General features: G+C 63.2%; 42 protein-coding genes (2 of these 42 running past the window's edge). 25 read left to right on the forward strand and 17 right to left on the reverse strand.

What is annotated here, in order from left to right; genetic code table 11:
* Positions 1-741 carry the start of a pitrilysin family protein gene (locus G4G27_RS22310; protein ID WP_183110663.1) on the reverse strand. The gene continues 2,088 nt to the left of window position 1, outside the view, so the window shows 741 of its 2,829 coding nt (coding positions 1-741); the start codon lies at positions 739-741; the stop codon falls past the left edge of the window.
* Positions 742-992: 251 nt separating this feature from the next.
* Between G4G27_RS22310 and G4G27_RS22315 the strand changes: the two genes are divergently transcribed.
* Positions 993-1,664 carry a hypothetical protein gene (locus G4G27_RS22315; protein WP_202049619.1) on the forward strand — a complete coding sequence of 224 codons (672 nt, stop codon included), beginning with the start codon at positions 993-995 and terminating at the stop codon, positions 1,662-1,664.
* Positions 1,665-1,789: 125 nt separating this feature from the next.
* Here G4G27_RS22315 and G4G27_RS22320 read toward each other — a convergent pair whose 3' ends face one another.
* Both G4G27_RS22320 and G4G27_RS22325 read right to left on the reverse strand, forming a co-directional pair.
* Positions 1,790-2,197, reverse strand: a complete 408-nt coding sequence (locus tag G4G27_RS22320) for a lysozyme inhibitor LprI family protein (protein WP_183110665.1) — start codon at positions 2,195-2,197, stop codon at positions 1,790-1,792.
* A 21-nt stretch (positions 2,198-2,218) separates the two neighbouring features.
* Complete coding sequence (locus tag G4G27_RS22325) at positions 2,219-2,851, reverse strand: hypothetical protein (protein ID WP_183110666.1); 633 nt, start codon at positions 2,849-2,851, stop codon at positions 2,219-2,221.
* 206 nt (positions 2,852-3,057) lie between these two features.
* Here G4G27_RS22325 and G4G27_RS22330 point away from each other — a divergent pair, with 206 nt between their 5' ends.
* The 5 genes from G4G27_RS22330 to G4G27_RS22350 all read left to right on the forward strand — a co-directional run bounded on the left by G4G27_RS22330 (position 3,058) and on the right by G4G27_RS22350 (position 8,984).
* Positions 3,058-3,357 carry a hypothetical protein gene (locus G4G27_RS22330; RefSeq protein ID WP_202049620.1) on the forward strand — a complete coding sequence of 100 codons (300 nt, stop codon included), beginning with the start codon at positions 3,058-3,060 and terminating at the stop codon, positions 3,355-3,357.
* Between the two features lie 580 nt (positions 3,358-3,937).
* On the forward strand, positions 3,938-5,233 hold the full coding sequence (locus G4G27_RS22335; RefSeq protein ID WP_183110667.1) for an XRE family transcriptional regulator: 1,296 nt from the start codon (positions 3,938-3,940) through the stop codon (positions 5,231-5,233).
* A gap of 3 nt (positions 5,234-5,236) precedes the next feature.
* Positions 5,237-6,379: a beta family protein gene (locus tag G4G27_RS22340; protein WP_183110668.1), complete on the forward strand. Its 1,143-nt coding sequence runs from the start codon at positions 5,237-5,239 to the stop codon at positions 6,377-6,379.
* A 463-nt stretch (positions 6,380-6,842) separates the two neighbouring features.
* Positions 6,843-7,715, forward strand: a complete 873-nt coding sequence (locus G4G27_RS22345; RefSeq protein ID WP_183110669.1) for a hypothetical protein — start codon at positions 6,843-6,845, stop codon at positions 7,713-7,715.
* A gap of 18 nt (positions 7,716-7,733) precedes the next feature.
* The gene (locus G4G27_RS22350; protein WP_183110670.1) at positions 7,734-8,984 is read left to right on the forward strand and encodes a radical SAM protein; all 1,251 of its coding nucleotides are present in this window, start codon (positions 7,734-7,736) and stop codon (positions 8,982-8,984) included.
* 1 nt (position 8,985) lies between these two features.
* Here the strand turns inward: G4G27_RS22350 and G4G27_RS22355 are convergent, their stop codons facing one another.
* Together G4G27_RS22355 and G4G27_RS24370 are read right to left on the reverse strand one after the other, a co-directional pair.
* On the reverse strand, positions 8,986-9,459 hold the full coding sequence (locus G4G27_RS22355; RefSeq protein ID WP_183110671.1) for a hypothetical protein: 474 nt from the start codon (positions 9,457-9,459) through the stop codon (positions 8,986-8,988).
* 259 nt (positions 9,460-9,718) lie between these two features.
* The gene (locus G4G27_RS24370; protein ID WP_183110672.1) at positions 9,719-11,044 is read right to left on the reverse strand and encodes a DUF5681 domain-containing protein; all 1,326 of its coding nucleotides are present in this window, start codon (positions 11,042-11,044) and stop codon (positions 9,719-9,721) included.
* Positions 11,045-11,436: 392 nt separating this feature from the next.
* Here G4G27_RS24370 and G4G27_RS22365 point away from each other — a divergent pair, with 392 nt between their 5' ends.
* Together G4G27_RS22365 and G4G27_RS22370 are read left to right on the forward strand one after the other, a co-directional pair.
* Positions 11,437-12,087, forward strand: coding sequence for a DUF1345 domain-containing protein (locus G4G27_RS22365; RefSeq protein ID WP_183110673.1), 651 nt, complete (start codon positions 11,437-11,439; stop codon positions 12,085-12,087).
* A gap of 60 nt (positions 12,088-12,147) precedes the next feature.
* Positions 12,148-13,056: a cyclase family protein gene (locus G4G27_RS22370; protein WP_244624463.1), complete on the forward strand. Its 909-nt coding sequence runs from the start codon at positions 12,148-12,150 to the stop codon at positions 13,054-13,056.
* Positions 13,057-13,199: 143 nt separating this feature from the next.
* Here the strand turns inward: G4G27_RS22370 and G4G27_RS22375 are convergent, their stop codons facing one another.
* The gene (locus tag G4G27_RS22375) at positions 13,200-13,595 is read right to left on the reverse strand and encodes a hypothetical protein (protein ID WP_183110675.1); all 396 of its coding nucleotides are present in this window, start codon (positions 13,593-13,595) and stop codon (positions 13,200-13,202) included.
* Between the two features lie 257 nt (positions 13,596-13,852).
* Here G4G27_RS22375 and G4G27_RS22380 point away from each other — a divergent pair, with 257 nt between their 5' ends.
* From G4G27_RS22380 to G4G27_RS22390, 3 genes are all read left to right on the forward strand, one after another.
* Positions 13,853-16,666 (forward strand): TonB-dependent receptor, encoded by a 2,814-nt coding sequence (locus G4G27_RS22380; RefSeq protein ID WP_183110676.1) that lies wholly within the window; start codon positions 13,853-13,855, stop codon positions 16,664-16,666.
* A 126-nt stretch (positions 16,667-16,792) separates the two neighbouring features.
* Positions 16,793-17,359, forward strand: a complete 567-nt coding sequence (locus G4G27_RS22385; protein ID WP_183110677.1) for a hypothetical protein — start codon at positions 16,793-16,795, stop codon at positions 17,357-17,359.
* Complete coding sequence (locus G4G27_RS22390; protein WP_183110678.1) at positions 17,343-17,900, forward strand: hypothetical protein; 558 nt, start codon at positions 17,343-17,345, stop codon at positions 17,898-17,900. Before G4G27_RS22385 ends, G4G27_RS22390 begins: the two co-directional genes overlap by 17 nt.
* 106 nt (positions 17,901-18,006) lie before the next feature.
* On the opposite strand, the gene G4G27_RS22395 is transcribed toward G4G27_RS22390, so the two are convergent.
* Positions 18,007-19,467 (reverse strand): efflux transporter outer membrane subunit, encoded by a 1,461-nt coding sequence (locus tag G4G27_RS22395; RefSeq protein ID WP_183110679.1) that lies wholly within the window; start codon positions 19,465-19,467, stop codon positions 18,007-18,009.
* Positions 19,468-19,558: 91 nt separating this feature from the next.
* Between G4G27_RS22395 and G4G27_RS22400 the strand changes: the two genes are divergently transcribed.
* The 3 genes from G4G27_RS22400 to G4G27_RS22410 all read left to right on the forward strand — a co-directional run bounded on the left by G4G27_RS22400 (position 19,559) and on the right by G4G27_RS22410 (position 24,463).
* Entirely contained in the window at positions 19,559-20,176 is a 618-nt protein-coding gene (locus G4G27_RS22400; protein WP_183110680.1) for a TetR/AcrR family transcriptional regulator, read from the forward strand.
* An 82-nt stretch (positions 20,177-20,258) separates the two neighbouring features.
* Positions 20,259-21,332: an efflux RND transporter periplasmic adaptor subunit gene (locus tag G4G27_RS22405; protein WP_244624464.1), complete on the forward strand. Its 1,074-nt coding sequence runs from the start codon at positions 20,259-20,261 to the stop codon at positions 21,330-21,332.
* The gene (locus G4G27_RS22410; protein ID WP_183110682.1) at positions 21,329-24,463 is read left to right on the forward strand and encodes an efflux RND transporter permease subunit; all 3,135 of its coding nucleotides are present in this window, start codon (positions 21,329-21,331) and stop codon (positions 24,461-24,463) included. Before G4G27_RS22405 ends, G4G27_RS22410 begins: the two co-directional genes overlap by 4 nt.
* Positions 24,464-24,718: 255 nt before the next feature.
* Here G4G27_RS22410 and G4G27_RS22415 read toward each other — a convergent pair whose 3' ends face one another.
* The 4 genes from G4G27_RS22415 to G4G27_RS22430 all read right to left on the reverse strand — a co-directional run bounded on the left by G4G27_RS22415 (position 24,719) and on the right by G4G27_RS22430 (position 34,054).
* Complete coding sequence (locus G4G27_RS22415; protein ID WP_202049621.1) at positions 24,719-26,827, reverse strand: discoidin domain-containing protein; 2,109 nt, start codon at positions 26,825-26,827, stop codon at positions 24,719-24,721.
* Between the two features lie 95 nt (positions 26,828-26,922).
* Complete coding sequence (locus G4G27_RS22420) at positions 26,923-28,794, reverse strand: Svx/AvrXca family virulence/avirulence protein (RefSeq protein ID WP_202049622.1); 1,872 nt, start codon at positions 28,792-28,794, stop codon at positions 26,923-26,925.
* A 48-nt stretch (positions 28,795-28,842) separates the two neighbouring features.
* Entirely contained in the window at positions 28,843-31,593 is a 2,751-nt protein-coding gene (locus G4G27_RS22425) for a DUF5695 domain-containing protein (protein ID WP_183110684.1), read from the reverse strand.
* A 7-nt stretch (positions 31,594-31,600) separates the two neighbouring features.
* On the reverse strand, positions 31,601-34,054 hold the full coding sequence (locus tag G4G27_RS22430; RefSeq protein ID WP_202049623.1) for a prolyl oligopeptidase family serine peptidase: 2,454 nt from the start codon (positions 34,052-34,054) through the stop codon (positions 31,601-31,603).
* A 270-nt stretch (positions 34,055-34,324) separates the two neighbouring features.
* On the opposite strand from G4G27_RS22430, the gene G4G27_RS22435 reads away from it, so the two are divergent.
* Positions 34,325-35,005 carry an FCD domain-containing protein gene (locus G4G27_RS22435; RefSeq protein WP_244624740.1) on the forward strand — a complete coding sequence of 227 codons (681 nt, stop codon included), beginning with the start codon at positions 34,325-34,327 and terminating at the stop codon, positions 35,003-35,005.
* Positions 35,006-35,166: 161 nt separating this feature from the next.
* On the opposite strand, the gene G4G27_RS22440 is transcribed toward G4G27_RS22435, so the two are convergent.
* Both G4G27_RS22440 and G4G27_RS22445 read right to left on the reverse strand, forming a co-directional pair.
* Complete coding sequence (locus G4G27_RS22440; protein ID WP_183110686.1) at positions 35,167-36,966, reverse strand: IlvD/Edd family dehydratase; 1,800 nt, start codon at positions 36,964-36,966, stop codon at positions 35,167-35,169.
* A 30-nt stretch (positions 36,967-36,996) separates the two neighbouring features.
* Positions 36,997-38,154, reverse strand: a complete 1,158-nt coding sequence (locus tag G4G27_RS22445; protein WP_183110687.1) for an aldose epimerase family protein — start codon at positions 38,152-38,154, stop codon at positions 36,997-36,999.
* Positions 38,155-38,251: 97 nt separating this feature from the next.
* Here G4G27_RS22445 and G4G27_RS22450 point away from each other — a divergent pair, with 97 nt between their 5' ends.
* Entirely contained in the window at positions 38,252-39,613 is a 1,362-nt protein-coding gene (locus G4G27_RS22450) for a sugar MFS transporter (RefSeq protein ID WP_183110688.1), read from the forward strand.
* On the opposite strand, the gene G4G27_RS22455 is transcribed toward G4G27_RS22450, so the two are convergent.
* The gene (locus G4G27_RS22455; RefSeq protein WP_183110689.1) at positions 39,614-40,495 is read right to left on the reverse strand and encodes an SMP-30/gluconolactonase/LRE family protein; all 882 of its coding nucleotides are present in this window, start codon (positions 40,493-40,495) and stop codon (positions 39,614-39,616) included.
* A 94-nt stretch (positions 40,496-40,589) separates the two neighbouring features.
* Between G4G27_RS22455 and G4G27_RS22460 the strand changes: the two genes are divergently transcribed.
* The 8 genes from G4G27_RS22460 to G4G27_RS22495 are packed head-to-tail and all read left to right on the forward strand — an operon-like array spanning position 40,590 to position 53,709.
* Positions 40,590-42,167, forward strand: a complete 1,578-nt coding sequence (locus tag G4G27_RS22460) for an aldehyde dehydrogenase (NADP(+)) (protein WP_183110690.1) — start codon at positions 40,590-40,592, stop codon at positions 42,165-42,167.
* Positions 42,168-42,219: 52 nt separating this feature from the next.
* Positions 42,220-43,227, forward strand: a complete 1,008-nt coding sequence (gene araD1 / locus G4G27_RS22465) for an AraD1 family protein (protein ID WP_183110691.1) — start codon at positions 42,220-42,222, stop codon at positions 43,225-43,227.
* A gap of 1 nt (position 43,228) precedes the next feature.
* Positions 43,229-44,152: a Gfo/Idh/MocA family oxidoreductase gene (locus tag G4G27_RS22470; protein ID WP_183110692.1), complete on the forward strand. Its 924-nt coding sequence runs from the start codon at positions 43,229-43,231 to the stop codon at positions 44,150-44,152.
* 52 nt (positions 44,153-44,204) lie between these two features.
* Positions 44,205-46,580 carry a glycoside hydrolase family 127 protein gene (locus G4G27_RS22475; protein ID WP_183110693.1) on the forward strand — a complete coding sequence of 792 codons (2,376 nt, stop codon included), beginning with the start codon at positions 44,205-44,207 and terminating at the stop codon, positions 46,578-46,580.
* A gap of 38 nt (positions 46,581-46,618) precedes the next feature.
* Positions 46,619-47,629: an Ldh family oxidoreductase gene (locus G4G27_RS22480; RefSeq protein WP_183113967.1), complete on the forward strand. Its 1,011-nt coding sequence runs from the start codon at positions 46,619-46,621 to the stop codon at positions 47,627-47,629.
* Positions 47,626-49,392 carry a DUF885 family protein gene (locus tag G4G27_RS22485; protein ID WP_183110694.1) on the forward strand — a complete coding sequence of 589 codons (1,767 nt, stop codon included), beginning with the start codon at positions 47,626-47,628 and terminating at the stop codon, positions 49,390-49,392. Before G4G27_RS22480 ends, G4G27_RS22485 begins: the two co-directional genes overlap by 4 nt.
* A 1-nt stretch (position 49,393) precedes the next feature.
* The gene (locus G4G27_RS22490) at positions 49,394-50,953 is read left to right on the forward strand and encodes a family 43 glycosylhydrolase (protein WP_244624465.1); all 1,560 of its coding nucleotides are present in this window, start codon (positions 49,394-49,396) and stop codon (positions 50,951-50,953) included.
* A gap of 2 nt (positions 50,954-50,955) precedes the next feature.
* A complete protein-coding gene (locus G4G27_RS22495; protein ID WP_183110695.1) occupies positions 50,956-53,709 on the forward strand; it encodes a DUF5695 domain-containing protein in 2,754 nt (917 codons plus the stop codon).
* Here the strand turns inward: G4G27_RS22495 and G4G27_RS22500 are convergent.
* From G4G27_RS22500 to G4G27_RS22510, 3 genes are read right to left on the reverse strand one after another with little or no spacing between them, the layout of a single operon-like run.
* Complete coding sequence (locus G4G27_RS22500; protein WP_183110696.1) at positions 53,706-54,449, reverse strand: hypothetical protein; 744 nt, start codon at positions 54,447-54,449, stop codon at positions 53,706-53,708. The genes G4G27_RS22495 and G4G27_RS22500 overlap by 4 nt on opposite strands.
* Before the next feature lie 55 nt (positions 54,450-54,504).
* Positions 54,505-55,689, reverse strand: coding sequence for a Xaa-Pro peptidase family protein (locus tag G4G27_RS22505; RefSeq protein ID WP_183110697.1), 1,185 nt, complete (start codon positions 55,687-55,689; stop codon positions 54,505-54,507).
* Positions 55,686-56,924, reverse strand: a complete 1,239-nt coding sequence (locus tag G4G27_RS22510) for an FAD-binding oxidoreductase (protein ID WP_183110698.1) — start codon at positions 56,922-56,924, stop codon at positions 55,686-55,688. The genes G4G27_RS22505 and G4G27_RS22510 overlap by 4 nt, the downstream gene beginning before the upstream one ends.
* A 77-nt stretch (positions 56,925-57,001) precedes the next feature.
* On the opposite strand from G4G27_RS22510, the gene G4G27_RS22515 reads away from it, so the two are divergent.
* Positions 57,002-57,671: the 5' portion of a dihydrodipicolinate synthase family protein gene (locus G4G27_RS22515; RefSeq protein ID WP_183110699.1), read on the forward strand. Its footprint extends 245 nt past the window's final position; 670 of the gene's 915 nt are visible here — the first part of the coding sequence; the start codon lies at positions 57,002-57,004; its stop codon lies beyond the right edge, outside the window.

Genomic DNA, 57,671 nt, shown 5'->3' on the forward strand with positions numbered 1-57,671 from the left:
GGCGTCGAGCTGTGCGGGCTCGAAATTGCCCGCGATCACCATCACCGCATTGTCGGGGCGATAAAATGCCTCATGGAACGCGCGAACATCGGCCAGCGTCGCCTTGTCGAGATCCTCCGCCGTGCCGCCGATCGGCCGGGCATAGGGATGCGTCGAAAACACGAAGCCCGGGATCAGCTTGAACAGGATCCGGCCATAGGGCGCGGCGAAGATGCGCTGGCGCAGCTCCTCCTTCACCACGTCGCGCTCCGACGCGAAATTGGCCTGGTCGATCACCAAATTCTTCAACCGCTCGCCTTCGAGCCACAATAATGTCTCGAGCCGGTTGGCCGGCGCGGTGGTGGTGTAAAGCGTATCGTCGAACAGGGTCGTCGCATTGGCGCTCTCGACGATCGTGCTCATATAGGTGAACGCGCCCTGCGGCAGGTTGCGCGTCGGCTTGAACATCAGATGTTCGAACAGATGCGCGAAGCCCGCGCGCTCCTTCGGGTCGTCGCGCTGACCGACCTTGTACCACATATACAGCGACACCGACGCCGCCTTTGGATCGCGCATCGCATAGATCGTCATGCCGTTCTTCAACACGCGCCTGGTATAGACAAGCGGCGGCACCACGATCGGCGCGGCCGCCCCCGTTCCTGCCCCGGCCGGCGCGCGCGGCGCGGGGGCAGGGGCAGGCGCGGCGCTCACCGCGGTGGACGCGCACAGCGCGGCGATGGTCATGGCGGCAAAGGACTTCATCGGTTCGGCTTCCCTCTTTGAAGGAAGGAGCGACCGCGGGCATATTTCCGCCATTGCCGGACGGCCGAGAAACCCCTTTGAAAATAAAGCCGTTCGGCCGATCAGGACCGCCGGGACATGACGATAGCTTGAGGTGAAGGCGACATGCGCAGGGGAACTGCCCGTCCATTTGCGTTGGCTGAGGCGATATCCGGCGGCGATCGACGCGCCGGCAACCCGTTCGAACTGGCCGCGCCGCCATGGTATCCGCGGTGAGCGCGCCTCGCCGCCCAGCCACCACCGGCCTGCGCCGTTTCCTCGATCTCCGGCAGCAACACGACTGGATGCAGGGCAAGGCGATCCCGGACGATGTCGAGGATCGTACGCAGGACTTGGAATTGCGTCTCAAATATCTCGCACGGTCCGAAAAGCTGCGGCGCCTGCCACAGGCACCCAAGGTCCTCGAAACTCTCCGCCGCTACGGCAGCGACTGCATCCCGATCCCGCGCCGGACCGAACGTTATTACTGGTCGGTGTCCTGCCTGCCCTCGACGCCAGGCAAGGCGCTTGTCCGCGTCAACGCAAGCTGGATGGAGCTATCCTCGCTCTATGCCGACGGCGAAGATATCCGTGCGCTGTTCCTGGTGCATCTGTCCGATTTCACCACCGATCGCTCGCTCGATCACGGCCAGGTCGACGAAGCCTTTCTCGAACGCTGCGTCACGACGCCGGAGGACGTCAGCTATATCTTCCCCCGTGGCGAAGACATTTTCGGCATCAAGGTCCGCGGCTTTGTGTCGATCGGCAAATTCCTCGCGACGCGCCGTGCGCTGCACGGGATCCGGGCGTTCAACCTGACGCACATGAACCGCGGCCGGAACGCCTATCAGGCGAGCCACTGCTATAGCCTGGCGGATCATATGCTGGGTGAGGTTGAGGGCTGAGCGGGGAACAATGCTCGTCTGGCCCTGCCTCGAAAGCCACCCTCGTCCTTGAGCAATTGCGGCGAGATAGACTTCGAGTCCCGTAAGCGCATACTCTCGTGAACCAACTAGGATACTCGCGCCGATCAGCGATATCGCTCCAGCCACATCGTCCGCGCGATGGTCTGGCGCAGCAGGCACGAGGATTGCTCAAGATCCGACGCCTGGCCACCACCCGCCTCATCCCAACGGCGCTGACACGTCCCATCCCTTTCCCGAATCCAGTCGCGCTGGCTGTTGCGCAGCACGCCGCGCCGCGCTGCCGATAAGCGGGTCATCACCATCCGGTATGCCTGGTTGAGTCGCGCGTCCTGCTTTCCATGCTCGGCCTGCGTACATTGTATCGTGTCGGGCATCACGCCGTCGGCGGCCTTTACGCAGTCGTTGTAACCTGCGCTCAACCGACGTTCCTGGGCAGGGATCCATTCCTGCGCACCCAGCATCGTCGGCACGGTCAGGGCGATTGTTGCCGCGGCCAGCATGAATGTTTTCATCGTCGTTCTCCTTAAGCGCTATTATGCCCCGTCGCTGGTCAGTAATGTGAGCAGCGTGGTTCCTTCGGCGCGCACATCCTCCAGTTGCCAACTGCCGTCGCCCCGTGGCGACCAGACCGAAACCAGCGTTCGTGATCCGGCAGCGTTCTCGATACGGTGCGTCACCTCAAGGCCGTCCACCGTCCGGCGGGACGAACTGCCCAGGATGCGAACCGGTAGCGCCTCCTGACTGCCAGTAAGGAAATCATGGTCGTAGCTGCCGACCTCGCTTGTGGCTTCGACGCGGCGAAGGGCCACAAGGAGGTCCGGCGAAAGCGGCAGCGTCCTGATCCCATCGTCTCCGCGCGCAGAGACCTGGATTGCCGCCTCGATCGCCGACCGGGGATCGGTCACCACTGGCAGCTTCGCCGCCGCAGCGCTACGCGTTGGAGAGATGGCCGGTGCCGATCCGGGAGGCGCTGCGCCGTTGGTAGCGCCCGTCTGGTTCGCCAGCGAATCGACAGCGCTGAAATCCGGATTGGCGGCGCGTCGCGCGATGGCTGTGCGGTCTTCACTGCCGTTGGCGGTGATCATCCCGGCATTGCGGTCAGCCGTTGGAGTACCATCGCACGCCGTTAATATAGTGGTTGCAGCAATGATGATGATCCACCTCATACCCACCTCCTGACATCTGTAGGCAGAGTGTAAAGGCGGATCATTTCGCGATCCTGAACAAACCGGTACGTGGCCGAACGTGAGGCTTTTCCTGCGCAAGTTTTAACAAGCCTGCCACACGAAGCATATCGACTACGCTGTTATCGCACGCGAACGGGCAGTCCATGGCGTGATCTTCCTGCGATGTTCGACAACTAGAACCCCTGGTGCATCTGTCCGATTTCACCACCGATCGCTCGCTCGATCAGGGCCCGGTCGACGAAGCCTTTCTTGAAAGCTCCGTCACGACGCCGGAGGACGTCAGCTATATCTTCCCCCGTGGCGAAGACATTTTCGGCATCAAGGTCCGCGGCTTTGTGTCGATCGCCAAATTCCTCGCGACGCAGCCTGCGCTGCAGGGGATCCGGGCGTTCAACCTGACGCATATGAACCGCGGCCGGAACGCCTATCAGGCGAGCCATTGTTACAGCTTGGCGGATCATATGTTGGGTGAGGTTGGGGGCTGAGGGTGGAGCGGGGCACCGGGCATCAATGTTCGTTACACACTCAATTTTCGCCACAGCGAGCCCGAAAACACCGAGCGGACGATCACAGCTTGCCTCTCGAACGACACAACGATATTGTTGTGCTTATGCTACCATCCCTTATCGAAACCCCGGGTCAATCGGAAGGAATCCTCCCCCCGGGGCTTCACCATGTAAGTCTACGGGAGGTACGAGAAGCGTTCGCGTATAATGATCATCGCGCTTGGCTGTTCGCTGGCTTCGTCGACGCATGTCGGGACCTACGCGAATTTGGATGCGGCCGAATCTACTTGGGCGGAAGTTATGTCACTTCGAAAGAGTATCCTGGCGACTATGACGCATGCTGGGACCCTTGCGGTGTGTCGGATCAGGTAAGTCCGCTCCTTTGGGACGACAATCAGAGGCTGGAGCAGAATCGTAGATATCGCGGTGACCTCCTCGTCAGCGCAGCTGGAGATGGACCAGAATGTAGGCATTATCAGTTTCTGTCCAAAGACAAGGTAACCGGCATCCTTCGTGGAATGATTGGAATCAAACTTAATATGCTTGAGATACTCAACGTATGATCAGAAACGATCAAGAATATAAGGTAACTAAGGCTGCACTCATTTCTTATGAGGACGCGCTTGCTGACTTTGACATTCTTAAATCTATCAAGCGGGGTGTCGCGCCTGTTATCGCGGAGGCACAACGGACTTCTTATCAGCGGCAAGTTGCTGAACTTCGAGAGCAAATTGAGGCGTACGATGCTCTAAAAAGCGGCGAAGCGACCGAGTTTGCGATGTCCTCTTTTGCCAGCATTGGCAAGGAGCTAATATCGGCTAGAATTGCAAAGGGTCTGACACAAAGGGAATTAGCGAGATTAGCAGGGCTGAAGGAGCAGCAGATACAGCGTTATGAGAAGGATGCGTATGAAACCGCTAACCTTCGGCGTTTGGAGTACATCGCCCGGGTCTTGGACGTAAACTTCACTGGTAAAATAACTGTGAAGCCATCATCGGATGCTTTCGCGTCAGATTTCCTGAATTCAATCGACCCCAGCCAGTTTCCTTTGAGCGAAATGAACGCAAAGGGATGGTTCGATCAAAAACTGAATCTTCGGCGGGCGTCAGCGTCGGAAAAGAAGCGTGCTTTGGCGGTCTTTTTTACAAATTCTGGCGTGATTCAGCCATCTAAAGCGCTTCATCGGAAAACTGCGGGGGTAGGTTCGCGCGTTAAGCAGGCCGCTTTGCTCTCTTGGCAAGCTCGCATTTTATCGAAAGCACGACGAAAGGCCGGGCTCGCCAGGCGTTATAAGCCACTAACGCCGGATACAATAAAGGCACTAGTGTCATTCAGCCGGATGCCTGATGGACCAGTATTGGCGATTGACATGCTCCTATCTCACGGTGTCATTGTTGTTTTTGAGAAGCATCTTGAGAAGACGAAACTCGATGGTGCTGCAATGAGCCTAGATGGTCGTTATGCCGTAATAGGCATGACCCTGCGCCACGACCGAATTGATAATTTCTGGTATGTACTCTTACATGAATTGGGCCACGTCACCCGTCACTGGGGGCCATTGTTAACCGATGGATTTCTGGATGAAGAGGGAGATGACCTCTCTGAAAAACTTGAATCTGAGGCAGATGATTTTGCAACCAACGCAATTATCCCAAACGAGGCTTGGGACGCTTCGTTCGTTCGGTTCACCAAGTCGCCCGAAGCTATTGTTGAATTCGCTGTGAAGTGGAATATCCATGAGGCGTTGGTTGCTGGGCGTATACGAAAAGAACGTGGAAATTATTCGGAATTTTCTGACTTGATAGGCAATGGTAAGATTCGTCTCCTCATAAAAAATGCGGGCTTAATGGAGTAGGACATGAGCGTTCGTGATGCCTTGTACATGCCACAACTCAAGTGGAAATCCGGCGAGTGCAAGGCGTTGGGAACCGCGCGAGGCGCAATGTCGGGACGGCTTCTCCCCGCCTTTCGCATTCCACCATCCGGGGGTTTTGATCCGGACGAACAGCGCGTTTTGTCTCCGCTCGAACATATCCGTTCGTTTGGTGCGAGGCTTAGCGCCAACTGGGGAAAGCGGCCCGTATTTGTTGATGCAAGCCTTGTCGATGATGATAAACATGCGGCCGCATGTCGCCGACATCCCCTCACGGAGCTGATCGAGCGTGCTTGGTTGGAAGGTGCCTTTGCGGCACCCATTGTGAGCCTACAAAGTTCACCCTCCTATGTTGAAGCGGTGAAGCGCTACACGTCGGCAAATCGGGATTGGCCTATCTGTCTGCGTTTATCCCTATCCGATATGGAGCGCTTGCGTAGCTTCGGTGAACTCGACGCGGTCGTTAACACGTTTGGCGCATCACCCCACAATACTGTGCTTCTGTTTGATGGTGGTGCGCTTCATATTTCTGACCCAGAGCCGTTTGTTCATCTAGTAGCCGAACGATTTGCAGTTCTGGCTCCCAGGAACACATGGGCGCGTGTTTTTTGGGGAAGCACCTCATTTCCAGAGAAGCCAAACCTAAAGGCAGGTGTGGATGGTCGATTCCCTCGATCCGATTGGGAGCTGTATCGCTCGATTGTGAGCAATGGTTCAGAATTCCCTTCTGTCCCTATGTTTTCAGATTATGCTCTTGAATTTCCGTCATATTATAAGCCAGTTAAAGTACCTCCTGTTGCTCATCTCAGGTATTCGACTGAGACCGACTACTGGATTTTCAAAGGGCAAAGCACGAAAAAACCAAATGGCTTTGGGGCGATATTTCCTGTTGCTCGCCGGCTCGTGTCTTCCGAGTACTTTTTTGGCGAAGAATATAGCTTAGGAAATAAGTTTATAGACAGCTTGCTTCTAGAAGGTGCGAAGACAGGCAATGCTAGCACTTGGCGCTGGGCTTCCACGGATCACCATATATCGCTCATTTTAAAGCAGTTATCTGTCTTGCACGAAGTCGAAGGCGAGACTGCTCGCGAGCCAGCGATCCCTCTGAAACAGCTTCAATTGATCTAGAGATTTGCCTCGGTGGGACAGACAGAATGGATCTGGCTAAGCTGCGCACAGAATATCCGTTGGATAATACGCATCGCCCGATTTTGATGGCCTAGGTAATTCGGATGACGGGCGGGTTGGGGCGCGTCGCTGGCATTGATGTTCACACCGCAGGCACGGTTCATTCCCTTATCCAAAGGGAGATAACTGGCGGGTTCCGGTGACATTTGACGAACCGCTGCCCCCCATTCTTTTGTCGTTCAGCCTGCAAAACGGCACCCCTAAAAGCCGCCACTCGTCAGTGGGTTCGATTGTCGTTGTTCGCCCTCATGGTTGACGACCCCGGGACCGGTCGCGACAGGCGCGGCGCGCGAGATCACCGCCGCCATTTGCCGCCGTGGCATATTGCTCTGGATGGCAGCCCGCCGATTGTCCTTCGGTCGGGGCGTGCTAAGCTGCGTCGGGGCAATGGAGAGGGGGATACGTGACACGGACGCCGGGGAGAGTCCATTCGTTCTCGGTCGAGGGGGTTGCGAAGAACTTCAGGTTCGACTGGCAGTTCCTGATCGCGGCGTCCCGCATCAACAGCGCGCTGTCCCTCGCGACGCTGTTCTCCTTGATCGCCATCGTCACCAAGTTCGCCGACCTGGTCAATCTCGGGACACCTGCTCTGATCTGCTTCATCTTCGCGTCTGCCGGCTATGCGCTGGCGATAGTGATTATTAAGACGAGGGCTCCACAAATCCTGCAGGAATACCCGGACTACAAATCCTACGAGGACAAGAAGCACTCGCATCGGTGGATCCTCTGGCAGTTCTACCACGGGGTTCAGACGCTCGAGAATGGCGCGAAGCTGCTGCAGGAGACGATCGAGAAAAAGCTGAGCTACGACGTCGCCACGCTCTCGCGATCTCGGCTGCCGCTCAATGCATCGTTTGGTGGCACCTGCATTGCGAGAAGGGTCATCATAACTCAGCGCGACGGGTCGACCCCAACCTACGACATGTGCGTGCATGCGCCGCACAACTTCGACCGCGACTTGATCATGGGCTTCACCATCAAGTCCAGCACCGATGGTGTTGAGCGCAAGTACGTGCTGCCCATCCGTGAGGGCGATCCGAAGATCGACCTGAAGATCAAGGAACTCTTTTGGATTACTCTGACGGAAGCAGCGAAGGAGAATCCAGTGTCGCGCTGGATTGCCTGGACGCTCGTCAGGGCGTCCGGTCTGCTGCTGGTCATCGCGGTCATCCTCGCGGTGGGGCACACCCTGCTCACGCCGAAGCCGATCACCCCGAACCCCTGCTGCTTTCATTATCTAGTGGGAACGTTCGTCCGGGTTGCCGCGAACAGCTGAAAGGGACGTAGAAGGCCGATGCCCACGACGCAGGGGACATACAAGCACTCGTTGAGCGTCACGGGGCAGATCTACTTCTGTTCCGCGCCGATTCGGCTGGACTCCTATGACACCTGTCAGTTCAGCTGCGTCTACTGCTTCTCGCGCGACAGGTCCCGGGCGTGGGCATCCAAGGGCATCCACCAAGCCAACCCGAAGGCGCTGGCACTCAGGCTCGAGCGTGTCGCGCGCGGCGAGCTGCGATCGGCCGTCGACGAATTCCTTGCGCGACGGGTGCCACTGCAACTCGGAGGCCTCCAAGACCCATTCACACCAATGGAGGCGGAACTAGGCGTGACCCGGGAACTCCTGAGCGTACTGCGCGACTTCCAGTATCCGACTCTGATCAGCACAAAGGGATATCTTCCCGTCAGCGAGCCCTATCTCTCGCTCCTCGCCGGAATGAACGTCGTCGTGCGGCTCTCGGCCGCCGGCATACCCGAGTCTCTGCGCAGGATTGTTGAGCCCCGGAGCGAAGGATTCGCGTCCACGATCCGGATACTGGAAACACTCGGGGCGCGCGGCATCGTCAGCGGACTACGGATCCAGCCGATCTTTCCCGGCTACGAGGAAGAAGCGCTCGAGATGGCCGAGGCGGCGGCGGCTGCCGACGCGAAGCAGCTCTCGTTCGAATACTTGAAGGTGCCAGGCGAGTCGGTCGATACCGAGATCGCCGGGGCCAGCCGTGCGCTCGGATACGACATTGTCGAGAGGATGCGAGGGCTCGGCGTCGTCCGCCTGGGTCCCGACTGGATGCTCTCAAAGGATGCTAAGCGGCCCTTCGTGCGGCGGGCGCGGGGCCTGTCGCATGCGCTCGGCGTCAAGTTCGGCGCTGGGGACACCGAATTCATACCTTGGAGCGATGGTAACGGGTGCTGTGGGGTTTCCGAACTCACCCAGTATGGCGCTAACCACTTCACTGCGAACTTCGTGGGCGTGATTAAGGCGTCGCTTGCCCGGACCGACAATCGCATTAGCTTCGGCATGCTGGCCGACCTCTGGTCCCCCGAGCAGTCGATCGGCAACTACATGGACTGGCGCCGCCGGATTCCGGCGGACCAGCGCGATGGCCGCAGCGACTGGCTGGCGCTCATGAGTCGGCGGTGGAACGGCGGAAAGAGCCCGTATTCGCCAGCGTTCTTCGACGGTGTCGTGGCGACAGATGACGTCGATGAAAACGGCTTCCGGGTCTACGATTCATCACAGCTTGCGCTAGAGCTTGCGGACTGAGCTAGCCGCGGCCACCGACCCGTGCGTCGGTACCAAGTATGTTCAGAATCGCGTCGCAGCCCTCTTCAAGAGATGACGCGACGACGCTGGCGATCGCGTTGAGCATGGCGTGGTCGTGGACGTTACCCGACTGCTCGCGAACGAGCACGATCGGGATGCGGAACGCGTTCGCCCAGAAGAGCTCGCCGATCGAGCCGATCGAAGCGTGGTCGGAGTGCAGGAAATTGGCCAGCACGACGTCTGACGACTGGATGATGTGCTTGTTGCGGTCGACGACCAGCCGTCCATGCATGAGCCGCCCGAGCGCCGCTGACGGACTCTCGGCGGCTTCATAGGCCAGAGAGGCATCGTAGGGAGAGGCCGCCGGGTCGTAGACATCCACGTGCTGCGGTAGCATTCCGGCGACGTGCTGCCGCCATCCCGCGATATCATTGCGAGAGGCGCCGCTGATCGGTCCAGACAGATAAATCCTCATTGGTCTTTCCATACCATCCGGAGGCTGCAGGTCCAATGCGCCTCGATCAATCCGGCTGGGGATTTCGGTGACGCGCGCAACTACCCCTTAATCCCTTCAGCCCAACCATCCCAAACAACACCGCTCACACACCCAATCACGCCCCCTCTTCGCCCCGATCAAATGCCGCTCGACAATCCCGCAGTACCGCAACGCCTCATCCCGCCTTCCCCGCAAAATGAGCATGCGTTGCAGGTACGGCGCGCACGCCATCCATCCCTCATGCATCGCGGCAAGCTCCTTCATCGTGGTCAGCGGCGCGCGCAGGCTGGCCAGCGTCTCGCGCTGGCTCGGCGGTGGCGGCATTCGATAAGTCACCGCTCCCGCCGCCATATCGATGATCACCTCTTCGGGCGGCGGCATCGGCTCGCCCGATTGAACCCTCAGATCCTCGGCCACTTGCTGCAGTTCCAGCCATGCCGCGCGATAGGCGCTTGCCGCCGCCACGGTCCGCGACGGACCCGCTGCCTCGGCCACCGCCGTCGCGGCACCGCCCCGCATCATTGTCTTCCCCGTCATCGTCTCCGCCGTGATCCCACCGCGCGTCGCCCACCGCGCGCGCCCCGCGCAACGCCTCCTGCTCCATGAGCCGCTCGTGCTGCCCACGGTCATGCTCCGCCATCGTGCGCAGTGACCGGTCGCGTAGCTGCTCTTCGGCGCGCCGCGTATCGGGCTCGATCTGCCGGGCGTAACGCTGCGGCAAATGCGCCGCGATCAACTGGCGCGCATCGTCCAGCGCGAACCACTCGCACCACGCCACCGTTTTGTCATACCCCTCCGGCATCGCCTCGATTGCCGGCCGCTGCGCCGGCAACGCCGTCTGCCACTCGGCATGCATCGCCGCCAGCGCGTCCACCGACAGCGTCTCGCCCGGTGCTGCCCCCGGCCACGTCGCCGTGCCGCGCACCCGTCCGATCGCCACATCATCGGGGTGCGGCACCGGCGCGGCCAGCTCGATCTTCAGCAGCGCCGCCCTGGTCAATATTTGCGTCCACACCACCTTATACTCGACCGCCGCCTCAAAGCCCGGCAACGCGTCGGGCGGGAAGGACCATGCCGGCGCGCGCGGCGGCGCTGGCGCGGGGGCCGCCCCTCGCTCCGCCCCCCGCTCAGCCATCACCCGCTCCGCCGCCGCGCGCGCCTCCGCCGCGCGCGCCTCCGCCGCCTCCGACTGCATCACCAGCCGCGCCAGCGTCGCGGTGGCCAGCCGGTTGCCCCGCGCCGCGCGGATCGCGATCTCGCGGAACGCCGCCTGCATCGCCGGTATCTCGACATAGCGCCCGCCCGCCTTGACCCGCACCATGCGCATCGCTTCGGCCATCAGCATCTCATGCACCGATTCCGCGGGCAGCCGCGGGACCGGCTCGTGCGACGGCTTCACTTTGCGTGTCCGGCCGCCGGGATTGGCGCGATTGCCCTTTTTGAACTGATGCGCTTTCGGCGGTTTGCCCCGACCGACCTCATAGCCGACCTCATAGTCGCCTGGGCGGTTCTCCGCCGTCTCCACGGGGTCGGTGCGATTCAACTCTTCGTCTGACGTCGTCATGCCTTGTCTCCGGCGCACGGGCATTGCGCGTCGCCGCAAAAGCGCATTCGGCAGATTGGTTGAATCGAGCAGACATGATTTTCGTACCCATCACTTGCCCGTTTTCCCGCAGGCACACCGGAATCTTCCCGTCGCGCCGCCCCGTTTTTCCCGCAGCTTCCCGCAAGGATGCCCGAAAAGCATGTTCCGTTAAGAGCCCTCATCGCTGCGCGAAAAAAGCCCGCCGCGATGCCGCCCGCGCTCGCGCGCCTGTTGCCGGTGCCCGTATCCGCATCCTTGCCGTCCGGGCCACGGACCGCACCTCGTTCACCTGCTCATCGCACCACCCCATCGCGGAGCGTTTGGCCGCGCGGCTCGTTGGATCGCGAAAGCGGCAAAGCTGGAGCATCGACATGGATGAGGCAGGCAAGGGCATTGGCAACATCGTCGCGCCCTGGCGTTTCCTGGTCTTTGCCGCGGTCTCGATCGGCGCCGGCACGGCGTTGGTCGGGGCGCTTGGCTGGCGCGATGGCGTGATGCTCGGCTTCGACATCGGCGCGCTGCTTTTCATGATCTTGTGCGTGCCGCTCTTCTCGCACGAGGCGGAGGACATGCGGCGTGCGGCCAGGCGCAATGACGGCAATCGCGCGCTGTTGCTCGCGCTCAGCGCGCTCGTCAGCGGCGTCATCATGGTCACCGTGGCAGGCGTGCTGATGCAGCAGGGCGCGCGCAAGCCGCTCGAAATCGCGCTCGTGGTTGCCACGCTGTGCCTGTCATGGCTGTTCAGCAACCTCGTCTATGCGCTGCACTATGCGCACCTCTATTATCGCGCCGGAGGTGACGGAAAGGATTGCGGCGGTCTCGATTTTCCCGGCACCAGCGAACCGGACTATTGGGATTTCGCCTATTTCTCGTCCTGTCTGGGCATGACGTTCCAGACCTCCGATATCGACATCACCGCGGCGCGCATCCGCCGCATCGGCATGTTCCACGGCCTCGCCGCGTTCGTGTTCAACATCGGCGTCATCGCCTTTTCGATCAATGTGCTCGGCAGTGGCGGATAAATGCCGGATGAAGCGGGCAGGGCGGGTCGCCGCAACGGCGCAGATAAGGACGACAGGATCGTGAACGACAAGCGTGTGTGTTTCGACTTCGAAATCGACTTCGCCAATGGCGGCGGGATTCAGGGGCAGGATTTCCGCCTCGACATCGACGGCGACGACATCGCCGACGCGGCGCTGGCCGCCTATATCATCGCCGATCTCCGCTTGCTCATGGTCGGGGCGGTGCGCATCCTGAACAAGCGCATCATCGCGGAACGCCATAAGCGTACCGCGGCGGCGGCGGCGATCGCGCCTTCGGACGGCGTTGCGGGGCGCCGCATCGACCTCAGCCATATCATCGAAGACGGCATGGTGACCTATAAGGGGCTGCCCGCGCCGATCATGTGCGATCATTTGTCGCGCGAACGCTCCCGCGCACTCTATGCCGAGGGTACCGAATTTCAGATCGGCAAGATCGAACTGGTCGGCAATACCGGGACGTATCTCGACACGCCCTATCATCGCTATGCCGATGGGTATGATCTGGCCGCGCTCGACCTCGATCGGGTCAGCGCGGTGCCGGCGCTGGTCGTGCGGGTCGAGGGCAGCGCCGACCGCGCGATCGACTGGGCGGTGTTCGCCGCGACGGATGTCGCCGGCCATGCCGTGCTGGTCCATACCGGCTGGGCGAAGCATTGGCGGACCGACCAATATTTCGAAGGCCATCCCTTCCTGACCGCCGCGGCCGCGGCCTATCTCCGCGACAAGGGCGCGCTGCTCGTCGGCATCGATTCGTTCAACATCGACGATGTCTCGGGCGGGGAACGACCGGTCCATTCGATCCTGCTCGGCGCCGGCATTCCGATCGTCGAGCACATGACCAATCTCGATGCGCTGCCGAACCATGGGTTTCGCTTCTGGGCCGTGCCGCCGAAGATCAGCGAGATGGGCACCTTCCCGGTACGCGCCCATGCGCAGCTTATGACATAGGAATCCTGCATTGATGGGGAGGCGGCAGACAAAACCGCCCCAACTCTCCGCGATCATATAAGGTATATAATCAGACTATTATATGTCTGGAGGACATGATGCTCGCAATCTCGTCATTACCGCACGCCGCCAAGGGCGGAAGGTCAGGGTCGATCATATGGCACGAACTGACCCACGCGGCACGACGCGCTGGCAATCCTGGTAGCGCGATCGAGGACCTGGAAAGTGTCGTTACGGCATAAACGCGAATCGGACGGCTTGACCACCAGCACGGTGTCCTCGCGCAGTGCGGGGCATGTATCGCCGACATTCATCCGCCAGATCCTCTTGCCCGACTGGCGATAGAGAATGGTGTGGGCATCGACGATCATCGGGCCATCGACGCGCGACAGGACGATGCAGTCGCTCGGCGCGCCGGGCGACCGGCCGGCGAGTTCCTGCGACAGCCAGCTGCCTTTCCTGGCCGCAACCGAGCCGGTCGCGGTTCCGCCGATCGCGAGGATGGCGAGCAGGAGGGGGATGGATTTGGCGATGATCATGACCTGGTCCTTTCGCGAGTGGTGACGGCGACGCGGCGACAGGCGATGCTGAACGGGCGGTGGTGCCGGATCGGGGCGCCGATCCGGCCGGCGCGCACCGTGGAAGCGCCGCATGTGACAGTCCGCCGACACTTTGGTGCACGAAATCTTACCCCGCTTGCATCGCCGCTGCTTTATTAGTATACGGTATATTGTAGGGCACAAAGGGAATTAGGGGTGCCCACACTGGCGTCAACGGCCTGAGGGGTGGAAAAAACATGAAGATCAAGACGTTCCTGCAGATCACGAGCGGCATGAGCGCGCTAATGATCGCACTCGGCGCAACCGCCGCATCGGCCGAATCGCCTGGTGTGGATCCGGCCCCGAACGCTTCAGCCGCCAGCGCCATCGCGCCGGCCGCTCAGGATGCGCCCGTAGCCGCCGATCAGGAGGCCGACGACACCGACATCATCGTCTACGGCATCCGCCAGAGCCTCTCCAAGGCGGCCGATAAGAAGAAGAACGCCAAGCAGATCGTCGATTCGATCGTGTCCGAAGACGTCGGCAAGCTGCCCGACAACAATGTGCCCGAAGCGCTGTCACGCGTGACCGGCGTGCAAATCGATCGTGAACGCGGCCAAGGCCAGAACGTCACGATCCGCGGGCAGGGCGGCGTGCAGACGACGATCAACGGCAACAGCACCAGCCTGGGCGAAGCGCGTTCGATCAACCTTGCCGATATTCCGGCCGAATTGCTGAAGTCCGTCGATGTCTACAAGACCCGTACCGCCGATCAGGTCGAAGGCAGCATTTCCGGCACCGTCAACGTCGAACTGCGTCGCCCGCTCGACCTGAAAAAGGGCCTGACCGTCGCGGGCAGCGTGCGTGGCGTGTATGAAGACATCTCCAAGAAGGTCAGCCCTTACGCCAGCCTGTTGGTCGGCGGTCGCTGGGACACCGGCATCGGTGAAATCGGCGTGCTGCTCAATGGGTCATATACGCGCACGAACTATTTTGAGAATTTCATTGAGAGTGAATCGCCGGATGTCGCTTGCTGCCGGAATTCGGATACCGGCGAAGTTATTGCCAACACGCCGCTCGCGTCCATTCCAGTCAACTTGCAGGGTACAATTATTCCCTACCGCGCCTATTACGGCCTGGAACGGGGCAATGTGAAGCGGCCGTCGCTCAACGCGGTGATCCAATGGCGCGCCAATGACCAGTTAGATTTTGTCCTGGAGGGCGGCTATATCGGTTCACGCGAACAGCGACAGAGCGAGCGACTGTTCATTCAGCCGCGCGAAAACGGCACGATTACCAACATCATCGTGGGCGCGGACGGGCGTACGGCGCAACAGGTGACGAACAACAATCCTAACGGCGTGCTGGCCGGGGTGGATTCGATCTACAACACCTTCCGCTCGAACCTCTACACCACCAATTTCGAGGCACACTGGCGCGGCGACCGCGCCCAGATCAATGCCAGCGCGCAATATAACTGGAGCAACGACGGCTATTATTTCGTCGAGCAAATCCTGCGTTTCCGCAACCAAACGTCGGCGACGGTCAATTTCAATTCCGATCAGGTGCCCGGTGGCGCGCCATCGATCAGCTTTGGCAATACCGATCTCACCAATATCGCCAACTATGGCGTTGATCGTTTTCAGGACAATAAAGGCCAGTCGAACAACAAGGAATTCGCCGGTCAGGTCGATCTGACGCTGCAACTGAGCGACGCGAGCCTGTTGCGCTCGCTACAGACCGGTTTCCGCTACTCGACTCGCGATAGTGATCGTTCCTACGGCTATCGTGACGGCTTCCCGCGCGTGAACGGCGTGGCGGCGCCCCTGTCGGCTTTTCCGGGTGGAAATCAGGCAGTATTAGTTTCTCCCCTGATCGATGGGGTGACCACCCCGCAGTGGTTCCAGATTCCTGGTGCTGTATTGCTCGACAATATCGGGGCGATCCGCTCCTATATCCAGCAGACCGACCCCGGTAGTGCGGCGCGTTTCGCCAGCGAATTCCCGTCACAAGATCGTGGACAGACCTGGACGACCAACGAGAACACGTTCGCCGCCTATGCCCAGATCAACTACGCGTTCAAGCTGGGCTTCCCGATCGATGGTGTGGCAGGTGTTCGCTATACCAATACCTACGGATCGGTGAAAAGCTTCGACTATCGTCCAGGAGACGCTAGTACTGGTGGCCAGGACATCGTGCGCGAAGCAACCGGGCGCGGAAACTACACCGATATCCTGCCGAGCATCAACGCGATCGTGCATTTCACGCCGAAGGTGCAGTTGCGGCTTGCCTACACGCAGAACGTACAGCGTCCCGGCTTCTATGATCTGCGTCCGTTCGCCTTTGTGGAAACGCGCGCTAGCCCGCCGATCGTGTTTGCCGGCAACCCCGACCTCAAGGCGCAACGCGGCACCAACTGGGATGCGTCATTGGAATATTATTTCGGACGCGCCGGATCGATCACGCTGGCCGGCTATATCAAGTCCGCAAGCGGCTATCTCTATTACAGCCGTGAAGAGGTGGCGGATCTGTCACGCTACGGCCTGCCTGGGCAATCCGGATTCGTCGAGCAGCAACGCAATGCCGGCAACGGCACGTTCAAGGGCATCGAGGCAAGCGCCCAGAGCTTCTTCGATTTCCTTCCGGGTTTCTGGCGCAACTTCGGTGCCAGCGCCAACTTCACCTATCTGGCGAAGGCGCGCGTCGAATATCCGTATCCGGAGGATTTCCCCGGCGCGTTCGACTTCCCCGGCACCTCGAAATACACGGTGAACGCGGCACTTTATTACGATACGCCGACCTTCAGCACGCGCGTCGCGTATAATTACCGGTCGAGCTATCGTCTCAACGTCTTCGTCGATAACCCGGAATATTCGCCTTACAACGGCAACACCTCACGGCTGGATGCGGCGGTCAACTTCACGCCGGTCAAGTTCATGACGTTGTCGCTGGAGGGCACCAACCTGCTCGGTGACGACAACAGGCGCTATTTCGGGCAGCAGAAGCTGCTGCCGCTTGGCGTTCGTTTCCAGGCGCGCACGCTCCAGGCAAGCGCCCGTTTCCGCTTTTAGTGCTTCCACGGTCGCATATGCATTCCGATCTCCCCCCTTATGCGACACCAACCTCCAGGGTCGCGGCTCACGCCGCGGCCTTTTTTTTGGGCGGGGCTAGGACAAGCCCTTGATGAGGAGCGGCGTATGAGGATTCTGCCATGGGCGCTCGTCCTTGCGACGGCCTTCGCCGCCGCGCCGGCCGCCGCCAAGGACGTGACTGTAAAGGTCGATGCGCGTGCGATGCCGTGGCGTGTCGGGGTCAATCCCAAGATGCCGTTCGGCCGGGGCGACGGCAAAGGGCCGGCGATCGTCATGGGCATGAATTTGCTGTCCGGCACCAAGGTGCGCTTCAAGGCGACGGGAACCACCGACACGATCGTCGGGGGCGAGAAGTTCGGCCCGTCGGGTCAGGCCGCTTATGTGACCGATGCCAATCCCGGCGGGTCGGGCAGTTTCTTTCCCAGCCGCTACATTCCGGCGACGCAATATCCGTTGCGGCTCAATCAGCTGATCGGCAGCTTCATCAACGCCGATGGTGGCATCATCGGTACGCCATTTGCGATCGGCGAGAGCGCGGAGGTCGAGATTCCCGACGGCGCGGCGGCGATCGCGCTGGGCATCAACGACGATATCTTTTCCGACAATAGCGGCGCGCTGGATGTCGTGGTCAGTTATGCCGAAGGGAGTGTGTCCGTTGAAGACCCCAAATAGCATTCTCGCCCGCCCTCTTCTCGCCACGCTAGCCCTGGCCGGTCTGGTCGCGCCGGTCGCTGCCTGGGGCCGGCAGGTCGTCGTGCAGGTCGATGCGAAATCCGGACCCTGGCTGCCCAAGGCGAACAAGAAGATGCCGTTCGGTCGCGACGCCGGTGCGCCCTTGGTCGTGCCGGGCATTCCCGACGTGTCGGGTAAGGTGTCGATCTATGCCGAAGGCACGACCATTTCCGCCGGTAACGGCGCGGTCGATGCGAAAGGCGTGGAGAGCAAGGCGGTCGACGATACCAAGGGGCCGGGCGGCAAAGTCTATCCCAGCCTGTACACGCCCAAGATCCTCTATCCGGCCAATCTCCATGCGCTCGTCGCGGTGTTCGTCGACGACAAGGGCGTGCTGGTCGGGCGGCCCTTTATCGTCGGCGAAGGCGTTCGCGTGCCGATCCCGGAGGGCGCCAGGGCGCTGTCGCTCGGTTTTAACGACGTCAGTTTCGCCGGGAACAGCGGGTCGCTGAAGGTCATCGTCGAAATGCCCGACGACTAGGTGCCGGAGTATCTCGCTGGTTCTGCGGATCTGGGGTGAGTCGATTTTTCCGGGTGTCAGCGGCTATTCGTTCTCAGGTGTTTCGTTCTTCTGGCGTGCCGGCCAGTCAGTTCGTCGCGGGAGGATTCCATCCGCCACCCAGTGCGCGGAACGATGCCACCGCCCCGCGGCTCGCCGCGGCGCGTGCCTGGATCGCGCCATCGCGGGTCTCGAGCAGCCGGCGGTCCGCATCAAGCACTTCAATCAGACTGGCGACCCCGCCCTTATAGGCCGCAAACGAGGCGCTGCGTGCCCGAGTCAGAGATGTTTCGCCCTGCGCCAATGCTGTCGAGCGGGCCTCCTGCTGGACCAATGTCGAAAACGCATCCTCGACGTCCTGCGACGCGCGCAGCACCGTCAGGCGATAGGCGGCCAATGCCTCGGCATTGCGACCCTTGGCGGCCTTGATCTCGGCATCGACCCGGCCGAAATCGAACAGGCGCCAGCGTAAGCCGAAGATGCCATTGGCTTGTGTCGCGTTGCCGCCGAACAGGCCACCTGCTGCGGCCGTCGCCGTGCCGAGCAGGCCGCTGAGTGAGATTTTGGGGTAATATTCCGACATGGCGACGCCGATCCGCGCGTTTGACGCGGCCAGGGTTCGCTCGGCCGCGATGATATCGGGGCGACGACGAAGCAGCGCCGCCGGGCCTCCGGCAGTAGAAATCGCCGGCGGCGCGGGGATGGCGGCTGCGGCGATCAATTCTGGCCGCGTCGTGCCAGGCTGAACGCCAATCAGCACGTCGAGCGCGTTCATCGCGATGTCGAGTTCGTTCTGCAACGCCGGAATCGAGGCGCGTATCTGCGCCAGCGCGCCTTCTGCCTGTCTGACCTGAAGCTCCGCCGCGATCCCCTTGTCATATTGGAGAGCGATCAGATCGACGAGCCGTTGCTGCGTGCCGGTTTGTGCGCGCGCGACATCGAGCCGCGCTTGCAGCGTTCGGATCGCGATATATGTGTCCGCCGTTTGCGCCGCCACCGCAAGACGTGCGGCGACTGCGCCTGCGGCCGATGCCTGCCAATCCGCCCGCGCCGCATCGCGGGCTGCGTCACGCCCGCCAAACAGATCCAGCTCCCAGCTGGCGCCGAGGTTGAGTTCGTAGTTTTCGGTCGAACGCTGGAATTGGGGAAACGCGCTACCAATCCGCCCGATCGGCGTTTCGAGCGACTGATAGGTTTCGCCAGCCTGACCGCTTACCTGACCGGACGGGAGCAGCGCGGCATTGGCATTCTTCAGCGCCGCGCGCGCCTGAACGACGCGGGCGCCGGCCTGTTGCAGGTCGAGATTCTGTGCGAGCGCCCGCTCGACAAGGCTGGTCAGCAGCGGATCGCCAAACGCGCGCCACCAATCGACCAGATCCGCCCTCCCGGCCGCCGTGCCCGATGCAGCCGGTCGCGCATCGACAGCCGCTGCGCCCATGAAAGCGGACGGCGCGGAGGATATGGGAGCCACATAGCGGGGGCCGACGGCACAACCCCCAATGAGGGTGATGGTCGCCGCCAGCGGGGCTGCAGCGCGGAAATATCGCATGTTCGGCCTTCCATCACATGATCCGTGATGTAACTAGTAATCATTATGGTCACTATTTGTCAATCCTGTGGATAGCGGTTATGGAGCGTGCATGACCGATGCCCCAGCCCAATCGCCCGCCACCCGCGGGCCTGCCGAACATGCCGTGCGCGACCAGATCGTCGAGGCTGCCAAAGAATGTTTCGCGCATTACGGATATGGCAAGACGACGGTGTCCGACCTGGCGCGGGAAGTCGGGTTTTCGAAGGCGTATATCTATCGCTTCTTCGAGTCGAAGCAGGCGATCGGCGAGGCGATCTGTAGCGCGCGGCTCGATCAGATCATCGCGGAGGCGCGCGCAGCGATCGACGAAGGCGGCAGCGCGACCGATCGATTTCGTCGTATGTTCAAGAGTGTTACCGCGTTGAGTATCGCGCTGTTCTTCGAAGATCGCAAAATCTTCGAGATTGCCGCCTTGTCAGCGGCGGAGCGATGGGGATCGACGCGAACCTATTTCCAGACACTGGAATCGATGCTGCTGGAGATCGTGAAGAACGGCCGCGAAACTGGCGAGTTCGAACGCAAAACGCCGCTCGACGAAGTCTGCCGATCGATCCTTTATGCGATGACGCCGTTTATCGATCCGCTGCATCTGGAGCGTAATCTCGACTTGATGCCCGACGCCCAAAATGAGGTGACGGGCCTCATTCTGCGGAGCCTCGCGCCGTAACCTCGACCAGATTACGCATGTGACCTATTGACAAATTGGTCACATGACAACAAAGGTTCCTTCTGCTTTGGAGGAACCGTGCGTGTCGAATCGGTATTGCAACCCTGTCCTGACCTTGCCCGCCCTGTTTGTGGTCGCCCTGTCGGGCTGCCATCATGCCGAGCCTGATCCGCGGACAAAACCGCCGCTGGTTCGCGTCGCGACCCCCATGGTGGCCAATGCCGCAACGCGTGAATTCACCGGCATCGTCGCGGCGCGGGTACAAAGCGATCTCGGTTTTCGTGTTGGCGGGAAAATTACCGAGCGGTTCGTCAATGCCGGGCAGGTGGTCCGCCGCGGTCAGCCACTGATGAGCATAGACGGTACTGATCTCGCGCTTGCGACCCGCGCGTCGCAAGGGACGGTCGATGCAGCACGGGCGCGGGCGTTGCAGACTGCCGCCGACGAGAAGCGTTACCGCGATCTCGTCGGCGCGGGCGCGGTATCCGCCTCTGCCTACGACCAGGCCAAGGCAGCGGCGGATTCGGCGCGTGCGCAACTTGCAGCAGCACAGGCGCAGGCGAACGTGGCGCGCAACGAAACGAACTACGGTGTTCTGCTGGCCGATGCGGACGGCACGGTCGTCGAAACGCTGGCGGAGCCCGGGCAGGTTGTCTCGGCCGGGCAGACCGTGGTGCGGGTGGCGCGGTCCGGGCCACGCGAGGCACTGGTGCAATTGCCCGAAACGCTGCGCCCGCCACTCGGGTCGGCCGCGCGCGCACGCACTTTCGACGGAGGAACCGGCAGCGCGACACTGCGCCAGCTCTCGGACTCCGCCAACCCCGCGTCGCGAACGTTCGAGGCGCGCTACGTTCTCGCGGGCGTGACGGCGAGTGCGCCACTCGGCTCGACGGTGACGGTGACGCTCACCATGCCGGGCGACGCAGTGGCCACCGAAATTCCGCTCGGCGCCCTGCACGATGCGGGGCGAGGCCCGGGCGTGTGGATCGTCAGCGCCGGCACGCAGCCGATAGTCACATGGCGTCCGGTGCGGGTGTCCGTTGTCGGCGAGGAGGCCGCTACCGTCACGTCGGGGCTGAAATCCGGTGACCGGTTCGTGGCGATGGGCGCGCATATGCTGCATCAGGGCCAGACGGTCCGGGTGGCGGCGCGATGAGTGGCGGGTCCAGCGAGCAGGAAGGACCCGGGCGGTTCAACCTCTCCGCGTTGGCGGTGCGCGAGCGATCGGTCACGCTGTTCTTCCTGATCGCGATCATCCTGGCGGGCACGGTTGCCTTTCTGAAGCTCGGCCGCGCCGAGGATCCGGGCTTCACCATCAAGGTTATGACGGTGGTCACCGCCTGGCCCGGCGCGACCGCGCAGGAGATGCAGGATCAGGTTGCCGAGCCGCTCGAAAAGCGTTTGCAGGAGCTGCGCTGGTACGATCGCAGCGAAACCTTCACCCGCCCCGGCCTCGCCTTCACCACGCTGACGCTGCGCGACACGACGCCGCCCGCCGCGGTGCAGGGCGAATTCTACCAGGCGCGCAAAAAAATGTCGGATGAAGCGCCGAACCTTCCACGTGGCGCCATCGGCCCCTTCGTCAACGACGAATATGGCGATGTCACCTTCGCGCTTTATGCGCTGAAGGCCAAGGGCGAGCCGCAGAGGCTGCTCGCGCGCGAAGCCGAAACCCTGCGCCAGCGCCTGCTTCACGTGCCTGGCGTCAACAAGATCAATATCGTCGGCGAACGGCCGGAGCGCATCTATGTCGAGTTCGCGCAGGAGCGTCTCGCCACACTCGGTGTCTCGCCACGCGACATCATTGCCGCGCTCGCCAAGCAGAACATGATCACGCCGGCCGGCGCGATCGAGACCAAGGGCCAGCAAGTCGTCGTGCGTCTCGACGGCGCGTTCGATGACTTCTCGAAGATCCGCGACCTGCCCATCGTCGCGAACGGCACCACGCTGCGCCTGTCAGAGATCGCCAAGGTCGAGCGTGGTTACGAGGATCCGGCATCCTTCCTGATCCGAAGCCAGGGCGAACCCGCGCTACTACTCGGCATCGTGATGCGCGATGGATGGAACGGCCTCGACCTCGGCAAGTCGCTAAAGGCGGAGATCGCGAAGATCACGGATGAACTGCCGCTCGGCATGAGCCTGACACCTGTCACCGATCAGTCGGTCAACATCACCAGCGCGGTCGACCAGTTCATGCACACCTTCCTTGAGGCGCTGGCGATCGTGATGATCGTGAGCCTGATCAGCCTCGGCTGGCGGGTCGGCATCGTCGTCGCCGCCGCAGTGCCGCTGACGCTCGCCGTGGTGCTCGTCATCATGTGGGCGACCGGGCGCGTGCTCGACCGCATCACGCTGGGCGCGTTGATCCTGGCGCTCGGGTTGCTCGTCGACGACGCGATCATCGCGATCGAGATGATGGTGGTGAAGATGGAGGAAGGATATGACCGCATCCGCGCGTCGGCCTATGCATGGAGCCACACCGCATCGCCGATGCTGGCCGGTACGTTGGTCACCGTCATCGGCCTGATGCCGGTCGGCTTCGCGCAGTCGACCGCCGGCGAATATGCCGGCAACATCTTCTGGGTCGTCGGCTTCGCGCTGATCGCGTCATGGTTCGTCGCGGTGATCTTCACGCCGTATATGGGGGTGAAGATGCTCCCCAATATCAAGCCGATCGAAGGCGGGCATGCGGCGATCTACCAGACGCCCCGCTATGAGAAGGTGCGCAGCATCATCGCCTGGGCAGTGCGGCGCAAGGTCCTTGTCACGCTGGCGACGCTTGGTGCGTTCCTCGTCGCCGGCGCGGGCATGGCGCTGGTCAAAAAGCAGTTCTTCCCTGCGTCCGACCGGCCCGAAGTGCTGGTCGAGGTGCAGATGCCCAAGGGTACGGCGATTGCCCAAACAAGCGAGGCTGCAAAGCAAGTCGAAACCTGGCTGCGCAAACAGCCCGAGGCGAAGATCGTGACGGCCTATGTCGGCCAGGGCGCGCCCCGTTTCTTCATGTCGCTGTCGCCCGAACTGCCCGACCCGTCCTTCGCCAAGATCGTCGTCCTGACCGCCGATGAGGAAGCGCGCGACGCGCTTAAGGTTCGGTTGCGCCAGGCTGCGGCCGAGGGCCTCGCGCCACAGGCACGGGTGCGTGCGACGCAGCTCGTCTTTGGTCCATATTCTCCCTTCCCGGTCGCCTTCCGGGTCAGCGGCCCTGATCTCGCGACCGTGCGGACCATCGCAGCCAAGGCGCAGAAGGTCATGCAGGACGATCCGATGATGCGCACCGTCAACGCCGACTGGGGCGATCGGGCACCTGCCTTGCACTTCGTCCTCGATCAGGACCGGCTGCGTGCGCTCGGCCTGACGTCCAGCGACGTTGCGGAACAGCTCCAGTTCCTCCTGACCGGCGCCACCGTTTCGCAGGCGCGCGAGGATATCCGCACCGTCGATGTGGTGGCGCGCTCGGGCGGCAGCGACCGGCTCGATCCGGCGCGGGTCGGCGATTACATGCTGACCGGCGCCAATGGCGAGCGCGTGCCGGTGAGCCAGATCGGCAAGCTGGAAATGCGGATGGAGGACCCGATCCTGCAGCGCCGCGACAGGCTGCCGACGATCACCGTTCGTGGCGACATCGCGGACGGCCTGCAGCCGCCGGACGTATCGACCGCGATGCTCGGTAAGCTCCAGCCCATCATCAAGGGCCTACCTTCCGGCTATCATATCGACATGGCAGGCTCGATCGAGGAGGCGGACAAGGCGAACGCTGCGCTCGCACCGATCTTCCCGGTCATGATCGTGCTGATGATGATCGTCATCATCCTTCAGGTGCGAAGCCTGTCGGCGATGGCCATTGTTCTGCTCACCGCGCCGCTTGGCCTCATCGGCGTCGTCCCTACTCTCCTGGTTAGCGGCCAACCCTTCGGCTTCAACGCTATACTGGGGTTGATCGCCCTTGCAGGCATTTTGATGCGCAACACACTGATTCTGATCGGCCAGATCCACGACCATGAAAAGGACGGCATGGACCCCTACCATGCCGTGGTCGAAGCCACCGTCCAGCGCTCCCGCCCGGTGATCCTGACCGCGCTGGCGGCGGTGCTCGCCTTTGTTCCGCTGATCAGCTCGGTGTTCTGGGGATCAATGGCGGTCACGCTGATCGGCGGCACGCTGGTGGGCACGATCCTGACTTTGGTGTTCCTGCCTGCGCTTTACGCGCTTTGGTTCAAGATCAGGCCCCCGGGGCATGGGGAGCGGTCGGACACTGCGTCGCCCGGCGCAATCCCGGCTGCAGGATGATTGCGAAATCCGATCCCCGAGGGCGCCAGGGCGCTGTCGCTCGGCTTCAGCGATGTCAGCTTCGCCGGGAAAAGCGGGTCGCTGAAGGTCATAGTCGAGATGCCCGACGACTGAGTGCCGGAGTATCGTGCTGGCGACGTGATCGGCCATGCCGCGAGCTTTGACCCTACAATCGACCTCGCCCGACAGCCGGGGATGAATGACGATCGACGCACCGACAGAAAATCTACGATAACGGTCGTGGTCGGTGCCGGGTCAAAACACTTTCAATTCGACAAGTCGCACTGGCTTACCGTTGCGGGGGCGCAGCCTGATTCTGACCGCATCCGCCTTTACCGGTGTCCAGCTTGCCATCGTTATCCCGTTTGCGATCGTTCCTGTGTCGCTGGCATGGAGCGTCAGCCAAGACCCGCCGACGCGTGCTTCCAGCGTATAGCCCGATGGTGCGGCATATACCGCATTCTCGAAAAACGCGATTTCCAACGAGCCAAGCGTTTGTGGTTGACCCAGATCAACCATGAACCACGGCGCATCGTCACCGGGCGCGCTGTCCCATCCATGCTCGGTCTCCGGAAAGAACATTATTCGGCCGTCGACGGCGTCGTGGATGCGGTCCTGGCTACCACTGGACGCCGATGGCTTAGGGAATTGTCCGGGCACGAGTTCCACAAGCTTGTCGGTACGCGTGGCGGGGCGAGCGGCAGGGCGGCGCAGAAGCGGGACGACAATCCGCGACGCTGTGGCGCTACGCCCAATCTCCATACCGTCGGCATATATCCGCAGGCCGGCGCCCATATCGTAATGCCGGCCATCGGCATCGTAGAGAATTGTCACCAGCCGGCCATGATAAGGAACGTCCTGAAGGAGAAACCATCTTAAATCGCCGGCATTATGAGCGGTCGGAATCAAGGGGTCGACCTCCAGCATGTCGTCCTCGCGCGGACGCAAGCCGACAAGGCCTGAGATGATCAGATCGTTGAATCCAGAATGAAAATAATGATGGCTTCGGGCGAGACCGACAATCGGCTTGCCCGTCGCCGGGTCGTAATCCTCTTCGAGGTCGAGCCGATCGCCCTGATAATGCAGTCGCGCATATTGACGCAGCAGGCGTACGTAATCTTCGCGCGACACAACGTCCTGGTGATAGTCGCGTAGCAGATTCGCCATTGCGGTCAGCGCCTGAGTCGTCTGAAATGGCCAGATTGGGCCATTCCACTGGCATTCCGGGGCTTTGCCCTCGTAGCGGTACTGACGCATGTAATATTGGTAACTGGGCTCAAGCGTACGCATTCCGAATGGGCCGCCGAGGCGGTCAGGGGCCAGCAAATGTTTCCAGGCCGCCGCAAAGCGCGGCTCGTCGGGTGCCATGCCGTATGTCCAGGGTAAGAAGCCGACCAATTCGCGTCCGCGGATCCGGTCCCAATATTTTACATGCTGGTTGGATACTTGATATCGGTCGGTGAAATGGCCCAACGAAGGGTCCCACAGCGCCTCGCGCACACGCTTTCGCAAACGACTGGCTCGACCCGAAAAATCGGCTGCGGTTGTTTTGTCGCCTGCCAGCGCCGCCAACCGCGAGATCGCACGAGCGTTGGCGAACATGTAGGCGTTGATCGACGGCCTGAATGCGGTTCCGCCGAGAAAACCGTCCCGACCGCCGGAAGCGTCGATCGACGATATGGTATATTCGGTCGCATCGGAAATTGGCTCGATGAAATAGAGGCCCTTGCGAACATCGAACCGATCGTTCCAAGCGTCGTAGATACGGCGCATGGAATCAAGGTTGCGCACCGCATCCACACGGTCTCCGTCGACGAGAAAACGCGCATAAGCTGCATCGGCTATCGATTCGCTGAAATGACGGTCGTTGCCGCCATTGTAGAGGAAATTGATGTAGTCGCCGGCGTAGCGCCGATCGCGCAACCAGCGTCCTTCCTGGATATGGAACGCGCTGGCGTCGTTCAGGCTAGCATAGGGATTGAGCTGCCAGCTAACATCGTCCAGGAATTCTGTGGATATATAGCCCTTTGTTCCCAAGTCGCGCTGATGCGCACGGAATACCGCCCAGCGATAATAATAGACCGCATCGATCGTGGAATCTGACGATTCGAACAGCGGAATATTGTCGCGATACCACGGCGCATCGTTTCCAAAGGCCTGAAACAGCCTTGTCGGTGCTATGCGAGGAAAGGACCCAGACATGGGAACCGGCGACGCGATCACCGCGCCACCGCGCGCGACATTGTGCCAGGTAGCCGTCAGCGCGACGCTTCCCAGACTGACGAGCAGAGCCAAGCGACGGAATTTGGAACGTCGACGTGATCCGACTGGACCAAGCAATGCGGTGGACATTTGGTCGTTCACCTCCGTCATCCTCGTCACGCGTTATGCGGGGCTCGTCCTGGCAACGAGCGCGCCGTTATAACTGGTAGCAAATTGCCAAGCTCGTGGCGTGCCAATCAGGGTCGCCAAATATAGTTGGGTGTCGCCGTCACTTCCGGCGCCGGGGCGGTCAGCGCCGATCCGCGCTTCGGGTCGGTTGCCGCCGCCTGATCGACAAAGCCGTAATAGAAGCCGCTTGCGAAGGATGCGCCGCGCTGTTCCACATCGCCGATATTGCCTGCGGTGCCGGACAAAGTGATGTTGTTCTCATATTCGCCAAGGCCGAGGAATGTCGTGAAAGCGCGGGCGTCGTCGCGCACCACGGTATTCTTGCGCAGTACGGTCAGGTTGCCGACCCGGGCATTGCCCAGCACCTGCGCCTGATCGGCGACCACCGCATGATCTTCGATCCGCGCAGTCCCGGACACGGTGCCCGACAGGATTCGTGCATAGGGCCCGACATAGGCGCTCGCCGCGACGGTCGCGCCCGCCGCGACCCAGCCGCCGCCATTGGCATGTTTGTGGCCGCCGGCGAGGATCACCGCGCCGGGCTGATAGTTTTGCGGCATCGCGCCGGTGAACTGCACCATCCAGGGATAGCGATAGACCGAATACCAGGGCTGGTCCCAGCGCACTTTCTGCATCGCGGTGGGGGTGGCGATGACGACCAGGAACAGGCCGGTATCGCCGGACTGGACCGCGATGCTCGTCTGGCCGTCGCTGCCGCGTTGCAGCGCACTATAGCGCGCCTTGCCGTCCGCGCCGACCGCGACCAGGCCGTAGCGCCAGCCGGAATTGGGTGCGGGAATCGGGCTCGGCTCATCGGCGAGGCCGGGCAGGGTGGCGGTGGCGGATGCGGTCTGGACCACGCCGCGGAAATCGACCGAGACGGTCGATGCGCCTGAATCGGGATAGAGCTTGACGATGTTATAACCCCAGCGCTGCGGCGCCCAGGCCGATGGCACCGCGAAGCGCCGGTTGGCGAGATCGATCGGATCGAGCACCGTCGCCGCCAGAATGCTGCTGTCCGTCGTCTGATCATAGCTGCCGTAATTGGCGCGGTACACCACACCCTGATCGCTGCCGTCGGGATTGATGTAATCCCAGTTGGCGTTGCGCATCGCCCATTCGCCGAACCGGTCGTTGAGTTGTTCGATCGTCCAGCCCTGATTAGCCATCAGCACGGACAGGGGATCGGCGGTTTTTTGTGCCGCGTCGCCCGCCTTGGGCGCCTTGTTCCAGATATCGTTGATCGCGGCGTAGCCGTAGCGGTCCTTGATATATTCCAGGAACTGCCAGTTGCAGTAACGCGTGCGCGTCGACCCGTAATAGAGATGCGGATATTGCTTGAGGAAGATCGAGCAGTGCGTGTTGCTGCGGAATTCGGGCAGCTGCGTGGTCATCCAATTGGCGTGGCTCTCGAACAGCCAGCCGGTATAGGGCGAATCCTGCAACCCGCCGGTCATCGTCTGCAGCGCATGAGTGAATTCATGTGCCAGGCCGAAATGGTCGGCCAGCGCGCCCGGGCCAATCCACATGCCGGGATTGCCATTGCCGTCGGCACCGCCGGTCAGGCCATAGCTTGGCACGATCGCGATATTGACCTTGTGCTTGGTCGCCGAGCCGCAGAACGGCGCGCGGAAACCGATCGTGTCGATGAAATATTTCCAGGTATATTCCAGCTGCACTCCGGCCGCATCGGCCATCGGCTGAGCGACGTCGTTATTGTTCCAGCGGAACGCGAAATGCTCCGTCTCATAGCGGATCGGTGGTTGCGCATCGGACGTCGCCACCGCCGTATAGGCGCCGGGGACACACGCCCCTGCCGAACGCGTCGGCGTTGGCGCCGGTGTGGCCGTGGGGGTCGGTGCCGGCGTGGCGGTGACGCCGCCACCGCTGCTGCCGCCACACGCCGTGAGAACCACCGCAAGCGCGGGGATCAGTCGCATCGTCCTGTTCATGCCACGTGCCTTCAATATCCGGGGAGATGCGAAAAATCAGTTCGCCTTGAGCGTCACTCGGGTCGGTTGCGCGGAAAGCGGGATGGTGCGGCCACCGCGTTCCTCGACACCCCGGTCGGCGCTGTAGCGGCGCGCGCCGACGACCGTCGTTTCGACGAACAGCCGCGCGGCCGGTGTCGCAGTGCCGGCGGGGTCGAGCGTCAGCGCGATCGCGCCGGTCTTCACATCATAGGACGCCGTGGCGATCTTGCCGGATTCGAGCGTCAGCCACACGCCTGCCGGCGCGACGAACAGCCGCGTCCGCGCGCCATCCTTCGGCGCGATGGAGATCGTGCCGGCATTTTGCGAGACATTGCCGCCGAAACCGAGCCAGCCGAATGTCGGATCCTTGACCAGATAAGTCGCCGCGGTCAGCGCATGGCCATAGAAACCCATGCCGTAATCGCCGGTATAGGGATCCCATTTCAGCATGTCGGGCGCGGAATGGAACGCGGCCGATGAAAAGCCGGTCTGGTCGATATTGGTGATGCCGCCCATCATGCCGCCATAAGCGACGCGAAGCAGGTGGAAATCGGCCGGGTTCTGGCGATAGGCATCGAACAGCGGCACCGCGTTGAGCGTCGATCCGTAGTGATGGATTTGCCGCTCGATGCGCGGGAATTTGCCGCCGTACAGGAAATCCCAATAGCGCCGCGCATTGCCGTTATAACCCCAATGCGGGATGGTCGGGTCATAAGCGAGGATCACTTCGCGCGTGACATCGGCCTGGGGCTGATATCCGAAATAGCGCATCCAGGCATAAACTTCGGCCTGACCGGTCGAATCCCACGGCATTTCGCTGCCAAAGGGATATTGCAGCGTCTTCCAGTGATCGGCGCGACCCTTCATCAGCCGTTCCATCTCGGCCGCTTCGGTGGTCAGGCCCTCGCGCTTCAGGTCCTTCAGGATGTCGACGAACACGTCGCCCTCCATCAGCCCGAACTCGGCATAATAAGGCGCGTCGCGCATCATCGCGACGGTCGTCATGTACGCATGGTCGAGATACCAGCGCCAGCTCTGCGTCCTGACCAGGCCGGGATGGTTGCGCGCCAGCCGGTACAGCACCCAATGGCCGATCGCGACATGCGGATAATTATAGGCGCGGCCGAGATCGCCGGCGTCTTTTTTCGACCAGGATGTCCAGCTCTTCCAATTGACCGACTTGTCGTAATAATCGGGAAATTCGGCCGGGTCGTAATAAAAGATGCTCTTCCGCACCGCGCCCGCGTGCGGTCCGTCGGCGACTTGCAGCTTGCCGACCACGGTCTCGTTGACCAGCCGTTCGAGCTTTGCGACTTCGTCCGCGTCGGGATTGTCGAGCTGCTTCATCATCGCCGCGACCCAGGCCCCGCCGCCGCCCTCGTCGCTCATCCCCGCGATCCACACACGGGGTTCCTGCGTCACGATCTTGCCGGCGTCACGATCATAGGTGAGGATCGCGGGCGCTCGCTTGAACGGGTCGCTCTTGTCGTCGAACCATTGTTTGGTGGTTGAGAAGCGGCCGATATCGGCCATCGTCTGCTCAAGCGGCTTGGTGACGAAATAACTTACCGTCTGCACGCTGCCATCGGCATAGGTGATCGACAGGCGTGCACGGCCGAAATCGCGACCGCGGATGGTGTAGCGGCGCCAGCCCTTTACCAAACCCGCGGCGGTCGCGGTCAGCGCGCCGGCCGGCCAGCTCTCGACCTTGGTCACTGGTTGCGCACTGTTGAGGAACAGGCTCGCTTCCTGATCGGTCGGCACGACATAGCCGGGAATGCCGACCGCGACCGGGCGCTTGTTGGCGGTCAGCGTGGTTTCGATCGCGCGGATCGATGGCGACTGGACGAAACGCACGCCGACGGTACGGCTCGCGCCGGGCGCCAGCGTGAAGCTGGTCGGCGCGTTCCACTGTTCACTGGCGTCCTTCCACTCCTTTTCGGCGAAACCCTTGCTCGCCACGGTCCAGTCGTAGAATCCTTCGGAAGTCTGGCCGCGATCGCTCTTGTCGGTGAAGATGTCGCCCTTCGGCGCATGGCGGTCCTGCAGGATCGGACGATAGGCCTCGAGCGGAGTGCCGCGTTCGGGCACGACGAGCAGCGCGGGACCCTTGCCGTTCAGGCGGGTGACCTGGAGATAGCCCGCGTCACGGCCGATATAGGGATCGACAAAGCTCGCCTGGATATGCGCCTGTTCCAGGCTGCGTTCGGTGATGATGTTGTCGAACACCATCGGCATGCCGAGCCCGCCGATCTCGATCGGCTGAGTCGACCGGTTGACCAGCGTGAAGCGCAGCGCGAGCACGCCGCCGACATTGACCCAGCGGCGTTCGACCGTGACCGGCACCCCGCCCATCGACGCGGTGATGTCGGCGGCGGCGATCGTTCCGGCGCTGGCCGGCAATGCGCGGATCGGCTTGCGCGCACGCTGCGAGGCATAATCCCGCCACTCGCCGCCGGCCGAGCGCAGTCGCAGGTGCAGATCGCCGAGATGGACATAACCATCGCCCTGACGCTCGGCTTCGCGGCCGCCCGGGACATAGTCGAACCCGGGCTCGGCTGCCGGCGACAGCCGTGCCAGCGTGCCGGTGTCGCTGCGCAACGCGATGCGGAAGGCGCCGACCGAGAAGGGTTGGGTCGCGATCGGTTTGTAGACTGGCTTTGGTTTCGCCTGCTCCTGCGCGGCGATCGCGGTGGTGACCAGCCCGGTGGCAGTGACGCCCGCCAGAACCAGCGCGGCGGCGAAGAGAAGTCTGGAGTTGGACATGGTCATCTCACTGGATCGAAGTGCTGGGGATCGAAGTGCTGGGGATCGAACTGCTGGGGATCGCGCTGCCGGGGGTCGAGGTGCTGGCATCGGCTGGAACGGGCGTCAGCGGCAGCAGCGCCGGCGGCGCCTCATCGAGCAGGTTGCGGGTGAAATAGTCGCGCAGCTTGCGCCAGAAAAAGGGCTGGGCGACGCGGTGCGTGGTGTTGGGCAGGATCACCAGGTCGACATCGCGCTTCGCCTGGATCAGCGCATTGGCGAGCCGGAAGCTTTCGGTCACGGGCACGTTATCGTCGATATCGCCATGGATCAGCAGCAATTTGCCTTGCAGATTGGCGGCGACCGACATGTTGGAGTTGCGCTCCCATGTTGCGACATCGGCAACGCCCATCGACACTTCGGGCCACCATGCCTTGTCGAGCCGCAAATCGTGATTGCCCGAGGAGGATACCGCGACCTTGAAGAAGGTGGGGCGGCGCAGGATGAAGCGCGCGGCGTCATAACCACCCGCCGAGCCGCCATAGACGCCGACCCTGTTGGTATCGATATAGGGATAGCGCGCCGCCATCTGGCGGATCATCGTGATATGGTCGTCGATCCCGACTTCACCGAGATTCTGATACGCGGGCAGGCGGAATGCCTGGCCGCGCCGCGACGTGCCGCGCCCGTCGATCATCACGACGATCGCGCCGAGTTGCGCGACGCTGTTGGCGTTGGCCGAAACGGTCTCGTCCCAGCTGGTCGGCACTTGAGTGGTGGTCGGACCGGTATAGACGCTGTCGATCACCGGATAGCGTCGCGCCGGATCGAACCGGGCGGGGCGGTAGATCATGCCATAGATCGGTGTCGTGCCATCCGCCGCCACACCCTTGAACAGTTCGGGCGCGGTATAGCCGCTGGCGATCAGCGCGGTCGGATCGGCGCGGCCCAGTTCGCGGATGATGCGGCCGTCATTGGTGTCGCGCACCACCGTGCGGGTCGCTATGGTCGGGCTCGACATCGCGTCGATCGCGAAGCGGCCATCGGGCGACACGCTGATCTCATGCTCAAGCGGTTCGGGGGTCAGCAGGACCGGTGCGCTGCCATCCATCGTCACGCGGTACAGCGCACGCCAATAGGGATTGCGATCACGCTCGCGTCCGACACCGGTGAGCAGGATCGACCGGCGCTGTGCATCGACATGCTCGATCGACAGCACTTCCCAGTCGCCGCGTGTGAGCGGAGCGCCGCCATCGGGGGCATCCGGCGTGACCAGATAAAGCTGTGCCCAGCCGGATCGCTCCGACACGGCAAGCTCGCCGCCCAGTTCGGGCGCGGGCTGAATGAAGCTGGAGGTGACGGTGACGATCGGTTTTGTCGCTTCGCGCGCGGTGACCATAGCCGCGCCGGTTTTCGCATCGATCGAGTAGACGACTTGCTGTCCGTAACCGCGCTCGGTCCACATCAGCCGGCCCTTGTCGCCCGACCAGCCCATATCGGGTTCGGCCGGGTAAAGCAGCGCTTCGGACGGGACCGCGACCGGTATGATCTTCGCCTTACGCTTCTTCAGCGCGCGCTCGACATCGATGATCAGCCGATCGGCCATGGGCAGTTTTTCCGCGCCGGCGAGCGGATAGATATAGCTGAAGCTGCGCGGGTAGAAACTGCCCGGCGGGTTCTCCTGCGTCATCGACAGTTTCGCGACGCCGCGCGTGTCGAGCCGCCAGGTCATGATTTGTCGGCTGTCGGGCGACCAGCGCACCGACACCGGCATGACCGGATCCTCGGTGCCCTGTTTCAGGATATCGGGCAATTGCGGGATGCTGCGGCCATAGGGCTGCTCGCGCGTGCCGTCCCTGGTCAGTGCGGTTTCGCGGCCGCTTTTGACGTCGACCGCGAACAGGTTGAAATTGCGCGCGACGATGCGGAAACGGCCATCGGGTGACAGGCCGGTCTCGCCATCGGGGTCGCCGGTCGCCGCTTCACTCAGCGCTCCGTTGGCATCGAGTGCCCAGCGCTTGTCGAACGCGCCGAATTTCAGCACGCCGCTGCCTGGGTCGAATTCGGGCTTTTCGATATGCAGCGTCGCGGCGACCACTGGTTTGGCCGCGGCCTTGCCGAGCAGATTCGCCAGCACGGCCTCGGTTACGATCGTGCGGGGGGCGCCGGTGGTGAGGTCGAGATAGTCGATCTGGCGTGCGGCCGCCGGACCGCCGCGATAGATCACTCCCTTGCCGTCGGCGACGAAGCGCGCCTGAAGGTCGCGATTGCCGATCAGCGTGTTGAGGTAGGCGCCGAGATAGTCGTCCGCCTTCTGATAACGCGCGACGATCGACGCCGGTGCGGAAGGTTGTGCGACTGCCGTAATAGGGGCGGACGTGGTAGGCGCGGACGTAGTAGGGGCGGGCTGGGCGACGCCGGGGACAGCGCACAGCATCAGACAGGTTGCGAGGGTCAATTGCGCCAAGGGGTGCCGCATCATCAACGCCGCTTGGCGGTCTTGCCGATCGGCGGGACCACGCTTCGAAAATGCGAAAATTTCTGCTGTCTCACCGTTCACCCCTTTCGGCCGCGTTACACCAGTCGAATATGATCGCGTCAAGAATATTATACGATATATGCTCAGACTAAAGGCTCTGGCTTTACCGACGCGCTTAACTACAAGGCTTGGGCAGAGAGGGTAGCGATGAACGATTATGTCTCGGACCAGAAATTCAAGCTCCTCCCGGCGGGAGGGCGTAGCGGTCGACGCATGCATGGATCACTGGCGCAGCAACTGGCCGTCCAGATCCTGAAAGGCGAACTGCCCGAGGGGCATCTGTTCCCCGGCGAGATCGAATTCAGCGAACAGCTCGGCATCTCGCGGTCCGCATTGCGCGAAGCCTTTCGCATCCTTGCCGCCAAGGGACTGGTCGATAGTCGCCCCAAGGCGGGTACGCGGGTCAAGATGCGACGCCAATGGAGCCTGCTCGATCCCGACCTGCTCGCCTGGCAATTCGAGGCAGAGCCGACGTTGCAGTTTTTGCGCGACCTGTTCGAATTGCGCATGATGATCGAGCCGGCGGCGGCGGCCATCGCGGCCGAGCGCCGCACCGACGCGCAGGTCGCCGATATGGACGAGGCGTTGCAGGTCATGGGCCAGCACGGCCTGACCACCGAAGTCGGACGCCTTGCCGATCAGCGTTTCCACACCGTGATGCTCGAGGCGACACGCAACGAAGCCGTGATCGCGCTGGCCAGCACGATCATGGCGGCGATCGCCTGGACGACGATCTTCAAGCAGCGCAACGGGGTATTGCCGCGTGACCCCATGCCCGAGCATCGCGCGCTGCACGATGCGATCGCGCAAGGCAGCGCGGCGGCGGCCGAAGCCGCGATGCGCGAACTGGTCCGGCTCGCGCTCGTCGACACCGAGATATCGATGCGCGAGTGAGCAGGGTTAGGAGCTGGATCGGCCTCGAAGTGGGTTGATCCACTCTTCCGTTCGGGCTGAGCTTGTCGAAGCCCTGTTCTCTCTTGCGGCAGATGCAGCAAAGAAGAACCCTTCGACAAGCTCAGGGCGAACGGAAGAGGGTGTTTCCACCCGAACCGATGTTAGTGGTTGTCGCGCGGGAGCCCGGCGGTTTGCGCGATGCGCTGATATTTCTCGGCGCCTTCCAGGATAGCGCCGGTTTCCATCTGCCCGACGGTCGCGCGCTGCATTTCCTGCCACGGCGTCTGGGACGCCGGGAAGGCATAACCGCCCGCTTCGGTCAGTGCGCGGCGACGCTCGGCCAGTTCGGCATCGTCGATCAGCACATTGGCCGTTCCTTTCCCGAGGTCGATGCGCACTCTGTCGCCGGTGCGGATCAGCGCCAGGCCGCCCATCGCCGCCGCCTCGGGCGACGCGTTGAGGATCGACGGACTTCCGCTCGTGCCGGATTGCCGGCCATCGCCGATACAGGGCAGGGCGTGAACGCCTTCACGGATCAGATAGGCCGGCGGGCGCATATTCACGACCTCGGCCGCGCCGGGATAGCCGATCGGACCCGCGCCGCGCATGAACAACAAGGTGCGGTCGGTGATGCCAAGCGCCGGGTCATCGATACGGTGGTGATAGTCCTCCGGTCCATCGAACACGACCGCCGGACCCTCGAACGCTTCCGGATCGGTCGGGTCGCTGAGGTAGCGTTCGCGGAATTCGGGACTGATCACGCTGGTTTTCATGATCGCCGAATCGAACAGATTGCCGCGCAGCACGACAAAGCCGGCATCTTGCTTGAGCGGCGTCGCGAAGGGACGGATGACGCGCTCGTCCTCGATCGTGGCGTCGCGGCAATTGTCGCCGATCGTCTTGCCGTTGGCGGTGATCGCATCCTCATGGATCAGCCCCTGGCGCATCAGTTCGGCGACCACCGCGGGGACACCGCCGGCGTGATAATAATCCTCCCCGAGATACTCGCCGGCAGGCTGAAGATTGACCATCAACGGCACCTGGTGGCCATGCTCTTGCCAGTCGTCGATGTGCAGTTCGACACCCATGTGACGCGCGATGGCGTTCAGATGAATCGGCGCATTGGTCGATCCGCCGATCGCCGAATTGACCACGATCGCGTTGAGGAACGCGTCGCGGGTCAGGATGTCGCTCGGCTTCAGGTCTTCGGCAACCATGTCGACGATGCGTTTGCCGGTGTAATAGGCGATTTCCTGCCGGTCGCGATACGGCGCGGGGATTGCGGCGGACCCGGGCAGCTGCATGCCGAGCGCCTCAGCCAGGCTGTTCATCGTCGTCGCCGTGCCCATCGTATTGCAGTAACCGGTCGATGGCGCCGAGGACGCGACCAGCTTGATGAAACCTGCATCGTCGATTTCGCCGGTTGCGAGCAACTCGCGCGCTTTCCATACGATCGTGCCCGATCCGGTGCGTTCGCCCTTGTGCCAGCCGTTGAGCATCGGCCCGACCGACAAGGCGATCGCCGGAATGTTGACCGTCGCCGCCGCCATCAGGCAGGCCGGGGTGGTCTTGTCGCAGCCGATCGTCAGCACAACGCCGTCTAGCGGATAGCCGTACAAGACCTCGACCAGCCCGAGATAGGCGAGGTTGCGGTCAAGCCCGGCAGTCGGTCGTTTGCCGGTCTCCTGGATCGGATGAACCGGGAACTCCAGCGGAATGCCGCCCGCTTCGCGAATGCCGTCGCGCAAGCGCTCCGCCAGCACCAGATGATGGCGGTTGCACGGGCTCAGGTCGGATCCCGTCTGTGCGATACCGATGATCGGCTTGCCCGAACGCAATTCCTCCAGGCTGAGACCGAAGTTCAGATAGCGCTCGAGATACAGCGCGGTCATGTCGATGTTCGCGGGGTTGTCGAACCAGGCGCGCGACCGAAGTTTCGGGGTAGCGGACGAATTGGGCATTATGGGCTGACTTTCCTGGACTTCGAAGGATCAACGCGCGGTGGTGAGGCGGTAGATCATGCGGTGATGATAGGGTTTGCCCGGGTCGACGCGTGGCGAGGCGAAGCTCGCCTGGTTGGGTGAGTCGGGAAATTTCTGCGGCTCCATCGCGATGCCGTCGCCCATGCGATAGACATGGCCCGATTTGCCGACGAGCGTTCCGTCGAGGAAATTGCCGGTATAGACCTGCAGCCCCGGTTCGGTGCTCCACACCTCCAGAACACGACCCGATGCCGGATCGCTGAGTCGCCCGGCGAGCTTGGGCTGCGGGGTCAACCCGGCGTCGATCGCGAAATTATGATCATAGCCGCGCCCGGCGACGATCTGCGGATCGCGGCCGTCGCGTAAGCCGTCGGACACGTTTCGCCCACGTCGGAAATCGAACACCGTGCCCGCCACCGGCTTCAACTCGCCGGTCGGGATCAGCTTGTCGTCGACCGGGGTATAATGAGTCGCCGGCATGGTCAGTCGATGGTCGAGAATGCCGCGCGCCGATCCTTCGCCGGCAAGGTCGAAGATCGCGTGATTGGTCATGTTGACCACCGTCGCCTTGTCGGTCGTGGCGTCGAAATCGATCGTCAGCGCGCCCTTGTCGTCAAGCGCATAGGTCACCGTGACGTCGAGCGTGCCGGGATAACCCTGGTCGCCATCGGGGCTGGTCAGCGCCAGCGTCACGCTCGCGCTCGGCCCTTGCTTGACCGACACGATGCGCCACAATTGCTTGTCGAATCCGACCGCGCCGCCATGCAGCGAATTGCTCTTGTCGTTCTGGCTGAGCTTGTAGGTCTTGCCGTCGAGCGCGAAACGGGCGCCGGCGATGCGGTTGGCGTAACGACCGACGGTCACGCCGAAATAATTGGGTTTGTCGACATAGCCGGCCAAATCGTCATAGCCGAGCACGACATCGGCGATCTTGCCCGCCTTGTCCGGGCCCTTCAGCGATTGCAGCGTCGCACCATAGGCGATGATCCGCGCGCTGACGCCCTTCGCGTTGGACAGCGTGACCGCTTCGACCACGGTACCGTTCTTCATCGTACCGAATGCCGTGCGCTGCGCGGTCGCGGCCAGTGCCGACGACGCCAGCAGCGATGCGGCGATGCCACCGAACAGGGCGATACCCGACCTGACTTTCCAATTGTTCGGTTGCATGTTCCACTCCCAGATTGACCTTCTATTCATCCGTATATACTCAGACAATAAGTTTAAGGAAAGCCGGTTCATCGGCTAAGTTCGGGAAGGGACGGGAATGGCGCTAATTCCAGACACGGGAGCGGCACGCGGCAGCGATGATCTGCGCGGCACGGCGCAAGGGGCGACGTCCTACACGTCAGCGCTCACGCTGCTTGCCAGCCTGTTCTTCATGTGGGGGTTCATCACCGTCATCAACGGCACATTGTTGCCGCATCTTCGCAGCGTGTTCGAGCTATCCTACACCCAGACCACATTGATCGAATCCGTGTGGTTCATCGCTTATTTCTTCGCATCCATTCCCTCCGCCATGCTGATCGAACGAGTCGGCTATCAGCGGTCGATGGTCATCGGCCTGGGCATGATGTCGGCCGGCGCGCTGCTCATGGTGCCTTCCGCGCGGCTGCCATCCTATGAACTCACCTTGTTCGCGCTCTTCGTGATTGCCAGCGGCATCACGTTGCTGCAGGTCGCGGCCAACCCTTATGTCGCGGTTGTCGGCAAACCGGAAACCGCGTCGTCGCGGCTCAATCTGGTGCAGGCATTCAATTCGGCCGGGGCGACCCTGGCGCCGCTATTTGGTGGCTACCTGATCCTCGGTCGTACGACGTCGGGCACGGCGGTGGCGGGTGCCGCGGCACTGACGCCGGCGGAGCGACTGGCGGACGCGCAATCCGTGGTGTTGCCGTATCTGATCGTTGCGGGCGTGCTTGCGCTCCTCGCGATCGTCATTGCGCGCTTTCCGCTACCCGCGATGGGGGTGGCGACGCAGCGCGCCGTCAAAACCGATCGGGCAGAACAACCGCTGTCGTACCGGCTTAGGAACCATGGACTATGGAACCACCGCAACCTTGTGTTCGGGGTCCCCGCGATCTTCATCTACCTGATCGCCGAGATTGGCGTCGGCAATCTGTTCATCAATTTTGTCTCGCAGCCGGAGATCGGCAATCTCACCCATCAGCAGGCGTCGAACTATCTGTTCCTGCTATGGGGGGGGATGATGATCGGACGGCTGGTCGGTGCTTTTGTCATGCAAAAGATGGACGCTGGCCACGCGCTGGCCGTCGCCAGCGTCGGTGCCACGATCGTGATGCTGATCGCTGCCTTCACGACCGGGCATGTCGCGATGTGGGCGCTGATTTCGGTTGGCCTGTTTCACTCGATCATGTTCCCGACCATCTTCACCCTGGGCATTCGCGGTCTTGGCCCGCTGACCGAGGAAGGGTCCGGATTGCTGATCATGGCGATTGCCGGTGGCGCGCTGGTGATCGTGCAGGGCAAGCTCGCCGATGAGTATGGCCTGCAAGCGTCCTTCCTGCTGACTGCGGCGTGCGAGCTCTATGTCCTGTTCTATGCGCTCTGGGGTTCGAAGCCCGTGGTCAGCGGCGAACCAGCCGAGCTCAGCGAAGTGTTTGATTGATCAGCGCCCGCCGAAGATGGCGGGCGCGACACCCCTCACACCGGGATCGAGTGACAATAGCCCGCCCGCCATGGGTTGTGCGGTGAGCGCGGCGGCATTGAGGCCGACCGTCGCGCTGGTCACGAACATCCGGTCGAGCGCGGGGCCGCCAAATACCGGGCAGGTCGGCCGCTGAACCGGCAGGCGGATTTCGGCGACGATGGTGCCCGCCGGCGACAGGCGACGCACGCACCAGCCGTCCCAAAATGCGATCCACAGATGGCCATCCGCATCGACGGTCATGCCATCGGGATAGCCCTGATCGGGCGTGAATTGCGCGAAGAGTTGCTCATCGACCATGTTGCCGGCTTGGTCGAGCATCACTCGGGTAATACGCTGCGCCGCCGAATCGGTGCGGTACATGGTGTCGGGCGATGCAAAGGCCGGGCCGTTGGGCACCATGATGCCGTTGCGGACCGCCACCGGCGCCGCGCCCGGATCGAGCCGATACAGCACGCCCGACGCGCTCTCCTCCGCATCGTGCATCGTGCCCGCCCAGAAACGCCCCGCCGGATCGATCTTGCCGTCGTTGAAGCGATTTCCCGCCGGCTCGTCGATCCGCCCGATCACCGTGGCGATCGACACATGCAGTGTCGGTTCGTCGACAGCGAGTCGCACAAAACCCGGATCGCCACAGCCGACCAGTCCGCCCTGCGCATCCAGACCAAGCGCGGTGAGCCGGAAGCCAAGCGGCTGAACGGCATTCGCGTCGCTGATCACATCGTGGCGGTGCAGCGCGCGGCCCTTGATATCGACCCACCAGATCAGATGGCGCGAGGCGTCCCATAACGGCCCCTCGCCAAGCACGGCTCGCACATCGGCAACGCAGTCGACCCTTGTCATTCAATCACCTATCGCTTGATTTATGCCGTCGCATCCGGCAAACGCCCGGGCATGGCAATATAGTATACTGTCAGACTTAAGGACGGAAGAGTTTATGGATATCACCGGCGCGATTCTCATCGGTTCGGGCGAGCGGACCGCGAGCGAAACCTTTGACGGTGTCGATCCGGCGACGGGTGCGACTCTCGCGCCGCCCATCTCGCAAGCGGGTATGGATGACGTCGCCGCGGCGTGCGTTCTCGCAGAAGCGGCCTTTCCCGTCTTCAGCGAACTCGCGCTCGAGCAACGCGCTGTCTTTCTCGAAACGATTGCCGACCGTATCGCAGCGATCGGCGATGATCTGATCGTGCGTGCAATGGCCGAAAGCGGCCTGCCGCGTGCCCGGCTCGAAGGCGAGCGCGGCCGCACCATCGGACAACTCAAGCTGTTCGCCGGTGTCGTCCGCCAGGGCGACTGGCTGGATGTGACGATCGACCCGGCACTGCCCGATCGCGCGCCGCTGCCGCGGCCCGATCTGCGTCGGCGCAACGTCGCACTCGGCCCGGTTGCAGTGTTCGGCGCGTCGAACTTCCCGCTGGCCTTTTCGGTCGCCGGTGGCGACACCGCGTCCGCGCTCGCCGCGGGGTGCCCCGTCGTGGTCAAGGGCCATCCAGCGCATCCCGGCACCGGCGAACTGGTCGCGCGCGCGGTACGCGAGGCGGTCATCGGCTGCGGCCTGCCCGAGGGCGTCTTCTCCTATCTGCCGGGCACGAGCAACGATCTGGGCGGCGCGCTCGTCGCCGATCCGCGCATCAAGGCGGTCGGTTTCACCGGGTCGCGTGGCGGTGGTCTGGCGCTGGTGCGCATTGCCGCCGGTCGCGACGAGCCGATCCCGGTCTATGCCGAAATGTCGAGCATCAATCCGGTGGTCCTGTTTCCCGGCGCGGCGCGGTCGCGCGGCGCGGCACTGGGCGCGGCATTCGTTCAGTCGCTGACCATGGGCGCGGGACAGTTCTGCACCAATCCCGGTCTGGTCATTGCGGTCGATGGGCCGGAACTCGACGCGTTCGTCGAGGCCGCCAAGGCGGCGCTCTCGACCAGTCCCGCGCATCTGATGCTGACACCCGGTATCCATACGAGCTTCGAACAGGGCGTCGAGGCGCTTGCCGCGCATGCGTCGGTCGAGACACTGGCGCGCGGGCTGGTCGGCGAGGGCGTCAATCAGGCGCAGGGCGCATTCTTCTCGACCACGGCGGAGAAGTTCCTGGCCGACAAGGCGCTTGGCCATGAAGTGTTTGGATCGTCGTCGATCCTGATCCGCGCCAGGGACATGGCGGAGGTCGCCAAGCTGGTGCGCGGCCTCGAAGGTCAGCTGACCGCCACCTTGTTGTTCGACGCCGAAGATGAGGCCGCGGTTGCGCCGCTGGTGCCGTTGCTCGCCGCGCGGGCCGGTCGCATCCTGGCCAATGGCTGGCCGACCGGTGTCGAAGTCAGTCATGCGATGGTTCATGGCGGCCCCTATCCGGCGACCAGCGACAGCCGCACCACATCGGTCGGCAGCCTGGCGATCGAGCGCTTCCTGCGCCCGGTCTGCTATCAGGGCCTGCCCGATGCCTTGCTGCCCGACGCGCTGCGTTCGGCCAATCCGTGGCAGGTGGCGCGGCGCGTCGACGGTATCGTCGAGCGCGGCTGAGCCTCGTTCACAGAAAAAATGCGCCCGATCAACAAGGGCGGAGAGGGATAGAATGGCGAAATCACTGATCCAGTTCCGCGACGCCGTCGGTACGCGCGGCGTGGCGTTGCTCGATGATGAGGGCAGCGCACATGTCGTGCCGGGCGTCGCGACGACACTCGAACTGGCATTGCGAGCACTGGCCGCGGGGCAGTCGCTTGCCGCTGCCGCGGAGCGGGCGCTTGCCGATGCCGCGGGGCAGGCGGGTGTTGGCGAAGCGATCGACCTCGCTTCGGTCACATTGCTCGCGCCGATCGATCATCCCGATACCGCGCATCTGCTGCTCACCGGGACCGGGTTGACGCATCTCGGATCGGCCGAGGGCCGTGACAAGATGCACCGTGCGATCAACGATGCGGCGCAACAGACCGATTCGATGAAGATGTTCCTGATGGGGGTCGAAGGCGGCCAGCCGACCGATGGCCAGGTCGGTGCACAGCCCGAATGGTTCTACAAGGGCGACGGCATGTCGCTGATCGCCCCCGGCGCGCCATTGCCGTCACCCGATTTCGCGCTCGACGCGGGCGAGGAGCCGGAACTGGCCGGCATCTATCTGATCGATCAAGACGGTACGCCGGTTCGGCTGGGCTATGCGCTGGCCAATGAATTTTCCGATCATGTGACGGAATGCGGCAATTATCTCTGGCTCGCCCATTCGAAACTGCGCCCGGCCGCGCTTGGGCCGGAATTGTTGCTCGGCGACCTGCCGGAGCATGTCGAGGGCACCAGCCGCATCGTGCGCGATGGTGAGACGATCTGGGAAAAGCCGTTCCTGTCGGGCGCGGCGAACATGTCGCACAGCTTCGCCAATCTCGAACATCATCACTTCAAATATGCCGGCTTTCGTCGTCCCGGCGACGTGCATGTCCATTTCTTCGGCACCGCCACGCTGTCGTTCAGCGATGAGGTCCGCACGCGTCAGGGCGATGTGTTCGAGATCGAGGCCGCGCCATTCCGCTTGCCGGTGCGCAACCCGATCGGCGCGGCACCCGCGCTTGCCGTAACGGTGCGGGTGATCTGAGATGGCAATTCGGATTGCCGTAGTCGGTCTGGGCAAGATCGCGCACGACCAGCATTTGCCGGCGATCGCCGCGTCGCGCGATTTCGAACTGGTCGCCGCGGCGAGCCTCGAAGGCACCACGCCCGGCGTACCGGTGTTCCGCACGATCGACGAGTTGCTCGCCTCCGGCATCGCGATCGACGCGATGGCGATGTGCCAGCCGCCCCAGGCGCGCTACGAAGCGGCGCTGAAGGCGATCCGCGCGGGCAAACATGTTCTGCTGGAAAAGCCGCCGGGCGCGACGCTGGCCGAATGCGAGGGGCTGGTCCGCCTCGCCGAGGATGCGGGCACGACATTGTTCGCCGCCTGGCACTCGCGATACGCGCCCGGTGTTGCGCAGGCCAAGGCATGGCTTGCCGATCGGACGGTCGTGTCGGCGGAGATCGTGTGGAAGGAAGATGTCCGGCGCTGGCATCCCGGCCAGCAATGGATCTGGCAGCCCGGCGGTCTCGGTGTGTTCGATCCCGGGATCAACGCGCTGTCGATCGCGACAGCGATCATCCCGCAGCATATCGTCCTGCTCGACGGAGAGCTGGAAATGCCGGCCAATCGCGCCGCGCCGATCGCCGCGCGGCTCCAACTGGTCGACATGGACGGCGCGCCGATTTCCGCGGTGTTCGACTGGCGCCAGACCGGTCCGCAAAGCTGGGATATCTTCGTCGATACGCCGGACGGCCGGCTCGAACTGACTCAGGGCGGCAGTAAGCTCCGAATCGCGGGCGAGGAGCGGGCGCTCGCGCCCGAGGCGGAATATGGCGATATGTATGCCCATTTCGCGGACCTGGTACGCGCCGGCGAAAGCGATACCGACCGCAGTCCCTTGCGCCTCGTGGCTGATGCCTTTTTACGTTCCAGACAACACCAGACCGATGCCTTCATCGATTGACGTCCGATTGTATCGGCGTTAATCGTATACGGTATTTTGTAGGAGTTGAACCATGGTGCGCACCAGCCGTCGCGAATTGATGTTCGGTGTTGCGGCTCTCGCCCTGACGGCAGCGCCGGGTCGTTTGTTCGCCGCGACATCGACGATCCTGCCGAAAACCGCCAAGCCCCTGCCGCTGTCCGCAGTGCGGTTGCGGCCCTCCGACTTCGCCACCGCGGTGGAGGCCAATCGCGTCTATCTGCTGCGGCTCAGCGCCGACCGGCTGCTGCACAATTTCCGCAAATATGCCGGGCTGGAACCCAAGGCGCCGATCTATGGCGGCTGGGAAAGCGACACGATCGCCGGCCATTCGCTTGGCCATTACATGACCGCGCTGGTCCTGACTCATGAACAGACCGGCGATGCCGAGATGCGCCGGCGCGCTGACTATATCGTCGATGAACTGGCCGAGGTGCAGGCGAAGCGCGGCACCGGTTATGTCGGCGCGCTCGGACGCAAGCGCAAGGACGGCACGATCGTCGATGGGGAGGAGATATTCCCCGAAGTGATGAAGGGCGAAATCAAGTCCGGCGGGTTCGATCTCAACGGCTCCTGGTCGCCACTCTATACCGTGCACAAGATTTTCGCCGGCCTGCTCGATGTGCACCGCTCATGGGGCAACCCGAAGGCGCTGACCGTGCTCAAGGGACTCGGCGCCTATTTCGAGCGCGTCTTCGCCGCGCTCGACGACAAGCAGATGCAGGAATTGCTGAGCTGCGAATATGGCGGCCTGAACGAAAGCTATGCCGAGCTTTACGCACGGACCAACGACAAGCGCTGGCTGGTCGTAGCCGAGCGCATTTACGACAATCGCGTGCTCGATCCGCTCGTCGCGCAACAGGACAAGCTGGCCAATTTCCACGCCAACACCCAGGTGCCCAAGCTGATCGGCCTGGCGCGCCTGTACGAGCTGACCGGCAAGCCGTCGCAGGCGACCGCCGCGCGTTATTTCTGGGACCGGGTGACTCAGCATCACAGCTATGTGATCGGCGGCAATGCCGACCGCGAATATTTCTCCGAACCGGATTCGATCGCCGCGCACATCACCGAACAGACCTGCGAGCATTGCAATACCTACAACATGCTCAAGCTGACGCAGAAACTGTACAGCTGGCAGCCGGACGGCGCGTTTTTCGACTATTATGAGCGTGCGCACCTCAATCATGTGATGGCGGCGCAGAATCCGAAGACCGCTGGCTTCACCTATATGACGCCGCTGATGACCGGCTCCGAGCGAGGCTATTCGACCAAGGATGACGACGCCTTTTGGTGCTGTGTCGGGTCGGGCATGGAAAGCCATGCCAAGCATGGCGAAGCAGTGTTGTGGGAAGGCGAGGGCGCGTTGCTCGTCAATCTCTACATCCCGGTTGAGGCGACATGGAAGGCGCGGGGCGCGCAGCTTACGCTTGACACGCGCTATCCGTTCGAGCCGGAATCGCGGCTGACGATCACCAGGCTGGCGCGTCCGGGTAGCTTCCCGATCGCGTTGCGCATTCCCGGCTGGGCAGCCGGCAAGGCGGTGGTCACGGTCAATGGCGCAGCGGTGAAACCGATCGTCGAAGGCGGTTATGCGATCGTCAAGCGCCGCTGGAAGGCGGGCGACAGTGTCGCGATCACCCTGCCGCTCGATCTGCGCATCGAAGCGACGCCGGGCAATGCCGATGTCGTGGCGATCCTGCGCGGCCCGCTGGTGCTCGCCGCCGATCTCGGCCCGACCGCCACGCCATGGAGCGAGGCCGATCCGGCGCTGGTTGGTGCGGACCTGCTCGCCGGCTTCACCGCCAAGGCGCCGGTCGACGCGGTCTATGCGACCAACGGCATCGTCCGTCCCGGCAATCTCGATTTCGTGCCATTCTATCGTCAGTATGAACGGCGCAGCGCAGTCTATTTCAAGCGTTTCAGCGAAGGCGCATGGAAGGTCGAGGAAGCGGCGTTCCTTGCCGACCAGGCACGCCTGAAGGATATTGCCGCGCGCTCGGTCGACACGATGTTCCTGGGCGAGATGCAGCCTGAACGCGATCATAATCTGGTTTCCGAGCAATCCTATCCGGTCAGCTATCGCGGTCGTAACGGCCGTGACGCGCGTTCCGGTGGGTTCTTCGAATTCACATTGAAGACCAAGCCCGGGCCCTTGATCCTGCAGGCGACCTATTGGGGCGATGAGCGCAAGCGCGACTTCGATATCCTGATCGACAATGTGAAAGTCGCGACACAGCATCTCGAAAATGATCGTCCGGGCAAGTTCATGGATGTCGAATATCCCCTGGCCGAGGCGTTGACCGCGAAGAAGGACAAGGTGCGCGTCCGGTTCGTGCCGCATGACCGCAGCACCGCCGGCCCGGTCTTCGGCGTGCGACTCTATACCGCCAAGCCCGCGCCAAAGGCGTGAACGCCACGGGCCAGGACGCTGCATCGACGGGCGTCGTGATGACGCTCGCCGAAGTCCGCACGCTCGCGCGGCGGGTGTTGCGTGGTGTCGGGCTCGATCGCATGCACGCCGAGGTGGTCGCGGAGACGATGGTCGCCGGTGAACGCGACGGCTGCGCCTCGCACGGTATCTATCGCCTGCTGGTCGCGGCGCGCAGCGTGGCGGCGAAGATCGTCGTGCCCGATGCGGTGCCCGACGTGAAGGAGCCGGCCGCGGCGCTGGTTGCGGTCGATGGTGGCGGCGGCTTTGCGCAACTCGCCTTCGAAATGGGCAAGCCGTTGCTGGTCGACAAGGCGCGGCGCTTCGGCATCGCGGCGATGGCGGTCAACAATGTCGTTCATTTCGCGGCGCTCTGGCCGGAGGTCGAGGCCCTGGCGGAGCAGGGATTGGTGGCGATCGCCGTCACGCCCAGCCACGCCTGGGTCGCGCCGGCCGGCGGGACCAGCCCGGTGTTCGGGACCAATCCGATCGCATTCGGCTGGCCGCGACCGGGCCGCGAACCATTCGTATTCGATTTCGCCACCAGCGCGGTGGCGCGGGGTGAGATCGAACTGCACCGCCGCGCGGGCCGGGCGGTACCGGAGGATTGGGGCTATGATCGCACAGGGCAACCGACAACCGATGCCGCTGCGGTGCTCGACGGCGCGATGCGCACCTTTGGCGGACATAAGGGATCGGCGCTTGCCGCGATGGTCGAACTGCTCGCCGGCCCGCTGATCGGCGACCTGACCAGCGCGGAATCACTAGCACGGGATGCCGGGCGCGGCGGATCGCCGATCGGTGGCGAATTGATCATCGCGATCGACCCGGCCGGCTTTCTCGGTGCCGGTGTTGGCGCCAGCCTGGCGCGCGCCGAGGCGCTGTTCGAGGCGATTGAGGGGCAGGGCGCACGCCTGCCGTCACAGCGGCGCTACGCCGCGCGTGCGCGCAGCCTGACCGAGGGGGTCGTCGTTCCGGCGGCGTTGCATACGGACATCATGGACCTGGTCGGCGGGAGCGAGCGGATATGAAACACTGGCTGCGATTGCTTGCGGGAATGATCCTGAGCGCATCGGTGATGGCCGTGCCGACGCATGGCGCGCCGCGTCGCGTCAATCCCGATGCGCGATTCAAGGCGATCTACACCGCCGAATATGCATGGCGTCAGCGCCTGCAAGGTCCCGGCGAGGACGCGCCCAAGGATGCGACGTTGCGCCTGCCCGATGTCGGACCGGCGACGCAGGCGGCGAAGCTCGCGCGCTGGACCGATGTGTCGAAGCGGCTGGCGGCAATCCGTCCCGAGACGCTCTCGCGCCGCGCTCGGGTCGATTATGCGGTCTATAAGGGGCAGATCGATGCTCTGCTCGCCGAGCAACGCTATCGCGAATACGAAAAGCCGCTCAATTCGGACACCAGCTTCTGGGGCGAAGTGCTCGAATGGTCGCGCGGCAATTTCCGCACCGAAGACGATTACCGCAACTATATCGGCATGATGCGCGACGTACGGCGTTATTTCGATCAGCAGATCGTCAATATGCGCAGCGGCCTGAAGCGTGGTTTCACACCCGCCAAAGTGACGCTGACCGGTCGCGATATCGGCGTGGCGCAAGTGGCCGAGGCCGCCTCGCCCGAAGCGTCGCCTTTCTATGCGCCGTTCAAATCCATGCCGTCGGTGATCTCGGCGGCAACTCAGGCGACGCTGCGCGCCGACGCGCAGGCGGCGATCCGCGACGCGATCGTGCCGGCGCATGCCAAGCTGCTCGGATTTCTGCGCAACGATTATATCCCCGGCGCACGCACCACGCTCGCGGCGTATGATTTGCCCGACGGCAAGGCTTATTACCGGTCCAAGATCCGTGAATTCGTCACGCTCGACATGGCCCCGGAGGAAATCCACCAGATCGGCCTGGCCGAAGTCGCCAAGATCCGCGCGCGGATGCTGGACGTGATGAAGCAGCTCGGCTTCAAGGGCGATCTCGCCGCTTTCCTGAAATTCCTGCGCACCGATCCGCAATTCTACGCGAAGAAGCCGCAGGACCTGCTCGATCGCGCCGCCTGGCTGGCCAAGACGTTTGACGGCAAGGCATCAGGGTGGTTCGGCCGCCTGCCGCGCAGCCGCTTCGCGATCAAGCCGGTGCCGGACGATCTCGCGCCTTTCTACACCGGCGGGCGTGGCGGGGCGGGCATTTATCTGGTCAACACCTATAATTTGCCGGCCCGGCCGCTCTATTCGCTTGCCGCACTGACCCTGCACGAAAGCGCGCCGGGTCATGCGCTGCAGATGCCGCTTGCGGCGGAAAATACCGGCCTGCCGCAGTTTCGCCGCGACGCCTATCTCTCCGCTTATGGCGAGGGCTGGGCGCTGTATTGCGAAGCGCTGGGCGAGGAAATGGGCATGTACGACACGCCCTATGACGTGTTCGGCATGCTCAGTTACCAGATGTGGCGCGCGTCGCGGCTGGTGGTCGATACCGGCATCCACAGTCAGGGCTGGAGCCGCGAGCGCGCGCAGCAATTCCTCCATGACAATACCGCGATGGCCGATCACGAAATCACCACCGAGGTCGATCGTTACATTGCATGGCCGGGCCAGGCGCTGAGCTATTATATGGGCCAGCTCGCGATTCAGAAGGCGCGCGCGCGCGCCGAACAGGCGCTGGGGCCGAAATTCAACATTCGCGCGTTTCACGACGCGGTGCTCGCACTCGGTTCGGTACCGCTGCCGGTGATCGACCAGCGCGTCGATCAGCTGATCGCGGCGGGTGGCAAGGGACCTTATCCCGATGAGGAGTGACATGATGCATGTCCTGAACGCGGGCATGGCGTGTGCGCTGGTCCTGTCGACCGCGGCGGCGGCGCAGCAGTCCGAACCGATCGTCAGCCGGGGCAACCCCATCCTGGCCGATGGCCGCTATTATTCGACCGACCCGGCGCCGCTGGTCGATGGCGACACATTGTGGATTCTCGCCGGGCGCGACGAGGCGCCGGCCGACGTCAACGACTTCATCATGAACGAATGGCAGCTGCTGTCGACCAGCGACCCGGCATCGGGCAACTGGACGCATTACCCCGCCATCGCCCGGCCCGAGACGGTGTTCAAATGGGCGGAAAGCGCACGCGCCTATGCCGGTCAGATCGTCAAGGGGCCGGACGGCAAATTCTATTTCTACGCGCCGGTGCTGCAGCGCGACGGCGATGCGAAGGACCGCTTCGCGATCGGCGTCGCGGTCGCCGATCGCCCGACCGGTCCGTGGCGCGACGCGCATCCCGCCGGGCCGATCATCAGCCAGAAAGTGCCGGTCGCCAACGATATCCAGAATATCGATCCGACCGTGATGGTCGATGATGATGGCCGCGTGTTCATCTATTGGGGCACGTTCGGGCAGCTCCGCGGCATGGAATTGCTGCGCGACATGATCACGCCAAAGGGTGATGAGAAGCGCATCGAGGGGCTGACCGGCTTTTTCGAGGCGCCGTGGCTGATGAAGCGCAAGGGCGTCTATTACATGCTCTACGCCGGCAACAATGCCGGGCCGGACTCGGCGTGCACGCCCGCCGTCTATCATGCCTGTATCGGCTATGGCACGGCGACCTCGCCGCTTGGTCCCTGGACCTATCGCGGCGTGATGCTGAAGCCGGTCTCCTCGACCACCTCGCATCCTGGCGCGGTCGAATTCAAGGGCCATTGGTACCTCGCCTATCACACTGCCGATGCGGTCGGTGGCGGGCATTTCCGCCGCTCGGTCGCGCTCGACCGGATCGAATGGGACGACAGCGTGTCGCCGGCACGCATCCGCACCGTGGTCCCGACACGCCTACCCCAGGCCGCGCAGGCCGCGACGCGCAACATTGCCGGCGCGGCCTATGCCGCCGCCTCGAACGAGCCGATCCCGCTGCAATATTGGATCAAGGCGCTCAATGACGGGATCACCAAGGCATCGCCGCTGCCGCCCGACATGTGGGGCAGCTGGACCGGCAACAACCCGAAGCGGCAATGGATCGAATATCGCTGGCGCAAGCCGGTGACGGTCAACGGATCGCGCATCTGGTTCTGGGGCGACCAGCCCGCCGGATCGGGGATCGGTGTCGCCCCGCCGGCCAGCTGGGGAATCGAATATTGGGACAAGGGCTGGAAGCCGGTACCCAGCGCCTCGGGCTATGGCACCGCCCCCGGCGCCTATCAGGACACGGATTTCGCGCCGGTCACCACGCGCTGCCTGCGCGCGACCTTCACTGCGTCGAGCGCGAACGGCACCAATGCCGGCGTCGCGGTGCAGGAATGGCAAGTCCTGTCGCCTCGGGTCGGACCACCCGCACAGCCGAGCCGAGACCGCAAGATCGAAGGGTGCGACTGAGCATGACGGCGCGCCGCATCAGCCGGCGGGCGCTGCTTTCCACGCCGGTGATCGCGGGCGCCGGGCTTGCGGTGATGGGCTTTGCCGATCCGGTTGCGCCGCCGCGACGGGCCGGACGTGCGCTCGGGCCGGCATCGTCGCCGTTTCTCGCCTTGTGTGGCGACGACGGCGCGCTGACCAGCCTGCGCCGCGCCGGCGACGCGTTCGACACCGACTATATCGAAGCCAAGGAACAGATCGGGCATATCACCATCGCCTATCGCCGCGCGGGTGAGGGATGGCGCAGCTATGATACCGCCAGCGGCATATCGTCGGCCGAAACGGCGCCGGGCAAAAGCGTGCTGCGCTACCGGATCGACGACGACCAGGGACCGGCGCTCGGTATCGAGATCACATTGCGGGCGATCGGCGAGCATCTCGACTGGGCAATCGCGCTCGACAACCGATCCGGCCAGCCGATCGAGATTGGCGATGTGAAACTGCCCCTGCCGATGAACTGGCAATTCAAGGCCAAGCACCCCGTTACCGCATCGGTGCTGAAACACAGCTTCGTGTCCGGTCACGGATCGTGGATGTTCTGGATGCGCGCCAACAGCGTCGGTCCGTATCTGACGATGACGCCCGACCCCTCGACTCATCTGGAATATTGGGACCAGAGTTCGGCCGGCCGCGATCGCGGCAGTTGCTTCTGCGTCTATATCCACGCCGCCGCGGCCGGCGCGGCGACGCGCAAGGCGGGCAGCACATGGCGCCAGCCGCTGACCAGCCTGATGCTCGCGGCAGGCGGCGCGCAGTCGCGGCGGCGCTACGGCATGCGCTTTTCGTGGAGCAAGGATTACGTCGCGGTACGCGACACGATCGTCGCGCGCGGGTTGATCGACGTCGATGTCGTCCCCGGCATGACCGTCCCGACCGACCTGTCGGTGACGATTGCGCTACGCAGCAACGAGCGGATCACCGGTGTGGATGCCGAGCATCCCGGCGATACGCGGATCGAACGGCTCGGCCGGCGTGCCGGGCGGACGCTGTACCGCGTGCATTTCGCGCGGCTCGGCGAGAACCGGCTGACCATCCGCCATGGTAAGGGCCGCACTACGCACCTCGAATTCTTCGCCACTGAACCGGTTGAAACGCTGATCGCCAAGCGCGCGGCGTTCATCGTCCGACGCCAGCATCGCGACGCGAGCAAATGGTATGACGGCCTGTTCGGCGAATGGAACATGGCGAGCGGGACGCTGCTCGGTCCCGACAATTACGACCGCATCAAGGGCTGGCGCATCTATGAGGTGACCTGCGACGACCCGGGCCTGAGCAAACCGGCGTTCCTTGCGTCCAAGAATGCCGAGTTCGCGGTGCAGGCGGAAATCGATGCGCTGGAATTGTATGTCGATCGCTTCGTGTGGGGCGGCTTGCAGCGCACCACCGAGGAAAGCCGGTCGTACGGCATTTACGGCATTCCCGACTGGAAACAGAATCGCGAAAGCGCCGATCCGGGCAATGGTGGCCGCATGCATATCTGGCGGCCCTATGATTATCCGCATATCTTCACGCTGTATCTCGGCCTGTACCGGGCCGCGCGGCGCAATCCGCAGATCCGCACCGGAACGCCGGCGAAAACCTATCTCGAACGCGCCTATGGCACGGCGCTGGCGATGTTCACGATCCCGCTCGAGGTGACTGGCTGGTCGGCCTATCAGACCGGCTTTTACAATGAACTCGTGATGCCCGACCTGATCGACGAACTCGCGGCGGCCGGCATGACGGGCGAGGCGGGCCGCTTGCGCGCGCACTGGACGCGCAAGATCCGCTACTTCGTGCAGGAGGATGCCGATCTGTTCGGATCGGAATATCCGTTCGATTCGACCGGCTTCGAATCCACCCAGGCACTGGCGCGCTACGCGCTTGACGATCCGGCGCGCTCGGGCGTGACGCCGGCTGAAGCAAAGGCGTTTGGCACACGGCAGATGGCGGCGAACCTGTTCTGCCGGGGCTGGCTGGAGCCGGCCTATTATCATCTCGGCAGCGATTATCGCGCCCAGGGCGGCGACAGCTATACGCTGAGCTATATGGCGCAAATGGGCGGTTGGGCGGTGCTCGACCATGCGCTGCACGATGCAACCGATCCGCACCCGCTGCTCCGCCTCGGCTATGCCTCCTTTCTCAGCGCCTGGGCATTGATGAACACCGGCACGGCGGACTCGAACTACGGCTATTGGTATCCGGGTGAGGGCAATGACGGCGGCGCGGGCGGCGGTTTCGAACCGGCGCCGACCGGCACGACCTGGCTAGATCAGCCGCACACGCGCGGATCATGGTATTATTCCTGCGAGATCGATCTGGGCTTCTGCGGCGGCTTGCGCGGCGCGGCAACGGTGCTGGCGGACGATCCGATCTTCGGGCGGATCTGTTACGGCGGGGTGTGGAGCGCAGTGCCGGGCGGCGTGGCGATGACCCCGCGCGACGGGATCAGGCGGCGCGCCCATTTGCGGCTGGATACCGCGACGCTTGACCTCGAACTGGTCGGCGGCCGCTTCGCCGCGGAACGCCGCATCGCATTTCACGCCGATGGTCGCGACATCCGCTTCGCGATCGAGCGCGTGGCCGCGAGCGCGCCGGTCGAGCTGCGTGTGTCCGGTTTGCCCAACGGCGCTTACCGACTGTCGGCCGGCGATAGCGTCACGACGGTGACGATCGTCGCGGGCCGGGGCGCATTTGCGATTCCGCCGGGCGGTGAGGAAATACGGCTGGCCGGCTAAGGCGCTGGCGCATCCTCGACCGTCACTCTTCCTACCTTGGTGTCGATCACCACCTCGAACGTCCCGCGATTATAAGCGAAACTCTCCGCGTTCAGCCCCAGCGCGATCGCCACGGCGCCCTCGGGAACCTGCGCGACGGCATAGTCGCCGATCGGGAAGGGCTGGCCGATCACCGTGCCGTCGGCATCGACAAAGGCGCCGATCAGCGCATTGATACGGACAGGATAATCCCTGGTTCGAATATAATAGCTTGGAAAAACACTGCCGAACGCGCCACGATAGGCGTTGGCGGGCTGATAGGGTTGCCCGGCCGGCCCCCAGGCACCGAACTGAGCGATCGGGCCGAATCCATTGGGCTGGCCCATCGACTTCATCGCGTCTCCAATGTCGGGAAAGTCCGGCTGAACCAGCCCGACCGGCCCGGTGTCATCGGCCGCGGTACGCACGCGCGATTGTGATACGGGCGGGCGTGGCCCGCCATGCACGACATTGACCAGTCCGGTGGCGATGAGGGTGATCCGGTCATTGGCGGTCAGCTCGAGCCCCCAAACATAGACCGGACGCTTCCCGTCGCTCTGGCCGAAGGGAAGCTTCGCGTTGATGCCCGGATCCCAGGGCATGGTGCGGCCTTCGACCTTCACCACGACCTTGCGCGCCGCCGCGGGAGATGCGCAGACCACCGCACCCAGCGCGAGGATCGAGAGCAGTTTGCATGCCGTCATGGGGCGAAACATGATCACCGATCCATCTCCTGGTTATGGGCGTCATCGCACGACGATACCGTGCATATCTGCTTCACCCGCCGAACGGATCGTCGATCGACCATTGCGGCTCGGTGAACCATGCCGCGCCGGTTTCGGTGACGTGGAAATGATCCTCCAGCCGGATGCCGAACCGGTCGGGCACGACGATCATCGGCTCGTTGGAAAAACACATGCCGGGCGCGAGAATGGCGCGGTCGCCGCGCACCAGATAAGCAGGCTCATGGATCGACAGGCCGATGCCGTGACCGGTGCGGTGCGGCAGACCGGGCAGGCGGTAATCGGGGCCGAGGCCCGCACCATCCAACACGCGCCGCGCCGCGTAATCGACCGACTCGCAGGTCGCGCCGGGCCGCACTGCCGCAAAAGCCGCGGCCTGCGCTTCTTTCTCCAGCGACCAGATCGCCCGCTCCTCATCGCCGATCGCGCCAAAGGCATAGGTTCGCGTGATGTCGGAATGATACCCTTCGACCAGGCAGCCGGTATCGATCAGCACCAGGTCGCCCTCGGCGAGATATTGCTCGCCCGGCAGGCCATGGGGAAAGGCGGTCGCTCGACCGAACTGGACGATGCAGAAGCTCGAGCCGGCGGCGCCGATTGCCCGGTGCGCGGCATCGATGAAACGTACGACCTCGCTTGCGGCGATGCCGGGCGTCAGGATTCGCGCGGCGCGGCGATGCACTTCAAGCGTCATCGCCTTGGCCTGGCCGAGCAAAGCGAGTTCGGCCGGCGATTTGATCAGGCGGCAACCATCAATGGCCGGCGCGCCATCGACCAGCATCAGGCCGGTCCCGCGCAGCTTTTCGCCCCAGGCAAAGGGCAGCAGTGGATCAACGGCAAGCGTCCCGCCCGCGCCGAGCGCATCGGCGACGCGCGCGACCGGGCTTTCATCCTCTTCCCACAGCAGCAATTCGGCGTCGATCGCGAGATCGGCTTCCAGTGTGCCGCGTTCGAACGCCGGGCAGACCAGCATCGGCTTGCCCGCCACCGGCAACAACAGCGCGACCATGCGCTCGCTTGGCCCCCAGGGAATGCCGGTGAAATAACGCAGACTCGCCCCCGCATTGACCAGCAGCGCCTGCGCGCCCGCCGCGTCGGTCGCGGCGCGCGCGCGGTCGAGGCGGGCGATCCGTTCGGCGCGGGAAATCGGCGGCGCGCGCTCGGCCCAGGCGGCGAGGGTTGTCAGTTCCGCTGCCGCGGTCGATCCACCGATACTCATGATGTCATCCTGTTGGCGCCGAACCGGCCGATGTCGAAGGGGGAAATATCCATCGCGGGTGCTTCGTCCCGCGCCAGCGCGCCGACGATCGCCGCCGTCACCGGCGCCAGCGTCAGGCCGAGATGCTGGTGGCCGAATGCATAGATCAGGTTGCGCGCATGGCGCGAACGGCCGATCGCGGGCAGGTAATCGGGCAAAGTGGGCCGAGCGCCGATCCAGCGCTCGAACGGCCCGGCGATCGGCAGGCCAAGCGCCGCGACATGCGCCTCCAGCCGGTCCCATTTGCGCGGATCGGGCGGTGCGTCGAACCGGTTGAGCTCGACAAAGCTCGCCGCCTGTACGCAATCGGCATAGCGCGTGACGATCATCGATCGATCCTCGAACGCGATCGGTGGCAGGTCGGCGGGCCAATGGTCTGCTCGCGCACGGATATGATAACCGCGCTCGGCGATCAGCGGTGCGCGATGGCGGGCGGCATGCATCAGCGTGCCTGACTGCGCGCCGGCGGCGATCAGCAGCAGGTCGGGAGCTTCGCCGTCGATCGTCGCCTTGTCCCCGTCCAGCGCAACGGTGGCGCGGCGCCGTTCGATCGTGCCGCCGCTCGCGACCAGTGCCGCTTCGAGTGCATCGGCCAGCGCGCTCAGGTCGGTGATCTGGCCGCTGCCGGTAAAGCGGATCGCGTCGATGATCGACGGAGAAATCGTCTTGCGAAGACGGTCGAGATCGCCCGGTGTCGCCGAGGCGAATCGCGCGGTGCCGGTGTCTGCTTCGCCCCAACTGGCCCGGCCCGACCTGGCCGTCGCGTCGCTCTCCCAGGCGACGAAATGGCCATCGCGCCGCAACAGGGCGGCGGCGCCGATCAACTCGGTCAAGTCCGCCCAGGCCGGCAGGGAGGGCGCCAGGATCGACGCCAATGCCTTGCTTCCCCCGGCAAAGCGGGCGGGCCGTGATGCGGCGATCATCCGGGCCGCGAACGGCGCCCATGTACGAATGCCGGAAAGCGGCAGGTCCAGCGCACCGCCGGCCGAGAAGCGGCGGCGCGGTGCGGCGCGGAGCGACGCGATCGATGCGAGCGGCGCGACTTGTTCGGTGGCGATATGCCCGGCATTTCCCCATGACGCGGCGGCGCGGCCACTATGTTCTTCGATCACGGTGACGGCATGGCCGCTGCGAGCCAGTTCGAGGCCGGCGCACAACCCGATAATTCCGCCGCCGATCACGATTGCTCGCCGCATTGGTTGTTTCTCCTGTTGCACTGCACACTTCACTATCGTATACGGTATATGAACTCAAGAGTACGGGACGAGACGCGATGACGATTGGCTGGAAAGGTGTTTTTCCTGCGGTTACCACACAGTTGCGGGAGGATCTGTCGATCGATCTCGCCGACACGCAACGCGTGGTCGATGATCTGGTCAATGATGGCGTCACCGGGGTGATCGCATTGGGCACGGTCGGTGAGAATAACTCGCTCGACTTCGATGAAAAGAAAACCGTGCTTCAGGCGATCGTCGAGGTCGTTGCCGGCCGAGTGCCGGTGATCACCGGCGTGTCGGAATATGATACGCGCCGCGCGGTGCGCTACGCTCAGGCGGCGGAGGCGATCGGCGCCGATGGACTGATGCTGTTGCCGCCGATGGTTTATGTGCCCAAGACTCATGAACTGGTCGCGCATTTCAAGGGTGTCGCTGAACAGACCGCGTTGCCGATCATGCTCTACAACAATCCACCGGCCTATCGCACGGTGATCGACAAGGACGTTCTGAGCGCGCTGGTCGATGTGGCGAACATCGTCGCGGTCAAGGAATCGGCGCCGGACACGCGTCGTTTCACCGATTTCCGCAACGAATTCGGTGATCGTTTCGTGCTGTTCGCCGGACTCGACGATGTCGCGCTTGAGGGGCTGTATCTTGGCGCGCAGGGCTGGGTGTCGGGGCTGACCAACGCCTTCCCCAAGGAATCGGTCGAGCTGGTCGCCGCTT

Origin of the sequence: Sphingomonas sp. So64.6b (assembly GCF_014171475.1) — a bacterium.
Taxonomy (GTDB): domain Bacteria; phylum Pseudomonadota; class Alphaproteobacteria; order Sphingomonadales; family Sphingomonadaceae; genus Sphingomonas; species Sphingomonas alpina_A.

Excerpts from the sequence above, each read along its gene's own strand:
- G4G27_RS22320 (WP_183110665.1), bottom strand. The coding sequence starts at position 2,197 with ATGAAAACATTCATGCTGGCCGCGGCAACAATCGCCCTGACCGTGCCG.
- G4G27_RS22325 (WP_183110666.1), bottom strand. The coding sequence starts at position 2,851 with ATGAGGTGGATCATCATCATTGCTGCAACCACTATATTAACGGCGTGC.
- G4G27_RS22335 (WP_183110667.1), top strand. The coding sequence starts at position 3,938 with ATGATCAGAAACGATCAAGAATATAAGGTAACTAAGGCTGCACTCATT.
- G4G27_RS22340 (WP_183110668.1), top strand. The coding sequence starts at position 5,237 with ATGAGCGTTCGTGATGCCTTGTACATGCCACAACTCAAGTGGAAATCC.
- G4G27_RS22350 (WP_183110670.1), top strand. The coding sequence starts at position 7,734 with ATGCCCACGACGCAGGGGACATACAAGCACTCGTTGAGCGTCACGGGG.
- G4G27_RS22355 (WP_183110671.1), bottom strand. The coding sequence starts at position 9,459 with ATGAGGATTTATCTGTCTGGACCGATCAGCGGCGCCTCTCGCAATGAT.
- G4G27_RS24370 (WP_183110672.1), bottom strand. The coding sequence starts at position 11,044 with ATGACGACGTCAGACGAAGAGTTGAATCGCACCGACCCCGTGGAGACG.
- G4G27_RS22365 (WP_183110673.1), top strand. The coding sequence starts at position 11,437 with ATGGATGAGGCAGGCAAGGGCATTGGCAACATCGTCGCGCCCTGGCGT.
- G4G27_RS22375 (WP_183110675.1), bottom strand. The coding sequence starts at position 13,595 with ATGATCATCGCCAAATCCATCCCCCTCCTGCTCGCCATCCTCGCGATC.
- G4G27_RS22380 (WP_183110676.1), top strand. The coding sequence starts at position 13,853 with ATGAAGATCAAGACGTTCCTGCAGATCACGAGCGGCATGAGCGCGCTA.
- G4G27_RS22385 (WP_183110677.1), top strand. The coding sequence starts at position 16,793 with ATGAGGATTCTGCCATGGGCGCTCGTCCTTGCGACGGCCTTCGCCGCC.
- G4G27_RS22395 (WP_183110679.1), bottom strand. The coding sequence starts at position 19,467 with ATGCGATATTTCCGCGCTGCAGCCCCGCTGGCGGCGACCATCACCCTC.
- G4G27_RS22400 (WP_183110680.1), top strand. The coding sequence starts at position 19,559 with ATGACCGATGCCCCAGCCCAATCGCCCGCCACCCGCGGGCCTGCCGAA.
- G4G27_RS22410 (WP_183110682.1), top strand. The coding sequence starts at position 21,329 with ATGAGTGGCGGGTCCAGCGAGCAGGAAGGACCCGGGCGGTTCAACCTC.
- G4G27_RS22420 (WP_202049622.1), bottom strand. The coding sequence starts at position 28,794 with ATGCGACTGATCCCCGCGCTTGCGGTGGTTCTCACGGCGTGTGGCGGC.
- G4G27_RS22425 (WP_183110684.1), bottom strand. The coding sequence starts at position 31,593 with ATGTCCAACTCCAGACTTCTCTTCGCCGCCGCGCTGGTTCTGGCGGGC.
- G4G27_RS22430 (WP_202049623.1), bottom strand. The coding sequence starts at position 34,054 with ATGATGCGGCACCCCTTGGCGCAATTGACCCTCGCAACCTGTCTGATG.
- G4G27_RS22435 (WP_244624740.1), top strand. The coding sequence starts at position 34,325 with ATGCATGGATCACTGGCGCAGCAACTGGCCGTCCAGATCCTGAAAGGC.
- G4G27_RS22440 (WP_183110686.1), bottom strand. The coding sequence starts at position 36,966 with ATGCCCAATTCGTCCGCTACCCCGAAACTTCGGTCGCGCGCCTGGTTC.
- G4G27_RS22445 (WP_183110687.1), bottom strand. The coding sequence starts at position 38,154 with ATGCAACCGAACAATTGGAAAGTCAGGTCGGGTATCGCCCTGTTCGGT.
- G4G27_RS22450 (WP_183110688.1), top strand. The coding sequence starts at position 38,252 with ATGGCGCTAATTCCAGACACGGGAGCGGCACGCGGCAGCGATGATCTG.
- G4G27_RS22455 (WP_183110689.1), bottom strand. The coding sequence starts at position 40,495 with ATGACAAGGGTCGACTGCGTTGCCGATGTGCGAGCCGTGCTTGGCGAG.
- G4G27_RS22460 (WP_183110690.1), top strand. The coding sequence starts at position 40,590 with ATGGATATCACCGGCGCGATTCTCATCGGTTCGGGCGAGCGGACCGCG.
- araD1 (WP_183110691.1), top strand. The coding sequence starts at position 42,220 with ATGGCGAAATCACTGATCCAGTTCCGCGACGCCGTCGGTACGCGCGGC.
- G4G27_RS22470 (WP_183110692.1), top strand. The coding sequence starts at position 43,229 with ATGGCAATTCGGATTGCCGTAGTCGGTCTGGGCAAGATCGCGCACGAC.
- G4G27_RS22475 (WP_183110693.1), top strand. The coding sequence starts at position 44,205 with ATGGTGCGCACCAGCCGTCGCGAATTGATGTTCGGTGTTGCGGCTCTC.
- G4G27_RS22480 (WP_183113967.1), top strand. The coding sequence starts at position 46,619 with ATGACGCTCGCCGAAGTCCGCACGCTCGCGCGGCGGGTGTTGCGTGGT.
- G4G27_RS22485 (WP_183110694.1), top strand. The coding sequence starts at position 47,626 with ATGAAACACTGGCTGCGATTGCTTGCGGGAATGATCCTGAGCGCATCG.
- G4G27_RS22490 (WP_244624465.1), top strand. The coding sequence starts at position 49,394 with ATGATGCATGTCCTGAACGCGGGCATGGCGTGTGCGCTGGTCCTGTCG.
- G4G27_RS22495 (WP_183110695.1), top strand. The coding sequence starts at position 50,956 with ATGACGGCGCGCCGCATCAGCCGGCGGGCGCTGCTTTCCACGCCGGTG.
- G4G27_RS22505 (WP_183110697.1), bottom strand. The coding sequence starts at position 55,689 with ATGAGTATCGGTGGATCGACCGCGGCAGCGGAACTGACAACCCTCGCC.
- G4G27_RS22510 (WP_183110698.1), bottom strand. The coding sequence starts at position 56,924 with ATGCGGCGAGCAATCGTGATCGGCGGCGGAATTATCGGGTTGTGCGCC.